Genomic DNA, 56,547 nt, shown 5'->3' with positions numbered 1-56,547 from the left:
CGCTCCTTCATGCCACCGAGCAAAATGCGCGGTATGCCGCCCTTGGCGGCCATCTTTCGGCCCGCGCTGTCCCGTTGCGCCTGACGTTCCACCGTCGCCTGCGCCTTCCTCGCCACCTCGGTCATGCGTTTTTCGGCTTCAGTGAGATCATGCTGTGCCGCCGCAAGCTCGAGCGCCTTGCGCTCGCGATAATGGCTCCAGTCGCCGCCGTAGCGCGTGGCACCGAGCGACGTCAGTTCGACGATCGCATCGACGCTTTCGAGCAGTTCCCGGTCATGGCTGACGATGATGGCGCCGGCCCGCCAGCCTGACATCAGCGCGATCACCGCCTCGCGGCCTTCGCGATCGAGATTGTTGGTCGGTTCGTCGAGCAACAGGAAATCCGGTTCGGTGAAAACAAGCGCGGCAAGCCCGGCACGGGTGCGCTGCCCGCCGGAGAGTACCGCAAGCGGCGTCTCCGGCGGCGCGTCGAGCCCGGTCCGATTGAGTGCTGCGGCGACGCGCGCCTCCAGCATCCAGTCCGCGGATGCAAGTTCGCTGGCCGTCGCCTCGCCGGCTTCGGCACGGCGAAGAATAGCGAGCGCATCGGTGACGCCGAAGAGATCGGCGACCGTTTCGTGCGGCGCCACCTGAACGCTCTGCCGCAGCACGCCGAGGCTGCCGTTGACGGATACGGTGCCCGAATGCGGCTGGATCTCACCGGAGACGAGTTTGAGCAGCGTCGTCTTGCCGACGCCGTTGCGCCCGACAAGACCGGTACGCTCGGCCCCGAAACTCAGGTCCAGATTGGAAAAGAGCGGCCGGCCGTCAGGTGCGGACCATGAAATTTGAGAGAGAGTGATGGATGCAGGCATGGATATGGATTTCCCCGTTGGCAAGGCGAACTGGCGTTGCGATCGGGTTGAAATCCATTGCGGCACACATCCTGTTGAAATGGTCGATGGCAGATAATTTAAGGAGTAAAGGCTGAACGTTCAAGCAAAAGAGCCGACTTTCCGCCCCGTTTTTCTCGGCGGGCTTCATCCTGAGATTGCCTCTCACCCTAACCCTCTCCCCGTAAAAACGGAGAGAGGGGACGTGCCCTGCGAGAGGTTGGTGGGGAACGGAGAGGTCGCGGCTTGTCCCCTTCGCCCGCGAGCGGGGTCCGAAGGACGGGTCGAGACCCGTGGCTCGACCCCGGTCGGTGCCGGCAGGGGATGAGGGCTGCACGACGCGCCACTGACGACATGCCTAAAGCAGAGAAGACATTCAGCCCTACCGCTTCAAACTCCCCAATATCCCGCGCACCAGCGCCCGGCCGACCTGCGTCGCCACCGTGCGCGCCACGCTCTTCATCGCCGCTTCGACCACCGTTTCGCGCTGGTAGCCGGAAGTCCTGCCGCGCGATTGGCCGCGGCCCTGGTTGTCGTCGTCATTGCCGCCGCCGAAGCCCGGCAGGTTCCAGCCGGAGGTCGTGCCGCCCTGTTGCTGTGGTGCTTCTTCCTGCGCTCGCTTGGCGGCCTCGGCATCGGCTGCCTTCTTCGCCCGTGCGGCCAGCAGTTCGAAGGCGGATTCGCGGTCGATATCCTCGTCATAGACGCCGAGAACAGGGCTCCTGTCCATGATCTGCCGGCGCTCGTCATCCGTCACCGGGCCGACACGGCCGGATGGCGGGCGGATCAGCGTGCGCTCGACGATCGAAGGCGCGCCCTTGGCTTCCAGCGTCGAGACCAGCGCCTCGCCGGTGCCGAGATTGGTGATGACGGTGGCGCAATCGAAGGCCGGGTTCGCCCGGAATGTATCGGCCGCCGTCCTCACTGCCTTCTGCTCCCGCGGCGAATAGGCGCGCAAGGCGTGCTGCGCCCGGTTGCCGAGCTGGGCGAGCACCGTTTCCGGCACGTCCAGCGGGTTCTGCGTCACGAAATAGACGCCGACGCCCTTGGAACGGATCAGCCGCACCACCTGCTCGACGCGTTCGGTCAGCACCTTCGGCGCGTCGTTGAAGAGCAGGTGCGCCTCGTCGAAGAAGAAGACGAGCTTCGGCTTCTCCGGATCGCCCACCTCGGGCAGTTCCTCGAAGAGTTCCGAGAGCAGCCAGAGCAGGAAAGTGGCGTAAAGCCGCGGGTTCATCATCAGCTTGTCGGCGGCCAGCACCGAGATCTGGCCGTAACCATTATTGCTGGTGCGCATGATGTCGGTGATTTTCAGCGCCGGTTCGCCGAAGAAGTGCTCGGCACCTTGCTGTTCGAGAACGAGCAGCGCCCGCTGGATCGAGCCGACCGAGGCCTTGGAGATCAGGCCGTATTGGTTGGAAAGTTGGCTGGCGTTCTCGCCCATATAGTTCAGCAGCGAGCTGAAATCCTTGAGGTCGAGCAACGGCAGCCCGCCCTGGTCGGCGATCTTGAAGGCAATGTTGATGACGCCTTCCTGCGGTTCGGAGGCATCCATCAGGCGGGCGAGCAGCAGCGGTCCCATCTCGGCGATGGTAGTGCGCACCCGGTGGCCCTTCTCGCCGAACAGATCCCAGAAGATCACCGGAAACTGGTCGAATTCGTAGTCGGTAAAGCCAATCTGCTCGGCGCGCTTCGTCAGGAAATCCTTCGGCTCGCCCTTGGCGGCGATGCCGGAAAGATCGCCCTTGATATCGGCCGCAAACACCGGAACGCCGGCCCGCGAGAAGCCTTCGGCTAGCACCTGCAGCGTCACCGTTTTGCCGGTGCCGGTGGCGCCGGTGACGAGGCCGTGGCGATTGCCGAATTTCAGGTCGAGATATTCCGGCTTGTTGATGCTGTCATCGGGATTGCGGCTCGCGCCGATGAAAATCTTGCCTTCCTCGATCATTCGGAATGCTCCCTTGGGGCTCTGCCGCCATTTGTATGAGAAGGCGTGCTTCTGCCGCCTTCATCGAACCATCGTTTCCCTGTTATAAGCAGGCATGCGCATGCGGACAACTGTTTGCATTGAAAGCAAAACCGGACAAAGTGCGGCCCGGGGAGGGGTCGGCTTGAGTTACGGTCGAATCTCGATTAACGTTGACGTTAACGTCAAAAAACAGGAGGCTGACGATGAATGAAATTGTGACCCAGATCGCCGATCGCGTGGGTATTGCGCCTGATCTGGCCGAAAAGGCGCTCGGCATGATGCTCGGCTTTCTGCAGCGCGAGGCCGCCGATGGCCCGGTCGCCAAGATGATCGAAGCGATCCCCGGCGGCGCCGATCTCGTCGCCCAGTTCAACGGCGCCGGTGCCGGCGGCGGCGGTCTGCTCGGCGGGCTGATGAGCTCGCTCGGCGGCGGCGGCATCATGGGGCTCGGCCAGCAGCTGATGGGCGAAGGCCTCGGCATGGGCGAGATCACCTCGCTTGCCAAGGAAACCATCGCGATCGCCAAGCAATATGCCGGCGAAGAGGTGGTCGACGAGGTCGTCGCTTCCGTCCCAGGCCTCAGCCAGTTCGTCTGAGACGAGGGATCGGCAGGAGCCTCGCTTTGTCGCGGGGCTCACTGTTCTCGCCACACCATGGTGAAAAGCAAGCGCTGTCCCTATGGAAGGAGAGCTCGTGACCGTCTGGCGCCCGTCGCAGCAGATCAGGGTGAAGGTGATCGGCCTCGCCTGGCGGAAAGACCAGTTGCTTGCCGCCGAAGTGGAGGATGACAGCGGCCGCATCAAGGGCGTTCGCCCGCTCGGCGGCGCGATCGAATTCGGCGAAAGCCGCGAAGAGGCCCTGCACCGCGAATTCGGCGAGGAGCTCGAGACCGATATCCGTATCGTCGGCCCCTGGCATCTGCTTGAAAACATCTACCAGCATCATGGCGCGACCGGGCACGAATTCATCTTCGCTGCCGATATCGAACTGGCCGATGCATCGCTCTATGAGCGCGATGAAATCCGTTACCGCGAACTCGATGAGACGGCGGCGACGGCGCGCTGGTTCGGCCGTGACAGGTTGCGGGACGCCGGCATCGATCTCTATCCGACAGGCCTCGACAGGCTGCTGTCGCGCTGGCGCGATTGAGCCGGAGATCGCCCGCTCTGAGGCGCCATATTCCGATCGCCAAACTTTGATCGTCCGCCCCCGCTTCCGCGGGGAACAATGAGGTCATCCTGCTGTTTCTGTCGCATCGCTGAAACCATAGGGAATAGCATCATGCGTATGTTTCTTGCAGCAGCCTCGATCATTCTCCTCGGCTTCGCCGCTCCGGCTTTCTCCCAGGCGCTTGCTGATATGGACTCTAGCGGCCGCTTCGGCGGCATGCCACCCGGCACGGTGCCGGGGGCGGAATCCAGCGGCGGGCTCATCATTCCGCTCGATTCAATCGAAACCGGTGATATCACCGTCGTCATTCCGCCGGATCGGCCCACTTGCCCACGGCCCGGAACGCGTCAGTACCGCGCGGCCGAGCGCAACGGTACCCTAAGCGACGCCTGCCTGACGCGATAGTCCCGGATTGGAAAGCAGAACCGTCTCTATTTGCCGTTTCTGTGCAATAAAACGCCGAGTTCATGCCACTGCCGCCTGTCGCGCTGGATCAGTTCGTCGGCGCAGGGCGGTCCCATGCTGCCCGGCGCGTAAGTGTCGGGCACGCTCTGATCCCCAGCCCAGATGTCGAGGAAGGGTTGCACCGCCGCCCATCCGGCCTCGATGCCGTCGGCGCGCTGGAACAGGGTCTGGTCGCCGATGAAGAGATCGTAGAGCAGCGATTCATAGCCGGTCGTCTTGGCGATATCGAATTTGTCGGCATAGCGGAAGTCGAGGGAAACAGGCACGGTATCGACGGAAAGCCCCGGCGATTTGATCGAGATTTCCATGCTCATGCCCTCGTCGGGCTGCACCTGGATCACCAGCCGGTTTGGCGGCAGGCGACTATTGACTTCGGTCTCGCGAAACTGCGCAAACGGCACCGGCTGGAAGGTGATAACGATCTCGGTGTCACGCGCCGTCAGCGCCTTGCCAGTCCTGAGATAGAAGGGCACACCGGCCCAGCGCCAGGTATCGGCATAGAGTTTCAGCGCCACGAAGGTCTCGGTCCTGCTGTCGGGCGAGACGTCCTTGGTGTCGCGATAGGCCGGAAGCTCGGCGCCATTGAGCGGGCCTGCGCCATAGGCGCCGCGCACGCCATGCGTCTTGGCCTCCTCAGGCGTATAGATGCGCAGCGCCTTCAGCACCTTGCTCTTCTCGTTGCGGATTGCTTCGGCATCGAAGCTGTTCGGCGGTTCCATGGCGATCATCGCCAGCAGTTGGAAGAGATGGTTCGGCACCATGTCGCGCAGCGCGCCGGTTGCATCGTAGAATTTGCCGCGGCTGCCGACATCGACGATCTCGGCGGCGGTGATCTGCACATGGTCGATATAGCGGCTGTTCCACAAGGACTCGATCATCATATTGGCAAAGCGCGCCGTCATAAGGTTCTGCACCGTCTCCTTGCCGAGGAAATGGTCGAGCCGGTAGACTTGGCTTTCTTCGACCTGGGCGAGAATCTGCGCATTGAGCGCCTGCGCCGAGGCGAGATCGGTGCCGAACGGCTTCTCAATGGCGACGCGGCGGAAGACGCCGTCGCTTTCATCGGTCAACCCGTGGGCGGCGAGCTTCTCGACGATCGTGCCGAAAAAGGATGGCGGGACGGCGAGATAAAAAGCGGCATTGGCATTCGGCCCCAGCCGCTTGCCGATCTCGACGAAAATATCGTCCTTGGTGAAATCGCCGGACGTATAGGAAATGCGCTGGCGCAGGCTTTCCCAGGCTTCGTCCTTCACCGTCTGTTCCTCGCCGTGCAGATGGCTCAGGAACGCGTCGAGCCGCCCGCGCAGGAACTCGTCGTCACCCGGCTCGATGCCGATGCCGAGAATGTGGAGATCCTCGCCGACCAGGCGGCTGCGCGTCAGATTGATGATTGCCGGCACCAGCAGGCGGCGCGTCAGGTCTCCCGTGGCGCCGAAGATGACGAGGGTGACCGGCGGGGTAGGGGCAGCGTCCATGTGTCATCTCCTTGGATTTTCCGGCCGACTATAATGCGCGCCAGCTTTGCCGCAACCTAGGCGGCGAGGGATAACAGGCATTTGACACCATCTGGGCGTTCGAGCTCGCGTGACCTTGGTTGGGCGCGGCCGATTACCCTTTCACGGCCACGATGAAAATCCTCGGAAACCGCAGCAGCACCCGCCCGTCCGACATCTTGGGATAGGCCTTTTCCACCCGCTCCAGGTATTCGGCCAGGAATGCCTCGCGATGCTCCTCGCCGGCATGGGCGAGATAGGGCATCAGTCCGGTTCCCTTCACCCATTCGACAATCGCTGCAGCATCCGCCATTGGGTGATTGTAGACGGTGTGCCAGATATCGACACGCGAGGATTTGGCGATCAGTCGGCTGTAATAGATGGACGGCGGCGGCAGCGGCTTGCGGCGCACGCTCTTCGCCTCGAAGGAGGATTTCCACGGGCCGGCATGGGCGGTCTCCTCCATCGTCAGATGCGAGGGTTCGCCGAGATTGTCGGGCATCTGCACGGCCAGGACGCCGCCTTCGGAAAGCCCGTCCATCAGCCGGTCGAAGATATCGAGATGATCGGGCAGCCATTGGAAGACGGCATTGGCAAACAGCAGATCCGCGGGCTCAGTCGGCTGCCAGATGCCGAGATCAGCCTCGACGAAGGCTGTGCCCGGCAGCCTTTTGCGCGCCGCCTCCAGCATGTTGATGTCGCTGTCGAGGCCGGAGACGCCGGCAGCCCCATAACGCTCGATGATGAGTTCGGTGGAATTGCCCGGCCCGCAGCCGAGGTCGATGGCGCGACGAAGACTCTGCAACGGCACCTGTGCCAGAAGATCTCGCGCCGGTCGCGTGCGTTCGTCCTCGAATTTCACATATTGGCTGGCGGACCATGCCATGGCGGTACCTCCTGGTGTCGGACCACGTCTTCCATGCGGATGGTGTCGATGTTGCTGCCGTCGATCTTGACGGCACGGGCCAAGCCGTCACCCTCGATCTTCAGACACAAGTATTTTGTCGACGCGCCTCCCGTCGAGATCGATGACCTCGAAGCGCCATCCACCTCTCGTGAAGCTCTCGCCCAATTCGGGCAGATGTTTCAGCTCTTCCAACACCAGGCCGGCGACAGTCTGATATTCCAGATCGTCATCGAGCCTGAGGTTTAAGAATTCAGCGAATTCGTCAATCGGCGTCCAGCCCGACACGAGATAAGAGCCGTCGTCTCGACGAGCGATGGCCTGTTCATCGACAGATCCCTCCTGCAGAGCCCCCATGATTGCTTCCAAAATGTCACCTGACGAAACAATCCCCTCGAAGTGGCCGTACTCGTCGAAAACCAGCACCATGTGAACGGGCGATTTCCGGATGGCTTCAATGACATTGATGGCAGTTGAAAGGTCTGAAACCACCGGGACATCTTGCGTCAGAGCCTTGATGTCGACACTGCCGTGTTCGGACATCGAGTCGTAGAAGTCCTTGACCGGAAGAATGCCGATCACCTCGTCCGAACTGCCTTTTCGAACGGGCAACCGCGACCGCTTCGTCCTGTGCAACTGGGTCCGAATTTCATCGAGGCTGTCGTCAATATCAATGATTTCCACGTCCCGTCGGGGCGTCATAAGCGCTCGGGCGGTGCGGTCCGCCAGCCGCATGACGCCTGAGATCATCGCCGACTCTTCGCTTTCGATAACGCCAGCCGACTGCGCCTCTGCCAGAACAGTTTTGATCTCTGCATCGGAGACATTGTCGCCACCTTTTCCTGCCTGGCCCAAGAGCTTCAGCACAAGATTTCCGGAGGCGTTCAGAAGCCACACGAGTGGCAGCGCGATTTTTGACAGGACTGCCATGGCGGGTGCGACCTTTGCCGCAACCGCTTCGGGTTCTCGCAATGCGATCTGCTTGGGAACAAGTTCGCCGATGATCAGCGAAAGATATGTGATTGCCACAACGACTGAACCGACGCCAATGGCATCAGCGGCCGTCGATGACATCCCTTGTGCTTCCAGCCATCCGCTCAGGCGAGCGCCGAGCGTGGCCCCCGAGAAAGCGCCGGATAGAACGCCGACCAGCGTGATGCCGATCTGCACCGTGGAGAGAAAACGACCGGGGTTTTCGGCAAGCTTGATCGCTTGAGCGGCACCCTTGCTCCCGTTGTCGGAGAGAACTTTTAGGCGGGCTGTTCGCGAGGACACAACGGCCAGCTCCGACATGGCAAGCACACCATTCAGGATGGTGAGAAACGCCACAATTCCAATTTCCAGAAACACAGGGACCCTATTCGTTGAGGTTATAATGCCGCATTCGTCAGGCGAAGCGACGAGGCATTCGAAGGGACGCTACTATAGACGCATCGCCTATCGTCTTTCTATCATCGTGTTGACATCAGTGCAGCTTCCATCAGGCCGCTCGTCTGAAGTGAAAGTCAGAGGCATCGGTAAAATCGGGTAGGCCCGCGCGGCCACCGGTCATTGACAATGGTCTGGGAAGCGGTCCTCTCTGCGGGAGGCTTGATATGCCTGAGGCGAGGCGGAGGTCATCGCACCGTCTACAATGGTCGCCTGCTTCCTCGGCCGGGAGATCCCGGTTGGAATGGGCGGAGCTTGTACTGGATGGGTCGCTGTCAGGCATGTCGCAATTTTGACGGTGAAACAGTGCTGACGCAAGAGGCGCCGAACGAAAATCCTTATAGCGTCTTGATGTGACAGTTTCGCCAACGGATTGCTTGTGAATGCGGCGCGAGACGCCGTGGGGTTTTACGAAGCGCTCGGATGGGCTGTCATTGAGGCCGGTCATGAAAACCCTGTGCTGACAAAGGAATTGCGAACCAGGCCTCAATGGTGAAGTATTGCGCTGACCGCGAGCTGCTCTGACGTTCTCGTGGAACCTCTCCAAAAACGACGAGGTCACAATGCTCATCATCTTTGGCGGTCTGCCTGGCAGCGGAAAGACGACGATTGCCCGCGCTTTGGCTGAGCGGTTGAATGCGGTCCATGTGCGCGTCGATACCATCGAGCAAGCAATCCGTGCCTCCGGAATTTCCGATGATGCCGGGCCTGCAGTCTATATCGTGGCTTACGGTATTGCGGGAGACAATCTGACCCTCGGCAGGACCGTCATCGCCGACTCCGTAAACCCGCTTCGGATAACCAGGTCAGCGTGGCTTTCGGTCGCGCAAGCGGCCGGGGTAACAGCGGCCGAGGTCGAGGTCGTTTGCTCGGACAAAGCCGAGCACCGCAAGCGTGCTGAAACACGCCTCACCGACGTCGAAGGTCTGGTGAAGCCGACATGGCAAGAGATTTCCGAAAGAGCCTATGACGAATGGCCCGATGCAATCGTCATCGACACGGCTTCGAAAACGGTCGACGCGGCTTTGGATGAACTGGTGAGTCGATTGAAATCGCTTGATGCGATGAATGAATGATCTCGTTTCCGAGTCGACACGTGAGGCGAGGCGGATCTCATCGCAATGTCCTATAGCCGCCGCCTTCCTGGGCGGTGATTCCGGTTTTGTCTGCCCAGTGGCCTCGTCTGTTTGTACGCCCGGCGTGGCTGATGGTAGCTTTGCCGGTGATTTCCGCAAAATCCTATCGTCGGATAGACAGGTCCCCTGTCGCCAATTCTGCCCGGCAAGCCTCACCAAAATCGAGGAGAAAGTTCATCTCGCCGGAACGCGCGAGATCGCGGATTTCAGAGAGTGAGCGATTTGGCGTCAAATAGGTCTCGACGATCCTTACCATTGCCAGTTCGGCTCCATCCACGACCGGACGGGATGCGATCAGACGCATGTGGGCGACCAATGCATAAAGCAGCACGAGGTCGGAGACGTCGTCCTTCTGGTGGCTTATTGCGTCGCCATAAAGCCGCGTGGCTTCGGTGATGAAATCGGAAAACAGCTTTTCGCGTTTGGCAATCTCGGCCTCGCGTTGTTTTTCCTTCACCTGTGACCGATGCGTCATCCAGGTGGAGGCAAACGAGGTCAGGCTGCCAATCGCGATGCCTGCGAGCCCCATCAGAGCAGAGATGTATGCGTCCATGAGATTTCTCCTCTCGGACGAGCCAGCGCGGGCACCAGATCAAAGACAGAGTGGTTGCCCGCGAGCCTCAAACCCTATTCGGCAAGCGGAGGACCCACCCACACACCTGATGGTATCGCAGGGATACAATTCGCCAATCCGTCGAGCATGCCTTGCAAGACGGCCTCGGTCAGCTGCTCCATCTTGTCGCTGGGGCCGACGAGGCGGTCCGCCAGCAGCAAAGTTAGACCATGCATTTGGGACCAAAAAACGAGAATCGCCCCATCGAACATGCGGGTATTGGCCTCGACATCTGCGATGGGGCGCCCGAGAGCGCCGTCGGAAATCGCGTCAACGATAAGGGCCTTCATGTTGTAGGCCGCAGTTCTTTCGATTGCGGGACGCCCATCGTCCTGGCCACCAAGGTAGCCGCCGAACATCAATCGGTAGAGCGCTGGATTGTTGACGCCGCCGCAGACATACGCGCGCGCCATAGCTGCCAGCCGTTCGCGCGGACTGTCGAGTTCCTTGGTCGCTTCAGCCATCCGCTTCGCCAACAGTTCAAACCCAACCGCCGAGACGGCTGCCAGCAATTCGCGCTTGTCGGCGAAGTGTTTGTACGGGGCGTTGTGACTGACGCCCGCCCGACGTGCGAGCTCGCGAAGCGAAAACTCCGTGCTTTGAGACTCGCTGAGGACGTCAAGGGCGGCCTCTACGATCGCCCTGTGCAGGTCGCCATGGTGGTACGGGCGCGGGTCTTTCGGGGAAATGTCTTGGGTCATGCCATCCATTTAGAATGTTAAGTTGCTCGCGTCAACATTCTGCCGAGCGTATGTTGACATTGTCTACTCTAGCACTTAAGTGGGCGATGTCAACATACGCTGCGGCCGATCTGGAACGGCAGTGGGATCAACAACCGAGGTAAACTGCATGGCCGCTCAACATCCCGTCAAAAACAACAGGCACCGCATAGCGGAGCGTCCGCCATTCGAGCGTATCGCGCTGTTGTTGCAAGGCGGAGGGGCGCTCGGTTCATATCAGGCCGGCGTCTATCAAGCATTGGCCGAAGCCGGTCTGCATCCTGACTGGGTCGCCGGCATCTCTATCGGTGCCATCAACAGTGCCCTGATTGCGGGCAATCCGCCTGAAAGACGAGTGGAGGCGCTCAGGAGCTTCTGGGAGACGGTAACCGCCCCGGCTCACGGGTTTCCCACTCTGTTTTCGGCGATGCTAGGGGCGATGGGGCTCCAGGGTGATTTCGCGCGTGGCCTGCTCAATCAGGCACATGCCTTCGCCACCCTTATGGACGGCGCCGCGGGCTTCTTCGGGCCCCGTCCGGTGCCACCATTCTTTTCATCCGCCGGCAGCATCGAGGCGGAAAGCTTCTACGACGTCGCACCGCTGAAGGCGACGCTGGAACGGCTGGTGGACTTCGACCGCATCAATACAGGGGCCATGCGTTTCAGCGTCGGCGCCGTCAACGTACGCACCGGCAACTTCGAGTATTTCGATACCACGACGCACGATATCCGCCCCGAACATATCATGGCGAGCGGCTCCCTGCCGCCTGGCTTCCCGGCGACGAGGATCGACGGCGAGTGTTACTGGGACGGCGGCCTCATCTCCAACACGCCGCTGCAATGGGTCCTCGATAACGCGCCGCGCCAGGACACGCTGGCCTTTCAGGTCGATCTCTGGAGCGCGAGTGGCGAGTTCCCGCGTGACCTTCTCGGAATCGAACTGCGGCAGAAGGATATCCGCTTCTCAAGCCGCACACGCGCGGCGACCGACCATTTCAAGACGCAGCAGCGGCTGCGCCGCGCACTCGGCCATCTGGTCGAACTCGTCCCGCAGGACGCACTGCTGCAAGCCGATCCCGAGATCAAGCTGCTCGTCGATCAGGCCGACGAGAAGGTCTACAACATCGTCCAGCTCATATATCGCGCCAAGAAATACGAAGCGAGCTCCAAGGATTACGAGTTCTCCCGGCTGACGATGGAGGAGCACTGGGCCTCCGGCTACAACGACGCCCTTCAAACATTGCGCCACCCCGAGGTGCTGCAGCGGCCCGGCACGCCGGACGGCGTCGCCATTTTCGACTTCGATTGAGATTTCACCCAAAGAGAAGAGCACGACCATGAAGATCGCCGCAGTCCGCGAAAACGCCTTCGCGATGCCGCTCAACAATCCGGCCTATCCGAGGCCACCCTACAAATTCTACAACCGCGAATTTGTAGTCATCAACTACCGGACCGATCCGGAGACCCTGCGCGCCGTCGTGCCGGAGCCGCTGGAAGTGATCGGCGACACCGTCGCCTATGAATTCATCCGCATGCCGGATTCCACGGGTTTTGGCGACTATACGGAAACCGGGCAGGTCATTCCGGTGCGCTTCACGACGCCGTCGGGCAAGGTGCAGGAAGGCAGCTACGTGCATGCCATGTATCTTGACGACAACTCTCCGATCGCCGGCGGCCGCGAGATCTGGGGCTTTCCGAAGAAGCTGGCGACGCCGAAGCTGTCTCACGAGCAGGAGACGCTCGTCGGGACGCTCCACTACGGCTCGGTTCTCTGCGTGAGGGCGACCATGGGCTACAAGCATCGCGAGCTCCCGCTTGAGCCGCTGGCCAAGGCAATGGCGAAGCCCGCCTTCGTGCTGAAGGTCATCCCGCACGTCGACGGTTCGCCCCGGATTTGCGAACTCGTGCGCTACTATCTCGAGGATGTGACCCTGAAGGGCGCATGGGCCGGGCCGGCAGCCCTGCAATTGTTCGAACACGCAATGTGCGACGTCGCGCGTCTACCCGTGAGCGAAGTCACCTCGGCCAACCATTACGTCGCCGACCTGACGCTCGGCCTCGGCGAGGTCGTATTCGACTACCTCCAACACGACTGATCTCCCGCAACTGAAAGGAACTATCCATGTCTCGATTTGATGGAAGAGTAGCGATTGTCACCGGAGCCGCGAGCGGCATCGGCAAGGAAATCGCGCTTCGCTTCGCAGCCGAAGGCGCCATTCCCGTGATCGCCGACCTCAATCTCGACGCCGCGAAGGCAACGGCCGCCGAGATCAAGGAGAAGGGCGGCGATGCCTTCGCCGTGGCGATGAACGTCGCCGACGAAGAGCAGGTGGAAAAGGCAGTTGGCGAGGTGATCGCCAGGTTCGGCAAGATCGACGTGCTGGTCAGCAACGCCGGCATCCAGATCGTCAAGCCGCTGGTCGACTTTCCCTTTGCGGACTGGAGAAAGCTGCTTTCGATCCATCTCGACGGCGCCTTTCTGACCACTCGCGCCTGCCTCAAGCACATGTATGCCGCCAATTACGGCCGGGTGATTTACATGGGCTCCGTGCACTCCAAGGAAGCCTCGAAGCTGAAGGCGCCCTATGTCACGGCCAAGCACGGACTGATCGGACTGGCCAAGGTACTGGCAAAGGAAGGGGCCGAACACAACGTCACGGCCAACGTGGTCTGCCCCGGCTTCGTGCGCACGCCGCTCGTTGACAAACAGATCCCCGAGCAGGCGCGGGAGCTCGGCATCAGCGAGGAGCAGGTGGTCAAGACGGTGATGCTAAAGGAGACGGTCGACGGCGAGTTTACCAGCACCGATGACGTGGCAGACGCTGTTCTCTACTTCGCCGCAGCCAGGTCCAATGCCGTGACCGGTCAGTCGCTGGTCGTGAGCCACGGCTGGTTCATGCAGTAGGAACGATTGCGGACAGACGAACGACACCCTTTGCGGCGCCGTGCGACAGAAACGCTCCACCAACCCCGGACCAACTCCACCTCGCGACGAGCCGCAGCGCGCTCGCGCTATCTCGTTTAGAGCAATTCCAGCAAAAGTGTGCAGCGGTTTTGCGTCGGAATTGCGTGAAAACAAAGAGATAGAGCATTTTTATGATTCGAAGAAAACGGAAATGCTCTAGTATCAAAGGAAATGAACATGGAAGTCTTTAATGGTTTGCGGCGGGCCTTCACGAAGGCCCGGCGACCTTCGGTGGCCACGAGTCGCTCTGTCGACGGCGCATGCGTGCATGGAGTGCCTGCGATACTGCGGAACGCTGTCCAGACTACTGCGCTCGGCATGTGCTTGGGATTCGCCGCACTGCCGATAGCCCGAGCGGATGAGCCGAGCCCGCCGGTAAAACGGGCGATCAGCGACGAGGCCGCGACCGCCGTTTCGCAGATGGGAAAGACGCTCCTTGCCAGGGACCTGACGATCACGGCGAGAACGATCAGCATTTACCTGGATCAGTCGGGACAACCGCTTCACATCTTCCATACGATGAAAATCACCGTGCGCCGTCCCGACCGGATCGCCGTCGAGTTTACCGGCGATGATGGCAGGCACGATCTGTTCTACGACGGCAAGTCGGCCTCGGTCTTCTTTCCCGACAGCAAGAAATACGCAACGATCCCGGCCTCGGGCGACATACCATCTGCGCTCAACGAGGTGGCAACCAAGCTGGACGTCGATTTTCCGCTCGGCGCCCTTTTTGCAGACTTTCCGGACAAGGTCCTGTTGGGCGATGCCTTGGCCGCCTGGCAGGTGGGAACGGCTACCGTCGACGGCGTCGAGTGCCGGCATCTGTTTTTCTCTCAGAAGTCCGGCATCGATCTGGAATTGTGGGTCGAGAAAAATGCCGCGGCGACGCCGCATCGTCTGGTCGTCACCTACCCGCTGCTGCAGGGCCAACCAAGCTTCGTCGCCGAATTCACGAGCTGGAAGGCCAACCCCCCTCTGTCCGACTCCGAATTCACCTTTGAACCTCCCGCCGATGTGAAAAAGATCGACCTGACACCAGCCGTCGCGTCGGGAACGAAAGGAGGCAAGTGATGAACTATCTGAAGCGCACCTGCTTTGCCTTTCTCGCTTTCACGGCCATTACATCGGACGCGGCCTTCGGTCAGTTTGGGCCGCCGCCCGGCGGTCCACCGCCCCTGCGGTCTGGAGGACCACCCCATTTCCCGTCTGGCGGGTCGCCGCGTTTCCCGTCGGGAGGGCCGGGAGGGCCGCCACATCCGCAGATGGGTGGCATACGGCGTCCGCCGATGGCCCACGGCCGCCCGCCGATGCGCGTGCAGAACCGTCCACCGGTGAACCCTCGCACTCGTGTGCCAAATGTCGCTGGCGCAAAGGGGCGCTTGGCGGAGGGGCCTGGCCGCGGACGGGGCAACCTGTCCGGAAATATCCGCAACACGCCGAATTCGGGCGGTAACATCAACGGTAACCGCGCCTTCATGAACTCCGGCGGCAATATCGTCGCAAAGGACTCCGGCAACCTCACTGTCAGCAATTCCGGCGATCTCAAGGTCTCTGGCAACGGCAACGGATACTTTGGCCGTGGATATTATGGTCGCGGAGACCACGGCGTCGGCGACTATGGTCACGGAGAGTATGGCGGTGAATATGGGCGTGGATACTATCGCCGCGAAGCCTACGTCCTGGGCGGGTATGCGGCAGGCGTCGCCGTCGGTGCTGCGGCCGCCTCGGGCACAGGCGGAACGACGTATTCTTCCTATGGAGATCAGTCCGGATCTACTGCGAGTTCCTCTGGCGCAGCGTCCTCGAGTTCGTCCCAGGGCAGCACTCCGGGCTCTGCTAACGGGGCGTCGTCGGGTTCGTCTCGCGGGGGTTCTTCGGGTTCGTCTCACGCCAGGTCTTCAGGCTCATCTGGCGAGGAATATGCGAGATCTTCCGATCAGAGCCGCTCCAGCTCGCCCGTTGGCGGCGGAGAGGGCGGGACGAACCAGAGCGGCGGCAACAGCAGCTCCCAGTCTGTGAATCCTTTGATTGCCGGCCTATTTGAGAGCCTGCCGCCGGAGGGCACGACATGGACGTCGGAAGATGCGGTCGGTTGGCTTCAGGCTGCGGCCGCCAATCTACGGATCGTCTATAAGATCCAGGGAAACATCTCGGTCACGGGCGAAGTCCCGCCCTCGGATTACAATCGCGTGCCTGGCGGAAATTAGATTCAGCTCAGCATGGGGAAGAGGCAAAAGCTGGATACGTCGCACGACGTATCCGGCCTTTGCCAGCATCGAAAACTGCCCGGCTCCGTCCGCTCTGAGGCACCTCGCCAAATCAGGCCATTCGTTCCGAACGCCGCAGAAGCCCGTTCATAACGAGGTCAATGTGCGCCTCCATAAGCGCCCTGCCGTCGATCGGCCTTCGATCGGCAAGCATGAGATGCCAGACGGCGACCTGAAAAATCGAACTTGCGAGCACGTCCGGCGTATCGGCGGCCGTATCTTGTCTCAACTCTCCCGATTTCACGCCTTCCTCGACCAGGGTCGTGAGGGCTGCCAGCGTCGGTGCGATGAATAGCTCATGACGGCAGTCGACCATTTTGGGAAGACGAGTTCCTTCGGCGACGGACAAGCGCAGGAGTTCTCTAGTCCTTCGGTCGTTGGCCGTGTTTTCATAAGTGATAAGCAGCAGGTCGCGGATCCTATCGGCGCAGGATCCCCGAAGGCAGCCGATGGCGGTCGACGGGTCTGCGGATGACGTCGATGCGTGGCGAAACATCTCCTGGAAAAGAACGTCCTTGGTCGGGAAATAGAGGTAGACCGTTCCCTTTGTTATCCGCAGTCGAGTTGCGATGTCTTCAACTCGCGTTGCCGCATAACCTTTTGCCGCGAACTCCTCGAACGCGGCCTCCAGTATTTCATGGGGACGCAGCGCCTTCCGTTCCGCCCGCGATGTTTTCTTTCCCACTCTTTTCATCACATCCCATTGGTTTTCTCTGGTGGGCACACCTGTGGTGGCCCGCACAGGACCCTTGGTGATACCGCTCACCTTGATGGATATTGCGGGGCGTCGACACTTCCGATCGCAGATGTTGACATCGTCTACTTTAACAGAGAAGTTGACTGTGTCAACATGGGGCGATGACTGTCACACCTCGGCGAAGAATATTGAGCGCGTCTTGCAATCTAAGGGCAGCCAGCGCCTTCGTCGCCTCGTCGGCGGGCCATCCGGCCTCCATTGCCGCCGACAGCAGGGTGGCCTCGGTGTGAAGCTCCAGTCTCTCGTAGAGGGGCTCAAGCGCCTCTCGGGCGGTTACAACGTGCTCGTCTGGAGGCGTGATAGTAGTCGGAGATACCGTCGGCATACTGCGTCCCCTCCCTAAGGTTTTGGAACCTTGAAATTAGTGAATGGCCGCCGACGCCGGTGCGAACATGACCAGCTTCGGAGAGCCAGCACTCATGAGCAAAAGGTAAAACAAAGTGTGTAGGTCCGCCAGCATACTTGTGTATGCGGAGATTATACGGAGGCAGTATACAGGCGGACTGCTAGCTAGGAACCCATGCCTTGCTCAGCCACTCGTCTCGAGTATGAAGCGTCCATACGTTGCTCCTTTCCTAGCCGGCGCGCACGCCGTCGCTTGTCCGGGACGAGGTCTATTTGATGTCATTGTCCGTAGAGCGCGCCGAAGGCCTCTCATCGCGAGAGAGCGGGTGGTGGTCTGATTTCTGGCAGCGGGCTCGATGAAGGACGCGTAAACCCCCGTATAAGTCGTCTCCTCCTCTTCGCTACCCGATCCTTCCTCAAGATCAATAGCGGGTCGAGCGGCGTCCTGTTACGGTCAGGGTACTTTCTCCCGCGCGGCAATGTCATCAAGTTCACGAAGGCGTTCATCACGCCTCGTGATGCCTGCACCAAGAACAGACTTGAGGGCGGATCCCCAGCGATAGGTGGCCGGCGAGAAGATGGGTCGGACCGTTTGCCTCTTCGTCCTCCGCGTTCCTTCTAAGGATTGAGACCATGACACATGAACTCCACCGCATCCAAATCGAGCTGGTCCCACTGGCGCTGTTTCCCAGCGCATATGGGGAAGCTGGGCCTTGCGCTCCAGGCTCTCCGCTCCACACGCCGCCCGATATTTCATCATGGCCGCCTGCGGACTTGGAGGCTCATTTGATGATGTTTTCCGTCACGCCACGCGAAACGATCAACTCTCCCTGGGGACAAGCTTTGCACCCCTGGAGATCTGCCTTTACCCTTTACGTTGCTGGAACCCAGTTCGGTCTTTTCTGCTACTCCGTCGGGCTTGTCCGGCTTTTAGAGGACTTCGGGATCTCTGCCCTTCAGTGATTTCCGTGACCATGCATTAAGCCGGAGCCGCGGCTTGGGTCCAGAATTGAGGATCATCGAGCTTGGTGCCTAGCACCTTTTAGCTGGCGCAGACATGTTGATGCTCTCGTCCCCTCGTCCAGTTTCCGGTCGCGCGATTTCGCACAGCGATCGATGCGCTTGTTGCTTTCGCCATTGCCGCCCCATCGGCCTGATGGCGGCGGCGTGAAGGTGAATCCAGCCTACCTGATCTCGTGATGGAGAAGAGAGGCCCTGCCACGAGAGCTTCAGCCAGTTGTTGGTCCTACGCAGTTTCCCAACATTGCCATTTGGTCGGCATGCTTTGCGCCAGCGGTTTCGTCTCGTTCGAGAGGCAGGGTGAACAGAAACACTGCCCCACGAGGTTCATTAGCGGTGGCCCACATCCGGCCCCCGTGAGCCTCGATGATCGAACGGCAGATCGCCAGGCCCATACCCATGCCGTTGGATTTGGTCGTGTAGAAGGCCTCAAAAAGACGGTCCATAGTCTGCGGGTCCAGGCCTGGACCCGAGTCGCGCACCCCGACGACCACGCCTCCTGAGGCCTCTGTCTCGGTGCTGATCAGCAACTCGCGCTCTTCCGCATTCATGCCGCTCATCGCCTCGATGGCGTTCATGATCAGGTTTAGGATCACCTGTTGCAGCTGGACGCGATCTCCTTGCACGGACGGGAGGCTCGTCGCCAATTCGGTCTGCAGCGTGACCCCTTGGCGGAGCACTTCACTGCCGGTCAAGGCAACCACGTGACGAATGGCTTCATTGAGGTCGAACTGCCCCTTGCGAGGGGGCTCCTTCTTGACCAGGGCACGGATCCGGCCAATGACATCGCCGGCTCGATTGGCGTTCTCGACGATCCGGCCAAGCGCCTGAGCCACCTCCTCCAGATTCGGCGGATGGCTACCGAGCCAGCGCAAGGCCGCCTGGGCGTTGGTGAGCGACGCGGCGAGCGGCTGATTGACTTCATGGGCGATGGAGGCCGTGAGCTGCCCCATTGTGGCGACGCGGTTTGCGTGGGCCAGTTGCCCCTGCGCCTCGCGCAAGGCTTCCTCGCTCTCCCGTAACGCCTCTTCGGCCTGCCGGCGCTCCGTTAAATCGAGGACGAAAGAGACACCTTCGTTCCTGCTTTCTTCTAGCAGTGCGCCGCCGATCAGCACGGGCAGACGGCTGCCATCTTTCCGAAAGTACTCCTTCTCGAAGGGTTGGACTGCCCCGATCATCTTCAGCTCTGCGACGGTCCGCGCGTCGCGGTCGCGCCATTCGGCCGGCGTCAGGTCCGTCCAGCATAGCCGACCCGAGGCAAGATCCTCTCGGTCGTATCCCACCATGCGGAGGAACGCGTCGTTGGCCTCAAGAATGCGACCTTCGATATCCCAGATGACGATCCCGATGATGTTGGCCTTGACGAGGCGACGGATCTTGGCTTCGCGTTCAGCGAGATCGCGGTACAGCCGGGTATTCTCCAGTGAGATCGCTGCCTGAGAGGCGAGCAGCTTCAGCACCGCGATCCGGGCCGGCGCGAAGACCCGAGGGGCGAGGTTGTTCTCAAGATAGAGTACCCCGGTCAGTTGGCCCTGATTGAACAACGGCACACAGAGAATAGAACGAGCATGGTGCTGACAAATATAGGGGTCCGCGGAAAATGGATTCTGAGCTGAGGCGTCGTCGAGAACCACGCTTTCGTTTGTGCGCAAGACATAATGAAGGAGCGATTGCGGCAGCGTGATCGCTGTCACGATCTCGTCGCGCATCTGCACCACGACGGTTTCGCCGCCAGTCGTGGCCTCCGCCGTGACCCTTGACTCATCGCCACGGGGCAGGATCAACAGGCCGCGCTCGGCGCCCGCCTGCTCGACGGCGGTGCGCAAGACCGTGTCGATCAGCTTTTGATGGACAATCTCGCCCGACACGGCTTGCGAGATTTTGATAACGGTTGCGAGATCGAGTTGCTCGACCGGTGCACCAATGGTGCTTGTTGGAGCGGGAGCGCGTTCTTCCCCTCTCAGGTCAGGATAGAGTTGGTCGAGTTGCCGCACCTTACCGTCTGCGCCCCAGCGTAGATAGCAGCCACGCGCGTTGCGGAGATAGAGACGAGTAAAGTCCTCGAAGCCTCCCTGCGCATAAAAGCGGGCGGCGAGTTCATATGCGAGGGCTTCATGATGAATGAAGCCGTTTGCGCGCGCCGAGCGGATCGCTTGTTCGTAAAGACGCACGGCATCGATTTCGCGGCCTTCAAGGCGTGCTATCTCGGCGCCGACCAGCGCGGCTCGGTTTTCGAAGTTCTCCGGGCAATTCTTCGCATAGATCTGAAGCTGTCGGTGGTGTGCAACGAGAGCCTCCATATGCCGCGCCCGCTGGTCAACTAGAGCATAGTCGCAGCATGCGGCGCGGGCCAAGGCACCGTAGAAATGATGTTCCGGCGTTTCTTCGAAATGCGACACCGATGTCCATGGTAGCCTCTGCGCCCGCAATGACGCATCGATCGCCGCCTCATAGTCGCCCGCAAAGAACCGCGCCTGGAGTTTTCTGACAAAGTAGCAGGTTTCCGCAAGATTCGGATTTTCGGAAAACCGGCGTTCGATCTCAAGTTCGTCAAATCCGTCGTCGTCAAAGGAGCCGAATCTCCGGGTCAACCCGCGCAGCGTCCGGACGAGCCCGAGCTGCGCGCTGACGAGGTCTATGACGAACTGGAACCGCACCTTCTGCGCAAATGTGAGGCCAATCTCCGCTTGGCGTTGCACTTCCATAAGCGGATCTCCCGCTGCCAGCAGGTTCGAATTCAAACTGGCATAGCTATATCCGGCAAACGTGAGGTCGCCGCTCTGGTCGGCAATTTCAAGCGCTCGCCGCAACATGTCGCGGCCGATTCGGACATGTCTCGTCCATGGTATGACGTGAGCCCCGAAGTCTTTGTAAGTCCTGGCCTGAAAGCGCTTCAGGTCGTGCTTTTCGACCAGTTGGCAGCCTAGCTGACCGAAGCGGAAACCGGCCTCATAGTCGCCGAAGCGCGGCCCGGCAATATAGCCAAGCGACACATAGTGGTAGCAGGAGCCGTCGCTGTTGCCGCGCTCGAGGCTCAGATTCACGGCCAGGCAGATTGCCATGCATGCCAGGTTCGCGTCGGTATGCCATACCGCCCCAACGAGCCGGGTGAGAATATCCAGCGTCGCGGAGGATGCTGGGTCGCTCATCAACGGGAGATCAATGAGCTCCTTGATCGCGCGGCTCCCGAGCTGCGACCAGATCCGGTCGTATTCGCGCCGAACCTCCTCGTCGGGGGGATGCGGCGACCAGTCGATGCCGAGATACTGCCTCAGGTAGTCGAGACCGACCGCGGCGGAGCGACTGGTCTGACCGAGCGCAGCATAGAGATCGATGCGCAGGCAGGCGACAGCAGCTTGATCGTCGGTGCAGACAGCAACATTGGAAAGCTCTGCTAACCGCTCCTCCGCGGCCGCCAGCGCGCCAAGGAGGAACTCGCATTCGGCTCGGTTCAGCTCAAGGGCGAACGCCAGTTGGTGCTGGCGCTCCCAGGCGTCTCCCGAAAGCAGTAACGTGCCGGCAACAAAATAGTTGAGCGCCGAGGCGTATGCCGTCGAGGCCTTGGCGCGCTTGCCGGCCAGCAGATTGAGCTCGGCCAGTTGCTCGCGCTCCTCAGCTGAGGTGATAAGTGCGGCTCCGCGATTGAGCTGGCTGACAATTTCGAAAACAGAATCGTCAATCAGCGCCGGCGCAGTGTTCGCCGCAAGCAGTCTCCCTATGCGAAGGTGCAACTCGCCGCGTCGCTCCTCCGGGATCAGCGAATAGGCGGCTTCCTGAACGCGATCGTGGACGAACCGGTAGGCGCCTGCCAGACGCTCGAGCAGTTCATGAGCGACGGCAGGCCATAGGCCCCCAGGGACTTGCTCCTCCGGGATCCCGAGCACCAGGGAAAGCATCCTGGTATTTGCGATGGTTCCCAGACAAGCGAACTGCTGCAACGCCTCCCGCGTTTGGGGCGGCAGGCGTGCGAGCTTGCCGACCATGAGGTGCACGACGTTGTCGGTGTATCCCTTGGCATGAATGCGCTCGAGATCCCAGGACCAGCATGCCGCGTCATGATCGAAGGTGAGCATCCCCTCTTCGGCGAGGGAAAACAGGAACTGACGGACGAAGAACGGATTGCCGCCGGTCTTGTCGTGCATCATTTGTGCGAGCGGGGCTGCACGATCGGGCTGACAGTGGAGCGCATCCGCAATCAACTGCCGGAGATAGTCTTTAGTAAGCGGCGCAAGCGTGATCTCCGAGACCTTGCCGCCGGCGGTCTTGATCGCGTCAAGCTTCCGCATCAGCGGATGGGCGGCGGTGACTTCGTTGTCGCGATAGGCACCGATCAGCATGAGCTGCTGCATATCCGACTGGGTCAGCAGATCTTCCAGCAGGTCGAGCGTCGCCGCGTCGAGCCATTGGAGATCGTCGAGGAACAGCGCCAGCGGATGTTCGGGTCGGGCAAAGACGCTGATGAACCGCCGGAATATCAGCTGGAATCGCCGTTGCGCGTCCTGTGGCGGAAGTTCAGCGACCGGCGGCTGGTCGCCGATGATGAGCTTCAGTTCGGGGACGAGATCGACCATCAGCTGTCCGTTGGGTCCGAGCGTCGCGATCAGCGCCTCGCGCCACGGTGCCAAATCGGCCTCGCTCTTCGCGAGGAGCCCTTTGAGCAGGCCCTGAAAGGCCTGCGCCAGGGTCGCATAAGGGATGTCGTGCTTGTACTGGTCGAATTTGCCTGATGCGAACAGCCCGCGCGGCGGCACCAGAACTTTGTGGAGTTCATTGACCACCGCCGACTTGCCGATGCCGGAATAGCCAGAGACCAACACCAACTCCGGCGCCCCGCTCAACACCACGCGGTCGAAGGCAGTGAGCAAGGTCTCGACCTCGTGCTCCCGCCCGTATAGCTTCTCGGGAACCAGCAGGCGGTCCGGGATATCGCGTTCGCCGAGCGGGAATGCGTCAATCCGGCCCTGCATTTCCCATTGGCTGAGACAGCGGCTCAGATCGTGCTCGACGCCGCCTGCGGTCTGGTATCGTTCCTCGGCCGTCTTGGCGAGCAGCTTCATGACGATGGCCGAGACTGCCGGTGAAACATCCACCACCCGCTCGTTGGGCGGTGTCGGCTGCCGTGCGATGTGGCAATGCACCCATTCCATTGGGTCGGAGGCGGAAAAGGGCAGGCTCCCGGTCAGTATTTCGTAGAGGGTCACGCCGAGCGCATAAAGGTCGCTGCGGGAGTCGATCGAGCGGTTCATGCGCCCGGTCTGCTCGGGGGCCATGTAGGCAAGCGTTCCGGCGACTACTTCGGGCGGCTCGAGCGCCTGCCGCTCGCGGGAGAGGTGCGAGGCGATCCCGAAGCCGGTTAGCCGCACCTCGGCGCCCGTGCCCGTTACCAGGATATTGGCCGGCTTGATGTCCTTGTGGACGAGACCGCGCTGGTGGGCCCTGCCGAGCGCAGCGGCGATGCCAATCGCGAGGCGCAAGAAAAGCTCCGTTTCCATTGCCGTTCCGAGCCGCCGGGCGAGCGGCTCGCTGCCCGGATCTTCAAGCACCAGCATGGTCCGGCTGCCTTCGCGCACCAACTCAAGCGGTCGCACCGCCCACGCGCTATCGAGCTCATCCTTCAATCCATATTCATGGTCGAGGCGGCCGAGGCTCGAAGGTGTCGGGTGCTCAAGGGCCGAAAGCACGACCAGTACCGGGTTCCACTTGCCGTCGGCCCCCCGGCGCCGTTCCCGGTGGAACACGCGATCACCGTCCTCCCAAAGAACCTCCAAACTGCCATCTCCACCAACGCCGAAGAAAGAGGATGTGCCTGCTTGCCGACTTCGTCATCTCGCCTGTCGCATCTGGCACTGCCACTTTCGTTTCGGAGATCCGTCCCATCAAATTGGCCACAGCGAGCACATATGACGAACCGCAACCACTTCCTCACCTTCTTACCACATCTCGCCTGTTCGTCCCAACAACGAGCGGCCCACACCCGCCCGTTCGATACGTGGTCCACCTCTATGAAAGACCGCCCAGCGGCTGCTGGGCGGTCGGGCGGATCGTGGACCCGCAGAGCTTCGAATGGAGGGAGCGCCGAAGCTTGGTGGTAGCAACGGGGGGATTCGCTACCTGCCTGTCCCGAGGCACGAGCAGAGACTAGCGATGGAAGGGACGACGGGAAATTATACCGTGGTTTCGTCTTGCGATACTTTGGAATACCGGCACCGATACCCATCAGCGAAATTCTGCTCAGGGAGTCATGTCGGCGAAGTCATCCTGGGCCCTCCAACAATGACTGGGGCGATGGTCTGAGCTATTGGAGTCGAAAGTGTCTTGCCGGCACTGAGGCCAAAAAGAAGCCTCCCGCTGGGGTGGGAGGCCAAAGGCGGGCCGGATCGGTGGCGATACGGCCTCCTGGGAGGAGGGGAGGAAATGAACCCACACGATAGAGGAGGGCTCCCGCCCGGGCTATTGGCCACCCGGAAGGATCGGTTACCAATAAGGAGGGGGTGACCTATACGGGCAGCCAAGACCTTTATGAGTGCGTTTGCGGCTTTCCCGGCGCGAGCATCAGCTTGTCAGCCATACGCGCGAGTTCGGGCAGGGATCTGGTGCCCATCTTCTGCATGACCTGGCTGCGGTGAACCTTCACGGTAATCTCGCTCACGCCTAGATCGCCGGCAATCTGCTTGTTGAGCCGTCCGGTCACCACCAAAGCCATCACCTCGCGCTCCCGCGGGGTCAGGCTATCGAAACGCGCCCGCACCGTCGCCAATGCCTTTTCATTTTCAAGCCACACGCGGTCGCGCGCCAGGCCGACGTGAACGGCGTCGAGCAAATCCTGGTCTCGGAACGGTTTCGTCAGGAACTCGACCGCGCCCCCTTTCATCGCCTGGACAGACATGGGAATGTCGCCGTGCCCGGTGATGAAGACGATCGGCAGCTGAATATTTTCTCGCGACAGCTCGAGCTGAAAATCAAGACCGCTTTGTCCCGGAAGCCGGACATCGAGCACGAGACAGGTCGGTCCGTTGGGTCGCCCAGACCTGAGGAAGTCGCCCACCGAAGCGAGGAGATTGACGGCAAAGCCGACGGAACGCAGCAGACTGCCCAGCGCCTCGCGGACTTCCGGGTCATCATCAATGACAATGATGGTTGCTGGCGCCTCGGTCAAATGTCAGAGCCCCCAAGGTGAATCGGCGTTTTGGGATGTATACTATCTACCCCCACTGCAGCAGCAGCGGGCGAAGCCCAACCAGCAGAGCGCCAGTCACGCGATGAAAACACTCCTCCTCTCTCCTTCACTAGTGCCGAAACGGGTTTCTTTCGCACACCAGAATGCGCGATAATTACCTCGGCCACAAGGCTAGATGCGGGCGCCCCCGAGAGCGCTTGCGTCCTGCAATCTGCCATGGCGTGCCGATGCGCCACATGGCCGGCGTCTACCGTCACAAGGGGGCGCGTGCCGCAAGTATCGGGCGGCGCGAGGCAAGCAAACCTCTAGCACTAGCGACGCTGTGCCGAGTGATCGAGCACAAATTGCGTACGATCGAAAAGAAGTCCTTCACCGGAATATTCTAATCGGGACGAGGGTGTTTTGGGACAGATGCCCCGCTCGTTGCCGCAAGTCTTAGACCCTCTATACGATCGTATAGCTTGCGCTGCCTTTGTCGCCGCTCAATACTAAATCCATCCAGCCAAGCGCGCCACAACGCTAATTCGGCACGACGCCGATCGCGAAGTCGGGAGGCGGCAGTGCCAACCAAAAAACCTCTGATTGCGATCGTCGACGACGACGAGTCGATGCGGGAGGCTATCAAGGGGCTCATGAGGTCGATGGGATTCGACGCCGAGACCTTTTCATCCGCGGATGATTTCTTGAGATTCCCTCATATCCGCCGCACGGACTGCCTCGTGACGGACATCAATATGCCCGGAATGAGCGGGCTTGATCTGCACCGCCGGCTCGTGGCGCTGGGCAAGAACATTCCGACTGTTCTGATCACCGCTTTTCCCGAAAAGAATGTGCGCGCGTCTGCGTTGGGCGCGGACATCGTCGGCTGCCTGACAAAACCGTTTGGCGAACAGGTTTTGCTTGATTGCATCCGTTCTGCGCTGGCTCTGAGTAGCGAGGGCGAAAGCGGTTCATGAGGTTGCAAGACCCTTCCTGGGAAAAGGGTCGGTACCAACTAGGCGGGCGCGGGAACCCAGCGCATCCAATCTAAAGCCACCCTCCTGAAAATCCCGCGCGACGCAATCCGATCAACAGGGGCTTGCATTGACGCATGATGCTCCAGAGCAAACCGGTCCGGTAGTTTTCGATCATCAGCACCACCGGACCTTGGTCAATACCAAAGTGATAGGGACTTATCCACCATCCGGTGGGACTGTTTTCCACGGCATAGGTCTGGTTGAACGACGGTTTGAAACCGTAAAGTCGCGTCATGCCGAGCTTCATTCGCGCAAACTTGAGCACTGTCGGTACGACGATCTCCGGCGCGAACGGCCGCGAGGCGACAACGACCCACGGCGCGACGGTGCCATCGTCAGGTCCGAAGGGCGCGCCTCGGGCGTTGTAGTCGAAGAACTCCCGATCGACGCCATTGATCGCCCGCTTACCCCAACCTGGTCCGTCGCAGGCAGTAAACCCCCAACAATATTCCCCATAACCCCCAAAACCCATTGGGTTGCGAATTGCGTATTCCTGCTGCACGAACGATGCCTGCCGGCTGTTTTCAAAGTAGTCGCTGTGGTGCTGGCGCATGAACTCGTCACGAATGCCTCGAAAGTCTACCCACATGTGCGACAACTGGTGGGTAAAAAGCGGCCCCGAGTAAAGCAATTCGCGACCATAGAAGTTTCGCCATTCATAGCTCGCGGTGTAGGCGGCGTAACTCTCCGGTGGCAATGGATGGGTTGGCGATCCCAACCCGAGAATGTACAGCAGCAGACCCTCATCGTAACCGCGCCAGCGATAGGGAATAAACCCGCTTTCCGGGTGCCAGCCATGCGTCAAAGTGGGGCCGCCATCGCAAGCCCACATCCAGTCGGCTCGCTCGTAAAGCGCCGTCGCAAGCTGGCGGATTTCTGCCTCATCGGCCGTATCGCCATCAAAATAGGTCGCTGCGGTCAGGGCGCCGGCGAACAGGAAAGCCGAGTCGATAGTGGACAATTCGCATTGCCAGGCCCCGGCGGCCCGTTTCGATGTCCAGAAAATGATAGAAAAACCCCCTGTACCCGGATGCATCGGGCTCCGGCCCCTGCGGGCATTCCATCAAAAACCGCAAGCGCTTGCGGGTGATCTTTGCAGCAAATTCGCGAATGATTAACCCACGCTCGACAACAACGGGAATTGTCGCCAGAGCCATGCCAATTGCCGCGATGCTTGCCGGGGCGTTCGGTTCGGTTTTGTCGCGAACCAGACCGTTGTCCGGGTTCGTGCATTGGAGATAGTATAGCAAGGTGGTGAACTGCAGCCGCCCCAGGTCCTGGTTGGCAAACGGTCGAGGGAGCGGTCGGTCGACATGATTTCGGGCATGGTTGCTAACCAATTACGGCGCGGATGTCGTGCGTGCCCCAAAACCCGCCGATCCAAACGCTCCCACCCTCGCCGTGGGCGCCGACTTTGATCTTTCCCATCCTATCAGCTGTGTCTCCAAACTGGAATAGCCACTGCGCCCTCTGCCAAGCCTTGCTGGTTAAGGCTTCCTGCACATCCATAATCCCCCCAACCGAGGAAGATTAAGCTCGATAGACTCCGAAATCTGGTGGAGTGGGCTAAACCAAAGGAGGAAATGAGCATACCAGAATTCAGAAAGTCTTCCCTGAGTATTATGGACTGAGATAGCGCTTTCAGACTAGCCTCAAAGGTGCCAACTGCAGGGAATGCCCGCACCAAAGGAAGCACAGTATGACTGACACGCTGGAGCAGAATGATCCTGCCATCGAAGAACTGATGAAAGACGCAATAACCAGTTACATGCTGGACAGTTTCGAAGTTGAGGATCGGTTGAAGGCGGCCGTCCAGAAGATGGCCGTGGAACTGCTTGCTGAAGAGTTGGCTGCTCTGAGGGAGAAGGTTGCGAAGGCCAAGTCGTCGTATATCCAGGTCGGAGATGTGTTGACCGCGGCTTAGGCTAAGGTCGGTTGGATATTCCCAACCTCGGACAGGGGAGGCGTTCCGCGAGCGGTGCACCCCAATCCTGGGTATTTTTGATTTGAGTGCGGAAGTCACCCGTACGGTCGCCAGCAAAACATCAGCCCCAGTTCAAGCATCTTCGCCAAAATGTCAGCACGTCGCCGGGCGCGAGGCTCGGGACGTTTTATTAGACAGGCCGAGTCCTACCCCACGCTTCTGTTGGTATAGCGAGGATACTATTCGCCAATCTGTCGAGCATGCCTTGCAAGACGCTTTCGGTCAGCGCCTTCGTGCGGCCGTGTTCGGAATGGGCCGCCCGAGCTCGCTGTCGCTTATCGCATTCACCAAAAGCGCTCTTATGTTCTCTGCCGCAGTTCTTTCGACAGCGGGGCGCCCGTTGTCCTGGCCGGCGAGATAGCCTCTGAACACAATCTGTAGAGCGCAGGATTGTTGACGCCGCCGCAAAACGTAGGCGCGCGCTATAGCTGCCAGCCGCTCGCGCGGACTGTCGAGTTCCTTCGTCGCGTCGCTCATTTGCTTCGCAAGGAGCTCAAATCCCACCGCCGAACGGCGGCCAGCAATTCGCGCTTGTCGGCGAAGTGTTGCTACGGGCGTCTGTAACTGACGCCCGCGCGTCGGGCGAGCTCCCGAAGCGAAAATTCCGTGCTCTGGGACTCGCTGAGGACATCGAGTGCGGCCTCGACGATCGCCCTGTGCAGGTCACCAGGGTGATCCGGGCGCGGCGCTGTCGTGGAAATGTCCTGGGTCATATTCGTCCATTTAGGTTTTAAGTTGCCCGTGTCAACATTCTTGCCCGTCATATGTTGACGGCGCCCACTTTTGCCTTTAAGTGGGCGTTGTCAACATCGGGCGATGGCCTGTTACACACAGCAGATTGAAGCCGGCCGATTAACAATGCGGCTCTCTTCGCAAACCGTACCGGAGCAAAAAATGCAGTCCTTTCGATTGCTGGGAATTGGTCTCGCCTGCGCAGTTCTGGCTGCCTGCGAGGAGAAAGCTGAAGTGGCGCCGCCGCCGCAGCACGTCCGCGTCGTTGCGGCGTCGAACGCGCAGTATCAACCGGGTGCAGAAATCACCGGCGAGGTGAAGGCAAGGGTTCAGACCGAACTCTCCTTTCGCGTCAGCGGCCGGGTTCTTGAGAGAAGGGTCGACGTCGGATCGCATGTCCACGCTGGCGACGTCCTTGCCCGGCTCAACGACACGGAACAACAGGCGGACGTCAGCGTCGCCCGTGCGGCGCTTGAGTCGGCGCAGGCCGTCACCAGGCAGAAGACACTCGCCTTCGACCGGGCGAAGTCGCTCCTGCAGTCGCAGGCTGTTCCGCGGGCGGTCTTTGACGATGCGCAGAAGGAGCTGCTGAGTGCGCAGGCTTCCCTCGAGGCCGCCGAGGCCGCGCTCGCGACGGCAGAGGACGCGCTGTCCTACACTGAGTTGAAGGCCGCCGCGGACGGCATCATCACGGCGCGCGGAATCGAAGCCGGGCAGGTGGTGTCAGCAGCGCAGTCGGCCTTTACGCTCGCCCATGACGGACCACGGGATGCGGTGTTCGATGTCTTCGAGGCCTTCTTTCTGGATGGCCGGCCGCTGAACGATGTCGAGGTCGCACCGGTCTCGGACCCATCGCTCGACGTTGATGCCAGCATACGCGAGGTTTCGCCCGTCATTGACGCGAAGGCAGGCACGATCCGGATCAAGGTGGGGCTCCAGGAGGTCGCGCAATGGCCGCTCGGCACGCCTGTGGTCGGCAAGCTGCGGGCCTCACCGCGCGACGGAATCGTGCTGCCCTACACCGCGATCGCATCGGCCGAAGGCGAACCCGCCGTGTGGCTCGTCAACACCCAAAACCATTCCGTTTCGCTCCGCAAGATATCGGTCGCCCGATACCGCCAGAGCGATTTCGTCGTCACCGGCGGCGTCGCCGTACAAGACCTGATCGTCACCGAAGGCGGAAAATTTCTCAAGGAAGGCCAGGCAGTCGCCTGGGAAGGCAAGTGAGATGACCCTCAATCGCATATATACCGCTCTCCCGCTTCTTCTGTCAGTGTCATTGCTTGCAGGCTGCGATCAGAACTCCGTCGCAGGGGAGGCGGCGACGCCGCGTCCAGTCAAAGTTGTCATGGCTACGGCCGAACAGGCCAAAATCGCAAGCTCGCCCGGCGTGGTGCGGGCACGCATCGAGACTGACCTGGCGTTTCGGACGCTCGGGCGAATGGTCTCTCGCAAGGTCGATGTTGGCGACCTGGTGCGCAAGGGCGCTGTCCTGGCGGAAATCGATCCCCTCACTCTTCAGCTCGCAGTCAGGAGCGCGGAAGCCGAACTGCGCAACGCCCAGGCGCAGTTGGAGAACGCCGCGACGACGGAAACCCGCAAGCGAAAGCTTATGCAAAGCAGCGCAGCAAGCATTGCAGATCATGATCTTGCCGAACAGCAGCTCAAATCGGCTGCCGCCAATGTCGCGAAAGCGACGGCCAGCCTTGCCAAGGCGCATGAGCAGCTCGGCTATGCCGAGCTGAGGGCCGAGTTCGATGGCGTCGTGACCGCCACGTCCGCAGAAATGGGACAGACGGTTTCGGCCGGCCAGCCGGTCTTGAAACTGGCACGCCTCGAGCAGCGCGACGTGGTCGTCGACGTGCCGGAAGCGCAGTTCAGTCGCGTTCGCCTGGACGACCGCTTCAACGTCGCTCTTCAGCTCGACAACAGGATCCAGGCCATTGGCGTCGTCCGCGAGATCGCGCCGCAGGCCGACGCCAATACCCGCACCTATCGGCTGAAGATCGGGATCGATCAGGCGCCGGACATCTTCCGCCTTGGCGCCGTGGTCACCGCGACGCCGCTTGCTGGAGAAAGGAAGCAGGCGATCACGCTGCCGCTCTCCGCCATCCGCCACGAAGGCGGTGGCAGCCAGGTATGGGTGGTGGATCGCGCCAGGGCCGAGGTCGTCCTGAGGACGGTTGAACTCGATGGCCCGGCATCCGCCCCCCGTTCCGTCCTGGTTCAAGCGGGCCTGCGGGAAGGCGAAGAGATCGTCATCGCCGGCGTTGATGAACTCACCGATGGACAGAAAGTGCAACTCGGACAGGAGCCACGCCCGTGAATAAATTCAACCTTTCTAACTGGGCGCTCGAGCATCGTTCTCTCGTCTGGTACTTCATGATCATGTTCGCGGTGGCGGGCGCCTTTGCCTATCTCGGCCTCGGCCGCGAGGAGGATCCGTCCTTCACGATCAAGACGATGGTGATCCAGGCCCAGTGGCCAGGTGCTTCTGCCCAGGAGGTGACGCAGCAGGTTACCGACCGCATCGAAAAGAAGCTCCAGGAGCTCGACAAGCTGGAACATACCCGCAGCATTACGACTGCCGGTCAAACGATCGTCTTCGTCGATTTGCTTCCGGATACGAATGCGCGGGACGTAAAGCCCACCTGGTCGCGGGTGCGCAACCTGATCGACGATATCAAGCACGAATTCCCCCAAGGCGTGGTCGGACCCTTCTTCGATGACCAGTTCGGCGACGTTTATGGCAATATTTTTGCCTTCACGGCAGACGGCCTCAGTCAGAGGGAACTGCGTGATTTCGCCGAGAATGCCCGAACGCAGATCCTCAACATCCCCGACGTCGGCAAGGTCGACATCGTCGGCGCGCAGGATGAGGTGATCTACCTTGAGTTCTCCACCCGCAAGATCGCCGCCCTCGGCATCGACCGCTCCGCCATCATTGCCACGCTGCAGGCGCAGAACGCCGTCACCCAGTCCGGCTTTGTCGAAACCGGGCCGGAACGGGTCGCTTTGCGGGTCAGCGGGCGCTTCATCTCCGAAGACACCTTGCGTGGGATCAATCCTCGGGTCAACGACCGCTTCTTCCCGCTGACCGACGTCGCCACGGTCACCCGCGGCTATGTTGACCCGCCGACGTCGCTCTTCCGCTTCAACGGAAAGCCCGCCATCGGGCTTGCGATCGGCATGAAGACGGGCGGCAATGTGCTTGCCTTCGGCGAAGCGCTTGAGAAGACGATGAGCAAAATCACCCAGGAGCTCCCGGTCGGCGTCTCCGTCGAACAGGTATCCGACCAACCGAAGGTGGTTGAGGAGGCCGTCGGCGGCTTCACGAAAGCCCTGTTCGAGGCAGTCGCGATCGTGCTCGCGATCAGCTTCATCAGTCTGGGGATGAGGGCCGGCCTGGTGGTGGCGATCGCGATCCCGCTCGTTCTCGCCATCACCTTCATGGTCATGTTCTACACCGGCATATCGCTCCAGCGCATCTCGCTCGGAGCGCTGATCATCGCGCTCGGTCTCCTCGTCGATGACGCCATGATCGCCGTCGAGATGATGGTTGCACGGCTGGAAGCGGGCGACAGTCTGACGAAGGCCGCCACCTACGTCTACACATCCACCGCCTTCCCGATGCTGACAGGCACGCTCGTCACTGTCGCGGGTTTCATCCCCGTCGCTTTCAACAAGAGCAATGCCGGCGAGTTCACCTTCACCCTTTTCGTCGTCATTGGGGTTTCGCTGATCGTTTCGTGGGTGGTCGCGGTTTTGTTCACGCCTCTCATTGGCGTGACCATTCTACCGAAGACAATGAAGAAGCACGCCGAGCACAAGGGCCGTTTTGCCAAGATTTTTTCCAGCCTGCTGCAATTCTGCCTGCGTTGGCGCTGGATGACGATCGTGGCAACAGTCGTTCTCTTTGCTGGATCGATCGCCGGCCTGTCGATGGTGCAACAGCAGTTTTTCCCGAGCTCCGACCGTCCGGAACTGATCGTCGACTGGAACCTGCCGCAGAACAGTTCGATTGCCGAAACGAGCCGCCAGATGGCCCAGTTCGAGCAGGAGATGCTGGCTGGCAACCCTGGCATCGAGCATTGGTCGACATATGTTGGCAGGGGTGCGCCGCGCTTCGTTCTTTCCTTCGACGTGCAGCCGGCTGACGTTTCTTTCGGCCAGACGGTCATTGTCACCAAGGGGCTCGACGTTCGCGACAAGCTGAAGCAGCAGATGGAAACCTACCTTCAGAAGACGTTTCCGGGGACGGACGCTTACGTGAAGCTCCTGGACATCGGGCCTCCGGTTGGCAAGCCGATCCAGTACCGTGTGTCCGGCGAAAATCTGCAGACGGTGCGCGACCTGGCACAGAAGCTGGGCTCGATCGTCGGCACCTATCCGTCTCTCAGGAACCTTGCCTTCGACTGGAACGAGCCGGCTCGCGTCGTGAAGATTGACGTGCTGCAGGACAAGGCCCGACAGCTCGGCGTCTCGTCTGAGGACATCGCAATGGCGCTCAACACCGTCGTACAAGGAAATGCCGTCACCCAGGTCCGGGATGACATCTATCTGGTCGATGTCATCGGCCGTGCCGCGGAAAAGGAGCGGGGCTCGATCGACACCCTGCTTGACCTGCAACTGCAGAGCAGCAGCGGTCAATCCGTCCCGCTGTCATCGGTCGCAACCTTCCACTATGAGCTCGAACAGCCGACGATCTGGCGGCGCGACAGAATTCCGACCATCACGATCAAGGCCGGGATCGGCGATGCGACGCAGCCGGCGACCGTTGTAAAGGCGCTCTCCGACAAGGTTTTGGCTTTCGAAAAGACGATGCCGGCCGGGTATTCCGTGAAGGTCGGCGGCGCAGTCGAGGAAAGCGCCAAGTCGCAGGGTCCGATCGCGAAGGTGGCGCCGGCCATGTTCGTCATCATGGCGACGCTGCTGATGATCCAGCTTCAGAGCTTCCACAGACTGTTCCTGGTCTTCTCGGTAGCGCCGCTGGCCCTCATCGGCGTCGTCGTGGCGCTGCTTGCCAGCAACTCGCCGCTTGGGTTCGTCGCGCTCCTGGGCGTGCTCGCGCTGGTCGGCATCCTCATCCGCAACTCGGTGATCCTGATCGTGCAGATCGAGGAGTTGCGTGCAGAGGGAATGTCGGCGTGGAAGGCGGTGGTGGAGGCGACCGAGCACCGCATGCGGCCGATCATGCTCACTGCCGCGGCCGCAACGCTCGCCCTGATCCCTATCTCGCATGAGATTTTCTGGGGTCCCATGGCTTACGCGATGATGGGTGGGATTGTCGTCGGAACGGCACTGACGCTTCTCTTCCTGCCGGCGCTCTACGTCGCATGGTTCCGGATTCCTCGCGAAGCCGAGCAGCACTGAGATGACCATATCGCACTCACTCCCTGGGCCCATTGCCCAGGGTCTCACCGGGTTTGGGTTTGGGTTCGCCAAGGCGATCGCTGCTCGCTTGGGCCGCGCCCTCCCGGTCCTTGTGGCCCTATCACTCGTTACATCGGGTTGCGCCAACCGGGTGCAGGATGTCCTGCAGCCTCTCGCCGTGACCCCGACCGGCACAAGCCGGGTCACCATGCTGGTCGCCACGACACGTAAGCCTTCGGAGAATCCCGGCAAACTCTTTTCCGGCGACCGCGGGACGGCGATTTCCCTTAACAGCGTCGACGTATCCATCCCGCCCGACCGGAACCGCAAGGCCGGAGAGGTGCAGTGGCCGTCCCGCATGCCGCCCAACCCGCAAAAGGAGTTTGCGGTCACGCAGGTTGCCAAGGTGCAATCCGAGCGCCAGGCTTTTGACTGGTACCGGAAGAATAGAAACACGAAGCATCAGGTCATCATTTTCGTGCATGGCTTCAACAACACCTACGCCGACGCTGTCTTTCGCTTCGCGCAGATCGTCCATGACTCCGGAACCGACGCCGCACCGATCCTCTTCACCTGGCCATCAAGGGGCCGTGTCTTCGACTACCTCTACGACAAGGAGAGCGCCAACTATTCGCGTCGCGCTCTGGAGGATCTGATCCTCCAGGCTGCGAAAAGTCCCGACGTCTCCGATGTGACGATCCTTGCCCATTCCATCGGCGGCTGGCTTGCGGCCGAGGCGCTGCGCGGCGTCGCCATGCGCGAGAAATCAATCCCGACGAAGGTCAAGAACGTCGTTCTCGCGTCCCCGGACATCGACATCGATGTCTTCCGTCGCCAGTTCACCGAGATGGGGCCGAAACGGCCGCACTTTGTGATCTTGACGTCGACACGCGACAAGGCGCTGGAGGTCTCCGGCTGGCTATCTGGTGGCATCGACCGCGTCGGCGGATCCGATCTTAGACCCTACGCGCCTCTTCTCGACGAACTCGGCGTTTCGGTCATCGACACCAGCGCCATCGCGACGAACGATCCGCTCGGCCACAACGCCTTCGCCGACAGTCCCGAGATCGTGCGCCTGCTCGGGCGGCGGCTGGCAGGGCAGAGCCTCGAGGGCGGAAAGACAAGCGTTGCCGATCAGATCGGGATGACAGCGGCCAATTTCGCCGGCTCGGCAGCGCGTGTAGCCGTTGCGGCTCCAGTCGCAGTCATCAGCCCGGAGGCGCGAGAAATCCTGAGGCGGGAACTCTCCTCGAATGAGGGGAAGATGGTGGATGGCCAGATTGCTTACTGATCGTCAGCCGCCTCGATCAGGCGCCGCCTGAGACCCGTCCAGCATGCGGACCAGATAGGATTGGCAAATGGAAGTTGGCACGACTGTAAAAGACCAGCCGCAGGCTGGCTACATGTCCTCGATCATTGAAGCCGGCACGGCAGCGTGCCGGCTGTACGGCCCCTCGAAAACAAACGTCGCCGATATCGCTCGACTGCTGGGGAAGTCGCCGGCAAGTGTGTACAAAATCTTCCCCTCCAAGGCGGCGATTTGGGATGCTATTGCCGGGAATTTCTTCGAAACTGATCTCACCTTCACCCCATCTGCCGACGGCGAGCTTACCAGTGCGGCGCGCCGGCTGAAAGAAACCGCGCTCGGACAGCACCGCCTGATGCTGCAGGCACGTCACGGCGACAGCCGGATGTTCGACCTCGTTGTTCTTGCCGCAGAAGGCAGTTGGCCATCCTTCGGAGACCATCTGAAGCGATTTCAGGCGCATGTTGGGGAGCTCGTTTGCACCGGCATCGCGACTAAAGAGTTCGTTCCGAGAAACATTGAGGCGGCCGCATCCTGCTTTTGCGCCTCAATCATCTCCTTATGGGACCCCAGAATTATTGGCACCCTGCATTCGAGCCGCTGTGAGCTATCAGCTCATGCACTCGCTTCCTTCGCAGTTGCAGCTCTCAGCCAAGTTCCCCCACGCGAGGAGAGCATGGCCGCGGAATGACGCCCCCAGATGCGGCCGTTAGGCCGCGAGGATGGTGATCCCGTAAGCATTGGCCGCCGCCGTCATCCGGGCGATGGTTTCTGCCGAAGGGGTAACTTTCGGCGGCTCGGTTGCGCCTTCCGCTTCGATGAACTCGGCCATCTCATGATCGACGACCGCGGAAAAGACCACGGGGACGGTTCCGCGGTTGGAATAGCCATGCACCATGAAGGGCGGGATGGTGACGATGTCGCCGGCGCTGGCTTCGATCTCTTCGGGGCCGCTGTCGCTCAGGCGCCAGATCGTCAGCTTGCCCTCGATGATGCGGAACACTTCCGGGCTCGCATGCGCATGTTTCGGCGTCCGGCTGCCTGATGGCACTGTGACGTCGAAGATATTGAGCCAGGCACCGCTGGTTCTAAGCCGCCGCTCGACCCGCTCGCCGAGGACGAAAAACCGCTTGGCCTCGTCGCTCGCAGGCAATTTCACAAATGAGTTGGACATCATGTCTCTTTCTTTTTCTTACAGGGCTTTTTCTTACAGGGCTTTTTCTTGCGGGCGCAGCCGTTAGACCTTTGCGACGCCTTTGACAACCCGCCCTGTCGTTGGGGGACATCGCCGAACGCCTTCAAAGAAGCGGGCCACATCAGCTGAAGCGCTGAACAAACGGCTCCGTTGCCAGGGGTTCAGCGCTGCTCGCGCGCCACTGCGTCACGAGACCGTCAGACCCGATATCGGTACTTCGGGGCGTTTCCGCAAGGTCCGTCAATGCCGCATCAGCTATGCGGAAATGAAGGAGGCCGGAAGGGTTCGAAAGGCTCTGCGCCTGTAATACCGCCGACACAGAAGGGGCGCATAGAACGCGGCGGCCGTTCTTGGGGCCGTCCTTCCACGCCGTCCCGGCATTTACATTGATCATTCACATTGATGGAGCGCATCCATGTCCTCTCTTCCCGTCGTCGGCGCCGCCATGACGCTCGATGAAGTCGAACTTCACCGTGATTGGCTCTTCGAAAAGCCCCGCGATCTCGAATTGCAGAGCTTCATCGATACCGAGATTCTGAATGGAGACTGGGCGCCGCTTACCGCCCGCGCCAGGCGGCTTCTCGACGGTCATGGCGGCCGCCTCGGCATTCACGGCCCGTTCTGGGGCTTCACCATCGCCTCGGAAGATCCCGATATCCGCGCCGTCGTCACAAGGCGCCTGCTGCAGGGCCTCGATGTTTGCGCCGCCATCAGCGCGACCCATATGGTCATCCACAGCCCTTATACGTCCTGGTCCTACAACAATCTGGACGACAATGCCGGCGCCCGCGAAGCCTTGACCGAGCGCACGCACATGACGCTCCGCGACGCCGTCAGGCGTGCCGAGGATATCGGCTGCACCATGGTCATCGAGAACATCGAGGACAAAGATCCGCACATTCGCGTGGCGCTTGCCGAGAGCTTCAACTCGCCCGCCGTCGCCGTCTCGATCGATACCGGCCACGCCCATTATGCCCATGGCTATACCGGTGCGCCGCCGGTCGATTACTACGTCAAGGCCGCCGGCAATCGCCTCCAGCATGTCCACCTGCAGGATGCCGACGGATATGCTGACCGCCACTGGAGCCTCGGCGAAGGCACGATCCGCTGGCATGCCGTCTTCGCGGCCCTTGCCAAGCTCGAAAGCAACCCGCGCCTCATCATCGAGATCAAGGACAAGTCGAAGATCCCGGCCTCCGCTGCCTATCTCGCTTCGATTGGGGTGGCTGAATAAGGCCAGTTGCAAAACGAGAGGTCTGGGAAACACTACCTTATCGGAGCACTGAGGCTGCTATTCCCTCTTCTCCCCAGCGGGGGTCCGAAGGGCGGGTTGAGACCCGCGGCTCGACCCCGGTCGGTGGCCCGCAGGGCGGATGAGGGGGCCGCACGGCACACCATTCATTGCCCTTCGCCTGCGCTCAGTGCATTCGCGGCTTTGCCGCTCACCCCCTCATCGCCTCGCTATGGCTCCGGCACTTCTCCCCGCTGGGGAGAAGAGGTATGTGGCTGCGCTTTGCTCCCTCCCTTGCCCGCGACCGGCGGGGAGGGCGGAGTTCCCTCATGAAAAGCGGGTAATCACGCTGATCCCAGTGGCCTCAGCCTTGTCGAGCGCCATCAGCGCCGGCACGGCCTCCGCGAGGCTGATGCGGCGCCCGATCAGCTTCTGCGGCGCGATCTTGCCGGCCGCAAGCATCGACAGCATGGCGTCGTAGCGCCAGGCCTGCATGCCGTGGCTGCCGTAGATTTCCAGCTCGTGGCCGATCACTTGCGCCATCGGAATCTGCGGTGTCGCATTCTCGCCGAGCATCAGTCCCACCTGCACATGCCGCCCGCGACGGCGCAGGTTCTTGATCGAGTTGAAGCAGGTGACGGGATGGCCGAGCGCGTCGATCGAGACATGCGCGCCGCCCTTGGTGATCTCGCGCACGGCCTCCGCAACGTCGGCGACGCCGGATGCGTTGACCGTCGCCACCGCCCCGCACTCCCGCGCAAAGGCGAGCTTCTCCTCGGAAATGTCGATGCCGATCGCATTCGCTCCGAGCGCCGTCGCGATCATGATCGCCGACAGGCCGACGCCGCCGCAGCCATGCACGGCGATCCATTCGCCAGGCCCGGTGCGCGCCTGGTCGGCGACGGCGCGAAAAGAGGTGGCGAAGCGGCAGCCGAGGCTTGCCGCCGTCGCATCATCGATCGTATCGGGCAGGTGCACCAGATTGGTATCGGCATAATCGATCGCCACATATTCGGCGAACGACCCCCAATGGGTGAAGCCCGGCTGGAACTGGTTCGGGCAGACCTGCTGGTTGCCGGAATGGCATTCGCTGCAATGGCCGCAGCCGGAAACGAAGGGCACGGTCACCCGGTCGCCCACCTTGAAGCGCATCACGCCGCGGCCGGTGGCGACGATCCGCCCGGCAAGCTCATGTCCCGGCACATGCGGCAGGCGGATATCCGGGTCGTGGCCCATCCAGCCGTGCCAGTCGCTGCGGCAGAGCCCGCTCGCGCCGACCGATATGACGACACCATCCTCGGTTGGTGTCGGATCGGGCAGGGTGCGAATCTCGGGCGCCTGTTCGAAGGCTTCGTAGAACATGGCTTTCATCGGCGTCTTCCCCTAACTGCGTCTTCCATCCATCATCGCATGTGGCAGCCAGCCGTTCCAACATTCCATTCCATCATTTTTGCTGATGCACCCATCGCTGAAGGCCGGCTCGCCGCGCACGAATATTGCGGCCCGACGCTGTTCCCCGGCATTTTCTTGCTTCCGTCTTTCCGGCCCGGATTTGTCCTTGACCGGGCTTGCCGCGGAGGCTTTTGCTTTGCCGGCTTTATAGGGAGGGCAGCATGGCCGTCGATACATCACCCCGTTCAACCACCTGGACTCATGTCGATGGAGAGTGGCTTCCCGGCAATCCGCCGCTGATCGGGCCGACCTCGCACGCCATGTGGCTCGGCTCCACGGTCTTCGACGGCGCCCGCTGGTTCGACGGCATCGCGCCGGATCTCGACCTGCACTGCCAGCGCATCAACCGCTCCGCGCTCGCCATGGGTTTGAAGCCGGTAAAGACGGCGGAGGAGATCGCGACGCTCGCCTGGGAAGGCGTTGCGAAATTCGATGGCGCGACGGCGATCTATATCAAGCCGATGTATTGGGGCGAACACGGTGCGCCCGGCAGCGTCGTCTCCGTCGACGCGGAATCGACCCGCTTCGCGCTCTGCCTGTTCGAGGCGCCGATGGGCGGCCATGGCGGCACCAGCCTCACCGTCTCGCCCTATCGCCGCCCGTCGCCGGAAACGGCGATGACCGAGGCAAAGACCGGCTCGCTCTATCCAAACAGCGGCCGCATGATCTCTGAGGCACGCAGCCGCGGTTTCGACAATGCGCTGGTGCGCGACCTGAACGGCAATGTCGTCGAGACCGCCTCTTCGAACGTCTTCATGGTCAAGGACGGCGTGGTGATGACACCGGCCGCCAACCGCACCTTCCTCGCCGGCATCACCCGCGCCCGGGTCATCGGCCTGCTGCGCCAGGCCGGTTTCGACGTCCACGAAGCAGCCCTCTCCGTCGAGGATTTCATGCAAGCCGACGAGATCTTCACCACCGGCAACTATTCCAAAGTCGTCGGCGTCACCCGCCTCGACGACCGCAACCTGCAGGAAGGCCCGGTCACCCGCAAAGCGCTGGAACTCTACATGGACTGGGCCCACGGCAGGAGTGAGAGCGAAGAGTGAGCAGCGGTTCCGCGCAGCCGAAGCAATCGATCCAGTGAATCGATTGCAGCTGCGAACGCCCGGAGCGCAAGCGTAGGGCAGGGGCGGTTCCCCGGGCAGAATCGAGATCTGCATCCACCACCCCTCTGCCCTGCCGATCTCACCGGGGGAGATGCCCGGCAGGGCAGAAGGGGCGCTGCACCCACCGACATACCAACCGCCCACTTGCATAAAATGCATGGCAGGTCTGCCCGAAACGGTTTCGTCTTCCCCCATCTTTTCGCCATAGTGGCGCCGAAATTCCGTAAGCGGGGGGGAAGAGGCTATGACTGTGCTGTTCGACGAACAAGGCGAAATCATCCGCGAACTGGGTGTCGCCGCCGATATCGACCCTGAGCGCGAGATCGAACGGCGAACCGCTTTCCTCAAGGATTATCTCGTCGCCTCGGGCATGCGCGGCTACGTCCTCGGCATCAGCGGCGGCGTCGATTCGCTGACGGCGGCGCTGCTGGCTCAAAAGGCAGTGCACGAGCTGCGTGACAGCGGCCATGCGGCCGAATTCATCGCCTTGCGCCTTCCCTATGGTGTCCAGGCGGACGAGGCAGATGCGGTGAGGGCGCTGGAAACGATTGGCGCCGACCGCTCGATGGTGGTCAACATCAAGGCGCCGGCGGATGCGATGCTTGCCGCCGCACAGGACGGCGGCCTCGCCTTTGCCGATGCCGGCCGTCAGGATTTCATCCTCGGCAATATCAAGGCGCGCCAGCGTATGATCGCTCAGTTCGCCCTTGCCGGGGCGCTGGGCAGCCTCGTCATCGGCACCGATCATGCGGCCGAGGCGGTCATGGGCTTCTTCACCAAGTTCGGCGATGGCGCCGCCGATATCCTGCCGCTCGCCGGCCTCAACAAGCGCCGCGTCCGCCTGCTGGCAAAGCGCCTCGGTGCCCCGGACGAGCTGGTCTTCAAGGTGCCGACCGCCGATCTTGAGGACCAGCGGCCGCTGCGCCCCGACGAGGAGGCCTATGGCGTCAGCTATGACGAGATCGACGATTTCCTCGAAGGCAAGCCGGTCGGCGAGATCGCCCGCCGCCGCATCCTCGCCGCCTATCGGGCGACCGCCCACAAGCGCGCTTTGCCGGTGGCTGTCAGCGCGCTTTGATGCTCGTCCGGCCGAGGCGGTGTGGGCCTGCGGTGTGAAAGAGACGCCATCCGCATGTTCGCGGCATCGCCTTTAATCCGAGGCGGATGCCTTCGCATCCCTCGGCCGCACCATCCAAGCATAGGCCGCACCGGCGAGAAGCAGCACGGAGGTGCCGAGGAACACTGCCCGCATGCCGATATGCCCGCCGATAAAACCGCCGAGGATCGGGCCGGCCACCTGGCCGACATATTGCGAGGAAATCGAGAGCCCGAGAATGCCGCCGGCCGCACTGTCCGGGACGCTGTGGCGGATGACGGCGGCAATGCAGGGCAGAAGCCCGCCGAGCGCTGCGCCCATCAGGAAACGCAGGATGATCAGCTGCCAGGAGCTGGTGACGAAGGCCTGCGGGATCAGCAGCAGCCCGGCGACGGCGAGCGCGCCTGATATCACCGGCCAATGGCCGATCCTGTCGGCAAGCTTGCCGAGCCATGAGGCCGAAAGAATGCTGCCGAGGGCGGCGGCCGACATGACGACGCCTGAGACCATCGTCACCTGGGTTTCGACGGGCACGATCTGCGCGACATAGACGGTGATGATCGGCTCGATCGACATGTTGGCGAACATCAACAGCATCCCGGTCGCCAGCATGGCGATGACAGGTCCCTTGTCGGCGATGGATTTCCAGCCGCCGCTGGCCTTGGCAGCCTGCTTGCGGGCCGGCGATTTCTCTTCCTTGATCAGCAAGGCCGTGGCGAGAAAGGCGAGGAAGATCATGCCGCCGGCGGCGAGGAATGTGCCGCGGATGCCGATGATGGGCGGCAGCGCGCCGCCGATCAGCGGCCCGACAAGATTGCCGGCCATGATGCCGGAGGAGAGCACGCCGAGCGCCCAGGCCGAACGATCCTTCGGCGTCTGCGTCGCCACCAGCACCATCGAGCCGGAGGCATAGCCGCCGGCAAGCCCGACGAAGAGGCGCAGCGCCACCAGCTGCCAGACATTGCCGGCCATGCCCATCAGCGAGATCGCCAGCGTCATGCCGAGGCTGGCGCGCACCAGCATCAGCTTGCGGCCGTAAATATCGCCAAGCCGGCCCCAGAGCGGCGCAACGAGAGCCGCCGCGAAAAAGGTGGCGCCATATGCGATACCCGACCATTGCACGATGTCAGCATGGTCGCTGACACCGAGTTCCTCGACATAGAGCGGCAGGAAGGGAAGCAGCAGCGTCATCGCCACGATCGTGGTGAAGGAGCCGAGCAACGAGATGGTGAGATTGCGCTTCCAGTAGATCGAGCCCGGCCCGGCGCTGGCGTCCCACTGCGTATCGGTCATTCTCTCGGCCTCGGCATTGATCTGCAAGCACGGGTTCCGCCGCGCCTGATGAAATGATGTGCACGTTGCCGCGGCGAGGAAATCGGCGCGGGTGAAAAAGTCTGAAGATCGAGCTTTTCGAGGTCGAGCGCATAGGCCGTAGCGGTGTATGCGCTCGCCGTTCCAGGGCGAGCACGCGCTGATATAACCGCGCTGGGGCCTATCCTTCAAGACGGCGCTTTCGCATCGCTGACCTGTCTTTGGAAATGAGAGCTGCAATCTGGACCCTCTCCGGCAAAAGTGCTAGAACATAACCGATTGCATGATGCAATCGGTTAATCCAAGGACATTGCCATGAGCGACATGCGCACATCCCGAGAGCAGACCGTCCGTCATCTCTACGTCGCCTATCTCGACGACCGCAAGGATATCGTCGGCGCCATGTTGACGGAGGATTTCACCTTCTCCAGTCCGCGTGACGACCACATCGACCGGGCGACGTATTTCGAGCGCTGCTGGCCGAAGGAACCGGTCTTCCGCGGCTTTGACATCGAATTCCTGGCGATCGACGGCGACGAGGCGGTCGTCCGCTACCGCGCGGAGAAACGGGATGGCGGCAGCTTCCGCAACATAGAGAGCTTTCGCTTCCGCGGCGACAAGATCGCTTCCGTGGATGTCTATTTCGGCCGAAATCTGTAACTACGGCCGAGGCTGTGATCGCCCTGTCTTTACAGGAGCCGCATTGCCGAAGTGCCGATGATGATCATCGACACCGCCACCATTAGCGGCCGCACCGGCAGCCGTTTGACGAGGATCGCGCCGAAGGGAGCGGCGATGACGCCGCCGATGATCAGGCCGATCGCCGAATCGAGTTCCGACCAGCCGAGCGTCAGGATGAAGGTCAGGGAAATCGTCAGCGTCACCGCGAATTCGGTGAAATTGGTCGAGCCGATCACCCGTTTCAGGTCATGGCCGCGGCTGACGAGCGAACTGGTGACAATCGGCCCCCATCCGCCGCCGCCGATCGCATCGAGCACGCCGCCGCAAAACCCGACCGGCGGCACCATCCAGTCGCGAACGTCCCGCTTCGGCGGCGGCCGAAAGGCCTTGTAGAGGATCACCAGCCCGATCGCGATCAGATAGGCCGACACGAAGGGCTCGATCGCCTTGCCGTCGATATTGGAAAGCAGATAGGCGCCGATCGCGCCGCCGATCATGCCGGCCGGTGCAAGCCGCGCCACCAGGCGCCAGTCGACGTTGCGATGATAGGCATGCGAGATGCCCGACGCGGCGGTGGTGAACATTTCCGCCACATGCGTCATGGCGCTGGCATTGGCCGCAGGCACCCCGAAGGCGAGAAGGCTCGTCGTCGACAGTACGCCGAAAGCCATGCCGAGTGCGCCGTCGACGATCTGCGCGCAGAAACCTACGACGATGAAGAAGAAGAAATCCGATGTCATGCGGTCCCCTCAGACGAACGGTAGCATCAGAATAGGCGACTCGGGGAAAAAGTTACGGTCTCAGTCGGCAAGTCCGCGCTGCTTCAGCCGGATGATCTTGAAGAAGCCGTTGGGAAACACCGGCAGGATATCGGTCGCGGCAAAATCGCCGCGGCGCTCGGCCCAGGCGAGGATGCGGTGAATGCGGAAGGCGGAGGACCAGCCGATGTGACGCACCAGCGGCGCCACTGCCGTCTCGATCGCACCCTGCAGACCGGCGCCGTCGCCAAGCTTGCTGGCAAGGATGATTTCGCCGCCTGGCCTCAGCACTCTCGCGCATTCGTCCAGCGCCCGTTCGGGTTCGGGGATGAGCGTGATGACGAAGGGCAGGCAGACGGCATCGAAAGACCGGTCGGCAAAGGTGAGCGCATGCGCATCCATCACCTCCAGCGCCTGCACATGCTCAAGGTTTTCGCGTTTCGCCTTTTCACGCGCCCGCGCGATCATGTGTTTGGAAATGTCGATGCCGGTCACCCGGCAGTGGCGCGGGTAATGCCCGAGCGTCAGGCCGGTGCCGACGCCGATCTCCAGGATGTCGGTGCCGGCCGCAGCGGCGAGGGCTGCAAGCTTGCGGTGGCCATCGCGCAGGATGCCGCGATAAACCCGGTCATAGACCGGCGCCCAGCGCTGATAGATTTTCTGCTGATCTTCCGCCCTGCTGCGAAGCTCTGACATGCCGGCACCTCCCCAGAAAATTCCAGGAAAAGTGAAAAGCGGTTTCCAGGAATTGCATAAAACAAAGATTTCAGCGGTTCTGCGCTTCCATAAAATAGCGCCAGCCGCCGTAAAGGCCAGGCTTTCAACTCCTAAGGGTAGGCTCCGGTTCCCACGAAATGTGACGCAAGGCACAGATTCTCACCCGCGACCGCTTTGGGGGCGCCTGTGCGCATTCCCCAGCCGCCTATTTTGCCGGCATCAGGCCAAGCTGTTTGGAGTCCAGTTCGCTGCCGATCTCGACGGTCTTCTTTTGCTTGTCGTAGACGCAGATCTGGGCGATGCGCCCCTTGGCGCCCTTCGGCTTGCCGGTCACCAGGGCAAGCCCGTAATGCGAGCTGCCGAAGGGATCGACGGTGGCGCTGGGCTTCTCGATCGTGACCGCTGCCTTCTTGCATTTGGCCTCGACGTCGGCGGCGAGCTGCTTCCAGGCGTCATCGGAGGAGGCATGCGCCGCACCTGAGAGCGAAAGCAGCGCGGCGGCAGCGAGAGGCTGGATTATATTCCTGTTCATATCGGATCTCCGTTGATCTTCATAATAGGCAAAGTGGTTTTCGGGGCGGGTATTCCCACTGATTTGCCCAGGCGATTTCTATGCACGACTCCAACCCTGCAACTGAGGCAAATTTTCCTCCGGCCGGTCGTTTTTTGATAATTCGCCGGTTGCCTCTCCCCCTTTCCCCTCCTATGTTCCGCCTCACCTGCCGAGACGCAATCTATTGCCAAGAGGAGATCTGACATGGCTTTCGAATTGCCTGAACTTCCCTATGACTACGAAGCGCTTGCTCCCTTCATGTCGAAGGAAACGCTGGAGTTCCACCACGACAAGCACCACAAGGCCTATGTCGACAACGGCAACAAGCTCGCCGCCGAAGCCGGTCTTTCGGACCTGTCGCTCGAAGACGTCGTCAAGAAGTCCTTCGGCACCAATGCCGGCCTCTTCAACAACGCCGCCCAGCACTACAACCACATCCATTTCTGGAAGTGGATGAAGAAGGGCGGCGGCGGCAACAAGCTGCCGGGCAAGCTCGAAGCCGCCTTTACCTCCGATCTCGGCGGCTACGACAAGTTCAAGGCCGATTTCGCCAATGCCGGCGCCACCCAGTTCGGCTCCGGCTGGGCCTGGGTTTCCGTCAAGAACGGCAGGCTCGAAATCTCCAAGACCCCGAACGGCGAAAACCCGCTCGTTCACGGCGCCACCCCGATCCTCGGCGTCGACGTCTGGGAACACTCCTATTACATCGACTATCGCAACGCCCGCCCGAAATATCTCGAGGCCTTCGTCGACAGCCTGATCAACTGGGACTACGTCCTGGAACGCTACGAAGAAGCCACGAAGTAAGCGGCACCGGCCTCGCCGCCGTGGCGGCGATGTGCCTCAGCCTCTTAGAATTCCGCACCCGGCGCCGCAAACGCCGGGTGTTTCGTTTTCACACGAGGCCGTCATATGCCTGTCATCGGCCGCTCCTAATCACGCCCCTATGTCTTCTTCTTCTCCCTTGTTCCGCTTCGGTATAATCGCCGATCCGCAATATGCGGCGATCGCGCCGCATGCGTCGATGGACCGCTATTACGCCAACAGCCTCGCCAAGGTCGCCGAGGCGATCGAAGTCTTCAACGGCGAGGAGCTGAGCTTCGTCATGACGCTCGGCGATGTCATCGACCGCAGCTTTTCAAGCTTCGACGATATCCTGCCGGTCTATGAGAAGCTCAGGCACGAGGCGCTCTTCCTGCTCGGCAATCACGATTTCTCGGTCTCTGCAGGACATCTGTCCGAAGTCGCCGCGCGTCTCGGCATGCCGTCGCCCTATTACAGCTTCTTGCGCCATGGCTGGCGCTTTATCGTGCTCGACGGCAACGAGGTCAGCATCTTCGCGCCGCCCGAAGGCCATCATGATCGCGCGCTTGCCGCTGAGATGCTGGCCGAGCTGCGGGCCAAGGGTGCGAGGAATGCCCATCGCTGGAATGCCGCGCTGAGCGATGAGCAGTTCGCTTGGCTTGGCGATGAAATCGCAAAGGCGGCCGAGGCCGGCGAGAAGGTGATCGTCATGAATCACTATCCGGTGCATCCGCCCAGTGAGCACGGCATGTGGGACAGCGAGCGCATCGTCGCGCTGCTCGCCTCGCAGGCCAATGTCGTCGCCTATCTCAACGGTCACGACCACGTCGGCAATTACGGTATGGCCGGCGCCTGCCACTTCGTCAATTTCAAGGGCGTGGTCGATACCGAGACGCAAAACGCCTTCGCGATCCTCGAGGTCCATGTCTCCAGCATCGAAATCCGGGGCTTCGGCCGCGAGGTGAGCCGCACGCTGTCCATCTAGCTGATTGCCGGCTCAGCCGGCATCGCCTTCATTTCACTGATGTCGCGCTTCGGTGGTGTCCCGAACATGCGGGCATATTCGCGGCTGAACTGGGAGGCGCTCTCGTAACCCACCTGATAGGCCGCGTTTGCGGCGTTGAACCCATCGGTCACCATCAGCCGCCGGGCCTCGAGTAGCCGCAACTGCTTCTGATACTGCAGCGGCGTCATCGCGGTCAGGATTTTGAAATGCTGATAGAAGGAGGAAGGGCTCATCTTGGCTGCTGCCGCAAGCTTTTCCACCCGGACGGCGTCCGTAAAATTGCCGCGCAACAGGTAGATGGCCTCGGCCACGCGGCGCGTATGGCTGTCCGGCAACGCAAGCTTGCAGATCTCATCGCCATTATTTCCGGAAAGTAGCCAGAAACTGATCTCTCGCATGATTGCCGGATGAAGGATTGGGATCGCTTTGGGCGTCGCGAGCGTCCGGATCAGCCTCAGTATGCAGTCCTGCAGCTCGGGGCCGAATTCTTGTACGAAAACACCCGGCCCGCCGTCGCCTGCCGGCCTCGGCGGTACATCCAGCTCCTCCAGCACCTCGCGCAGGATAGTGACGTCGAGTTCCAGGTTGATGGCGATCATCGGCTGTTCGGCAGTGGCTTTCGTAACCTGTCCGAAGGCCGGCATCTCGACGCTGATGATCAGCGCTTGCATCGCTTCGTAATCGAAAAGGCGGTCTCCGAACATGAGCTGCTTGGCGCCATCGACGATGATGCAGAGCGCCGGTCGGTAGATCGCCGGTTTCGGCATGGAGAGAGTGCTGGAACGCATCAGGAAAAAACCGTCGATAGCGGTGGCAAAGAGCCCGTCACCTCCGCCATGTGCATCCATGTACCCATTGAGCGCCTGCTTCAGATCTGCGGACATCTTCGCCTCCAGTAAACGCGGGGTCGGTCTGCCGCGCCGGTGAGGATGATCTTAATCCCTCAGCCCGGCTGGGCAAGGCGTTGGAGGAATAGGCAAGAAATTGCGGGATTTCGGCATTCAGGATTCCAGGCTTGCGGCGCATAAGCTGGTCTATCAAAACATCAGGAGTACCTGAAATGCCTAACCAGAATTCAACCTCGAAAGTCGCAATCGTTACCGGCGGAAGCCGCGGCCTGGGCCGCAATACGGTCGTCAATCTGGCAAGGAGCGGCGTCGATGTGATCTTGACCTACAATTCGAACCGCGACGAGGCAGAGAAAGTCGTCGCTGAGATCGAGGCGCTGGGCCGCAAGGCCGCCGCACTTCAACTCGATGCCGGCAACGTGGCGGCGTTCGATGCCTTTGTCGAAAGTGTACGGGAGATCCTTAAGGGCTGGGGGCGTGAGCATTTCGATTTTCTCGTCAACAATGCCGGCACCAGCTACCACGCCCCGATTTTGGAGACGACCGAAGCGGAGATGGACAAACTTTACAACCTGCATTTCAAGGGGGTTTTCTTCCTCACGCAGAAGCTCCTGCCGGTGATCGAGGACGGCGGCCGCATCGTCAACCTCTCCAGCGGTCTTGCCCGCGTGGCCATGGTCGGCGCTTCGGCCTACGGCTCGATGAAGGGCGCGGTCGAGGTGCTGACGCGCTACATGGCCAAGGAGCTCGGCCCCCGCGGCATTGCCGTCAATACCGTCGCCCCGGGCGCCATCGAAACCGATTTCAGCGGCGGCATGGTGCGGGACAATCCGGAGATCAACCGTGCGGTCGCCTCCATGACCGCACTGGGCCGCGCTGGCGTGCCCGACGATATCGGGCCGATGATCGCCTCCCTGTTGAGCGATGCCAACCGTTGGGTCAATGCCCAGCGTATCGAGGTTTCCGGCGGCATGTCGCTCTGAATAATCGCGATTGGGCGAATAGCTAGACGGCGATCGGTTTCTCCGTCCAGCCACTCGTCCAGAGTTCCCGCAGCCTATCGCCGTCGCCCTTGAAGAAATCCTCAGCTGCCGCACACCGCTCCACCCGGTCGCTGCGGAAATTGCGGATCGCCTGACGCAATTCGCACCAGGCGACGATATTGGCGGTCTGCGAATAATAGATCAGCGCGACCGGCCGGATCGTCCGTTCGCTGGCTCGGCCAAGCTCGTCGCGGTAGCCGAGCATCAGCTTGCGTTCGTCGCGGATCGCGCGGCGCACGATCGCCAGGTCGAAGCCGGCCGGCTGCGCAATCGAGCCCCAGGCGTAAAGCGCCTTGTTGTCCATCGCCTGACGCAGCGGCGCCGGCACGGCGCCTGATATCTTCCGGTTGACCCGGCGCGCGGCCTGCTTCAGCTCTTCGTCCGCCGTCCGTTCGAGCAGCGCCAGCGACAGCACGATAGCCTCCATCTCCTCGATCGAGAACATCAGCGGCGGCAGGTCGAAGCCCGGCCGCATAATGTAGCCGATGCCGCGCCCGCCTTCGATCGGCACCCGCATTGCCTGAAGGGCTGCGATGTCGCGATAGATCGAGCGCACTGTTACCTCAAGCGTCTCCGCCATCGTCGCCGCCGTCATCGGCTTTCTTGCCAGCCTGAGGATCTGAATGATCTCGAAAAGCCGCGAGGCCTTGCGCATTTTACCTCTCCATCCGTCACGCTCCTGACAATACACTGTCAGTTGGGTTCCCGTATAGAGCCGCCTATCAGATTGAAATCAATCAGGGTCTTTCAAAACGGCTCGCAGAAATCAAGGCGGTAACTGACATGAACTACCATGAAAACCTCTGGCTCTTCTTCACCCTTCTCTTCGGCATCATCATCGTGCCGGGCATGGACATGCTCTTCGTGCTGGCCAATTCGCTGACCGGCGGCGTCAAGCGCGGGCTGGCAGCGACCGGCGGCATCATGGCCGGCGGCGCCGTGCATTCTGCCTATGGCGCGGCCGGCGTCGGCGTGCTTGTCACCATGCTGCCGCAGCTTTTCAACGTGCTGCTCTTTGCCGGCGTTGCCTACATGATCTGGATCGGCATTTCGCTGATCCGCAGTTCGATCACAGTCGAGGCGGTTGGGCCGGGAACGGCGCGCTCCAGCTGGCGGGCCTTCCGCCAGGGGGCCGTCACCTGTCTGGTTAACCCGAAGGCCTATATCTTCATGTTCGCCGTCTACCCGCAGTTCCTCAGGCCGGAATATGGCCCGATCTGGTTGCAGGGGCTGATCATGGGCGTCATGACTGTCGTCACCCAGTTCGCCATCTACGGCACGCTGGCGATGACGGCCGGCCGCAGCCGCGACCTGCTCATCGCCAACCCTGACGTTACGGCCTTTGTCGGCCGCTTCGCCGGACTGCTGCTGGTTGCGGTCTCCGCCTTCAGCCTTTGGCAAGGGTGGAAGAGCGCTTGAGCGCCGCTGCATGTCGCCCGGAAGTGTCCAGCGGTTCCCGGCGACATGCATAAAGCAGAGAACTGCCTATCACGTTGTTTTTATGATGATCCGGCAAAACGTGACTGCCCGGATGCATGGATTTTGTCATGCTGCCGGTGCAGATTGGCCATCGGCCAGTTTGGCCGAGGAAAAAGGGAGAGCAATATGAATTGGAAAGCAGTAGCGGGGGCCGTGGTGATGGCCGGCGCAGCCTTCGGTTCGGTGACCGCCGCCGACGGTACCCATGAGTCCCGCAATGCGCTGATGAAGCAGATCGGCGGTTCGGCCGGGGCCCTGGCAGCCATCGCCAAGGGTACCAAGCCCTATGACGCCGAAGCGGTGAAGGCGGCGCTGACGACGATCGCCACTACGGCCAAGGCCTTCCCCGACCAGTTCAAGCCGGGCACGGAGACGGGCGACGAAGCGGCAAGCCCGAAGATCTGGGAAAACATGGACGACTTCAAGGCCCGCGCCGCCAAGCTCTCCACTGACGCCGAAACTGCGCTGGCTCAGCTTCCGGCAGATCCTGCGGCCGTCGGCGCCACGATGAACACGCTCGGTGCCAATTGCGCCGGCTGTCACAAGGCCTATCGCCTCGGCAAGTGAGCGATAGGCCATTTCGTCTGGAGCAATTCCAGCAAAAGTGTGCAGCGGTTTGCGTCCGGAATTGCGTAAAGTACTGGATCCGCGCCGGCCTTGCCGCCGGCGCGGATCGCCTTATTCTCCGCCTGCGCGGACCGGTCGCGGGATCCATCGCAAGGAAATGTTGACAACAGGGGAGGCGGCGCATGGTCCGCAGGTTCATCCGGTCATTGCTCTGTCTGATCGGCATCGCCGTCCTCGGCGGGGGCGCCTTCTATCTCGTCACCGCACCCGATCCGCTGCCGGAGAGCCATTGGGCGGGACTCGGCGCGCCGGATCCGGCAAATGGTCAGATGGTTTTCTGGGCGGGCGGCTGCGTCAGCTGTCATGCGGCACCCGGTTCCGAAGGTGATGCCAAGCTGACACTTGCAGGCGGCCTGGCGCTGAAGAGCCCTTTCGGGACATTCCACGTGCCGAACATCTCACCCGATGAAAAGGCCGGCATCGGCGGCTGGACACTTGCTGAGTTCGGCAACGCGATGAAGCGCGGCGTCGGCCCGGGCGGACAGCATCTCTACCCGTCTTTTCCTTATGGCTCTTATTCCCGCATGAGCGACAAGGACGTCAATGATCTCTTCGCCTTCCTGAAAACCCTGCCGAAGAGCGCCAACGCCGCACCGCCGCATGAACTGCCGTTTCCCTTCAACATCCGGCTGGCGCTGGGCGGCTGGAAATTCCTCTATCTCAACGACCAGCCGCGCGTCGCCCTGGCAAAGAGCGACGACAAGATCAAGCGCGGGCAATATCTCGTCGAAGGCCCCGGCCATTGCGGCGAATGCCATACGCCGCGTGATGCGCTCGGCGGCTTCAAGGCCGATATGTGGCTTGCCGGCGCGCCCAATCCCGAAGGCAAGGGCCGCATACCCGATATCACCCCGGCCTCCGAGAGCATCGGCGGCTGGAGCGAGGCCGATATCGCCAGCTACCTCGAAACCGGCTTCACCCCCGATTTCGATTCCGTCGGCGGCTCGATGGTCGATGTGCAGCAGAACATCGCCCATCTGCCGGCCTCCGACCGCGAGGCGATCGCCGCTTATCTGAAGGCCGTGCCGGGTCATTAGCGATGGCGGGGAGCCGATCGTTTAGCGCGCTCTAGCAGCGCTCGACGCCCTTTGCCGCCAGGATGTCGTCAACAGCTGTCGACGTCAGAAATTTCGACAGCTGTTGGGCAGCTTCTGCATCCGTTGAATCGGCGCTGATGCCGATGGCGAAGTCGATGTAACTTTGGAGTTCTGCCGGAAACTGACCGACAAGCATGACCTCGGGAGCGGCGGCGAGAATCGACGTCACGGGAACGACCCCAAGCTCGGCTTCCCCACGGCCGACGGCCGGCGCCGTCTGCCCTCCTGATATGGCCACCAGCTTGGGCTTGACCTCATTGGCTATTCCCAAGCTTTCCAGCAAACCGGAGAAGTAGCCGCCGCTGGTTCCGTCACTGGCGTAGGCGATGGATCTGGCGCTCTTCAACGCATGCGCAAATGCTTCGACGGACCCGATGTCGAGCGGTCGGCTGCCGGCCTTGGCCGCCACCCCCATAGCTATCCGGCCGAACGCGACCTCGCTCCCCGCCTTGATTTTTCCCAAGGCGGTCAGATCCTGAACCAGGTTCGGATTGGTGATGACGAGATCAAAAGCTTCCCCCGCTTCGATCTGCTTCTTTACAGCAGGATTGAGCGCCCATTGGGCCGCAACTGTGAATCCCCTGGCCGTTTCGAACTGGGATAGGAGAGGAAGAACGGCGGGCCGGACCGCAATAGCACCAAAAAGCCGGATTTGCTGATTCATGGGCTAACCTGCAAACGGTTGAAACGACCTTCCTTGCGATTCCCAGTGACCCGATGGCATCCATCGTGTCGGTTGCCGAAACAAACCGACACTCAATGGATCATACAAGAGTCATACTGGGAACGCACTTATCGAACGCCCTTCTCAAGCGATCGACTGCATGTAGCGCATGCCGGTCACCGGACGCGGGGTGAAATCCAGCTGTTCGTAGAAGCGGTGCGCCAGCACGTTTCCTGTGGCGGCGCTGACGGAGAGGTAGCCGCAGCCGGCATTGCGGGCGGTCTCACGCGCCCGGTCGACGAGCAACTGGCCGGTGCCGTGGCCGCGATGGCCGTCACGCACGAAGAGGTGGTGCAGGTCCATGCCGCGCTTGCCTTCCTGCGCCCTGTAGAGCGGCACGAGAATGGCGTAGCCGATCAGTCCTTCGCTGGTCTCGGCGACGAGCGCATTGATCCAGGGCAGGGGGCCGAAGAGGTCGCGCTCCAACTGCTCCGGCGTTGTCGCAGAAGCGTCGCCGTGATGGGCCGCAAGCAGGGCGATCATCTCGCCGAGTTCGGGCAGGTCGCGCGGCTTGGCGGCGCGGATCGTCACCACCGATGGGCGCATCAGTGAAATTTCGCTGTCTTCGATTTCGGTCATGGTCTTCGCGTCCTTTGATATTCTGCCGTCAGGACGCTGCCGATACAACAAAGCCGCCTGACGGCGGCTTGTTGACAATATGATCTTGTCCGGCCGCCCCTTACAGGTACAGCCAAAAATACGAGCGGCTCTGGTGCGCGTTCTTGATCATGGACCATAGATCGTCGGAAACGCGGGTTTTGTCAATGGCGGATCAAGCCCATCACAAGCTTTGAGCCCCAGCTTCACTCTTGATAGTATACCCCCCTATGCTATATGAGAACCAATCATGTCCCACACCACCCTGCAGAAAAAGAAGCTCGTCGCCCGCATCAGCCGCCTGAAGGGGCAGATGGAGGCGGTCGAGCGCGCGCTCGAGGCCGAGCGCCCCTGCGGCGAAATCCTGCAGCTGCTCGCCTCGATCCGCGGCGCCCTGACCGGGCTGACCGGCGAGGTGCTGGACGATCACCTGCGCGAACATGTGCTGAATGCCGCTGACGATGCGGCGAGGGTCGAGGCGGTCGAGGAAATATCGGAAGTGTTGAGAACCTATATCCGCTAGAGCAATTCCAGGAAAAGTGTGAAGCGGTTTTCCCAGGAATTGCGCAAAACCGAAAGCTTAGAGGGGTTCTGCGTTTCCATGAAAAGCTGAACCGCTCTAAGCGCGGCGACGAAGGAGCCTGTCATGAGTGCCGGAATCGACAAAGCTGGAATTGATGCCCTGGAACACGATCACGTCTTCCTCGGCACCGATCATGCGCGCAATGAGCGGCGCATCTGGCTGGTGATCGCGCTGACGGCAGTAATGATGGTGGCGGAAATCGCTGCCGGCACCATCTACGGCTCCATGGCGCTGGTCGCCGATGGCTGGCACATGTCGACCCATGCGAGCGCCTTGCTGATTTCCGCACTCGCCTATCTCTTCGCCCGCCGGCAGGCACGCAATCCACGTTTCACCTTCGGCACAGGCAAGCTCGGCGATCTCGCCGGCTTCGCCAGCGCCATCGTCCTCGCGCTGATTGCCCTGCTGATGGCATGGGAGAGCCTGCTGCGCCTTTCAAATCCGGTGCCGATCGGCTTTACCCAGGCGATCGCCGTGGCAGTCATCGGCCTTGCCGTCAATCTGATAAGCGCCTGGCTGCTTGCCGGCGGCGGCCATGTCGCGCATGGCAATCATGCGCACCATTACCATGGCCATCATCATCATCACGGGCATGGCAATCATGCCCACGCCCATCACGGCCATGGCGACCATGCCCACCACGCAAAGACCGGCGACAACAATATCCGCGCCGCCTATCTGCATGTCATCGCCGATGCCCTGACCTCCGTGCTCGCAATAGCGGCGCTGACGTTTGGCAGTCTTTACGGCTGGCTCTGGCTCGATCCCCTGATGGGCATCGTCGGCGGGTTGGTCATCGCCAACTGGTCCTGGAGCCTGATGAGATCCTCGGGCGGCGTTCTTCTCGATGTCGTTCCCGAAGGCGAGACGCTGCCCGCGGAAATCCGCGGCGCCATCGAGACGGAGGACGACCGGATCACCGATCTGCATGTCTGGCAGGTCGGCCCCGGCCATCATGCCGCAATCGTCGCCGTCCTCACCTCGCAGCCGCGCGACCCGGCTTTCTACAAAGGCAGGCTTTCGGCGCTGGAAGAGCTGTCGCATGTGACGGTTGAGGTCACGCGCGCTGCCTGATCGGTGTGGGCGGATGATAAGGTCGCGGTGGGGATAACTATCGGTGCCGCCAAACCTTCACAGCCGAAATCAGAAGGATCACGGCGAGGGCTGGAAGCAGAAGACCATTCGGCACGAGGCCGAGCAGCCGCCCGCCGATGAAGGTTCCAACGATCGATCCCGCAGCCATCACCAACAAGAAGGTCTTGTTGCGACCGAGAACCGAAAAACTCTGATCCCGGCTATACCGCGTGAAGCCAACCAGCATTGTCGGCAGGCTCACGGCCAGGGAGAGGCTGCCGGCGAGTTTGATATCCGCACCGAAGAGCAGCACCAGCGTCGGAATCAGCAGCTCGCCTCCCGCCACGCCGAGTAGGGATGCGACAATCCCGATGACGAAGCCCGCGACAACGCCGGCAATCATCTGGGCATTTCCAGTCAGGAAAGGCTGACCCGCTGTCGCATCATGGCCAATGACCAAGACGATAGCGATTGCGACGAGCAGCGCTGCAATCACCTTGTATAGCGTTTCCGATTTCAGCCGTGTTGCCCATCCTGCTCCGAACCATGCGCCCAGCAAGCTTCCGGCAAGGAGATTGACTACGGCCGGCCAATTCCCGGCAATCGTTCCAAAAGGTACCGTTGCTGCCCGGAACGGCAGGGCGGATGCAACGACAACGAGACTCATGGCCTTATTGAGAATGACCGCTTCGAGCGCAGCGAAGTTGAAAAGCCCGATCAGGAGCGGCAGCCGAAATTCGGCGCCGCCGAGGCCGATCAAGCCCCCGAGAGCGCCAATAATTCCACCGCCACCAAACGCCATAGGAAGGGCGCGCGGTTTGGAAGATGGAGCGACCGTTTCCTGAGACACT

At 61.3% G+C, this 56,547-nt stretch carries 50 protein-coding genes and 2 pseudogenes (1 of these 52 only partly in view); 28 read left to right on the top strand and 24 right to left on the bottom strand.

The window, feature by feature from the left end; genetic code table 11:
- Together G9X64_RS00550 and G9X64_RS00545 are read right to left on the bottom strand one after the other, a co-directional pair.
- A protein-coding gene (locus G9X64_RS00550; RefSeq protein ID WP_168312480.1) for an ABC-F family ATP-binding cassette domain-containing protein crosses the window boundary here: on the bottom strand, positions 1-854 show its 5' portion. It extends 742 nt beyond the left edge of the window; the window shows 854 of its 1,596 coding nt (coding positions 1-854); it begins with the start codon at positions 852-854; the stop codon falls past the left edge of the window.
- Between the two features lie 400 nt (positions 855-1,254).
- Positions 1,255-2,820, bottom strand: a complete 1,566-nt coding sequence (locus tag G9X64_RS00545; protein WP_168312481.1) for a helicase HerA-like C-terminal domain-containing protein — start codon at positions 2,818-2,820, stop codon at positions 1,255-1,257.
- A 224-nt stretch (positions 2,821-3,044) separates the two neighbouring features.
- On the opposite strand from G9X64_RS00545, the gene G9X64_RS00540 reads away from it, so the two are divergent.
- The 3 genes from G9X64_RS00540 (at position 3,045) to G9X64_RS00530 (ending at position 4,416) form a co-directional block, all read left to right on the top strand.
- Positions 3,045-3,437, top strand: a complete 393-nt coding sequence (locus tag G9X64_RS00540; RefSeq protein ID WP_003546502.1) for a hypothetical protein — start codon at positions 3,045-3,047, stop codon at positions 3,435-3,437.
- Between the two features lie 97 nt (positions 3,438-3,534).
- Positions 3,535-3,990, top strand: coding sequence for an NUDIX hydrolase (locus G9X64_RS00535; RefSeq protein ID WP_168312482.1), 456 nt, complete (start codon positions 3,535-3,537; stop codon positions 3,988-3,990).
- A gap of 78 nt (positions 3,991-4,068) precedes the next feature.
- Positions 4,069-4,416 (top strand): hypothetical protein, encoded by a 348-nt coding sequence (locus G9X64_RS00530; RefSeq protein WP_168312483.1) that lies wholly within the window; start codon positions 4,069-4,071, stop codon positions 4,414-4,416.
- Positions 4,417-4,442: 26 nt separating this feature from the next.
- Here G9X64_RS00530 and zwf read toward each other — a convergent pair whose 3' ends face one another.
- From zwf to G9X64_RS00515, 3 genes are all read right to left on the bottom strand, one after another.
- Entirely contained in the window at positions 4,443-5,951 is a 1,509-nt protein-coding gene (gene zwf, locus G9X64_RS00525; RefSeq protein ID WP_168312484.1) for a glucose-6-phosphate dehydrogenase, read from the bottom strand.
- A 133-nt stretch (positions 5,952-6,084) separates the two neighbouring features.
- Positions 6,085-6,855, bottom strand: a complete 771-nt coding sequence (gene tam, locus G9X64_RS00520; protein WP_168312485.1) for a trans-aconitate 2-methyltransferase — start codon at positions 6,853-6,855, stop codon at positions 6,085-6,087.
- Between the two features lie 87 nt (positions 6,856-6,942).
- Positions 6,943-8,223: a hemolysin family protein gene (locus tag G9X64_RS00515; protein ID WP_171375755.1), complete on the bottom strand. Its 1,281-nt coding sequence runs from the start codon at positions 8,221-8,223 to the stop codon at positions 6,943-6,945.
- 641 nt (positions 8,224-8,864) lie between these two features.
- Between G9X64_RS00515 and G9X64_RS00510 the strand changes: the two genes are divergently transcribed.
- Entirely contained in the window at positions 8,865-9,377 is a 513-nt protein-coding gene (locus tag G9X64_RS00510) for a P-loop nucleotide/nucleoside kinase family protein (protein WP_168312487.1), read from the top strand.
- Between the two features lie 163 nt (positions 9,378-9,540).
- Here G9X64_RS00510 and G9X64_RS00505 read toward each other — a convergent pair whose 3' ends face one another.
- Both G9X64_RS00505 and G9X64_RS00500 read right to left on the bottom strand, forming a co-directional pair.
- Positions 9,541-9,990 carry a hypothetical protein gene (locus tag G9X64_RS00505; RefSeq protein ID WP_168312488.1) on the bottom strand — a complete coding sequence of 150 codons (450 nt, stop codon included), beginning with the start codon at positions 9,988-9,990 and terminating at the stop codon, positions 9,541-9,543.
- A gap of 74 nt (positions 9,991-10,064) precedes the next feature.
- The gene (locus G9X64_RS00500; RefSeq protein ID WP_168312489.1) at positions 10,065-10,751 is read right to left on the bottom strand and encodes a TetR/AcrR family transcriptional regulator; all 687 of its coding nucleotides are present in this window, start codon (positions 10,749-10,751) and stop codon (positions 10,065-10,067) included.
- Between the two features lie 148 nt (positions 10,752-10,899).
- On the opposite strand from G9X64_RS00500, the gene G9X64_RS00495 reads away from it, so the two are divergent.
- The 5 genes from G9X64_RS00495 to G9X64_RS36255 all read left to right on the top strand — a co-directional run bounded on the left by G9X64_RS00495 (position 10,900) and on the right by G9X64_RS36255 (position 15,941).
- Positions 10,900-12,078, top strand: a complete 1,179-nt coding sequence (locus G9X64_RS00495) for a patatin-like phospholipase family protein (protein ID WP_168312490.1) — start codon at positions 10,900-10,902, stop codon at positions 12,076-12,078.
- Between the two features lie 28 nt (positions 12,079-12,106).
- Positions 12,107-12,865 carry an acetoacetate decarboxylase gene (locus G9X64_RS00490; RefSeq protein WP_168312491.1) on the top strand — a complete coding sequence of 253 codons (759 nt, stop codon included), beginning with the start codon at positions 12,107-12,109 and terminating at the stop codon, positions 12,863-12,865.
- 26 nt (positions 12,866-12,891) lie between these two features.
- Positions 12,892-13,674 carry a 3-hydroxybutyrate dehydrogenase gene (locus G9X64_RS00485; protein ID WP_168312492.1) on the top strand — a complete coding sequence of 261 codons (783 nt, stop codon included), beginning with the start codon at positions 12,892-12,894 and terminating at the stop codon, positions 13,672-13,674.
- Positions 13,675-13,911: 237 nt separating this feature from the next.
- On the top strand, positions 13,912-14,805 hold the full coding sequence (locus G9X64_RS00480; protein WP_168312493.1) for a DUF2092 domain-containing protein: 894 nt from the start codon (positions 13,912-13,914) through the stop codon (positions 14,803-14,805).
- Entirely contained in the window at positions 14,805-15,941 is a 1,137-nt protein-coding gene (locus G9X64_RS36255; RefSeq protein ID WP_246270849.1) for a hypothetical protein, read from the top strand. The genes G9X64_RS00480 and G9X64_RS36255 overlap by 1 nt, the downstream gene beginning before the upstream one ends.
- A 112-nt stretch (positions 15,942-16,053) precedes the next feature.
- On the opposite strand, the gene G9X64_RS00470 is transcribed toward G9X64_RS36255, so the two are convergent.
- From G9X64_RS00470 to G9X64_RS00455, 4 genes are all read right to left on the bottom strand, one after another.
- The gene (locus tag G9X64_RS00470; RefSeq protein WP_312863997.1) at positions 16,054-16,767 is read right to left on the bottom strand and encodes a TetR/AcrR family transcriptional regulator; all 714 of its coding nucleotides are present in this window, start codon (positions 16,765-16,767) and stop codon (positions 16,054-16,056) included.
- Between the two features lie 79 nt (positions 16,768-16,846).
- Positions 16,847-17,083 (bottom strand): hypothetical protein, encoded by a 237-nt coding sequence (locus G9X64_RS00465; RefSeq protein WP_168312321.1) that lies wholly within the window; start codon positions 17,081-17,083, stop codon positions 16,847-16,849.
- Positions 17,084-18,332: 1,249 nt separating this feature from the next.
- Positions 18,333-23,891, bottom strand: a complete 5,559-nt coding sequence (locus tag G9X64_RS00460) for a trifunctional serine/threonine-protein kinase/ATP-binding protein/sensor histidine kinase (protein ID WP_168312320.1) — start codon at positions 23,889-23,891, stop codon at positions 18,333-18,335.
- A gap of 749 nt (positions 23,892-24,640) precedes the next feature.
- Entirely contained in the window at positions 24,641-25,279 is a 639-nt protein-coding gene (locus tag G9X64_RS00455) for a response regulator transcription factor (protein WP_168312319.1), read from the bottom strand.
- A gap of 581 nt (positions 25,280-25,860) precedes the next feature.
- Between G9X64_RS00455 and G9X64_RS00450 the strand changes: the two genes are divergently transcribed.
- Positions 25,861-26,256: a response regulator transcription factor gene (locus G9X64_RS00450; RefSeq protein ID WP_129418421.1), complete on the top strand. Its 396-nt coding sequence runs from the start codon at positions 25,861-25,863 to the stop codon at positions 26,254-26,256.
- A 70-nt stretch (positions 26,257-26,326) separates the two neighbouring features.
- On the opposite strand, the pseudogene G9X64_RS00445 reads toward G9X64_RS00450, so the two are convergent.
- Positions 26,327-27,643, bottom strand: a pseudogene (locus G9X64_RS00445) (glucoamylase family protein).
- 372 nt (positions 27,644-28,015) lie between these two features.
- Here G9X64_RS00445 and G9X64_RS00440 point away from each other — a divergent pair.
- Positions 28,016-28,240, top strand: a complete 225-nt coding sequence (locus G9X64_RS00440) for a hypothetical protein (protein ID WP_168312318.1) — start codon at positions 28,016-28,018, stop codon at positions 28,238-28,240.
- A 190-nt stretch (positions 28,241-28,430) separates the two neighbouring features.
- Here the strand turns inward: G9X64_RS00440 and G9X64_RS37205 are convergent.
- Positions 28,431-29,013 (bottom strand): annotated as a pseudogene (locus tag G9X64_RS37205) (TetR/AcrR family transcriptional regulator).
- Between the two features lie 181 nt (positions 29,014-29,194).
- On the opposite strand from G9X64_RS37205, the gene G9X64_RS00435 reads away from it, so the two are divergent.
- From G9X64_RS00435 to G9X64_RS00415, 5 genes are all read left to right on the top strand, one after another.
- Entirely contained in the window at positions 29,195-30,259 is a 1,065-nt protein-coding gene (locus G9X64_RS00435) for an efflux RND transporter periplasmic adaptor subunit (RefSeq protein ID WP_168312317.1), read from the top strand.
- A 1-nt stretch (position 30,260) separates the two neighbouring features.
- Positions 30,261-31,358, top strand: a complete 1,098-nt coding sequence (locus G9X64_RS00430; RefSeq protein WP_171375754.1) for an efflux RND transporter periplasmic adaptor subunit — start codon at positions 30,261-30,263, stop codon at positions 31,356-31,358.
- On the top strand, positions 31,355-34,405 hold the full coding sequence (locus tag G9X64_RS00425) for an efflux RND transporter permease subunit (protein ID WP_171375753.1): 3,051 nt from the start codon (positions 31,355-31,357) through the stop codon (positions 34,403-34,405). The genes G9X64_RS00430 and G9X64_RS00425 overlap by 4 nt, the downstream gene beginning before the upstream one ends.
- A gap of 1 nt (position 34,406) precedes the next feature.
- Positions 34,407-35,696: an alpha/beta hydrolase gene (locus G9X64_RS00420; protein WP_168312314.1), complete on the top strand. Its 1,290-nt coding sequence runs from the start codon at positions 34,407-34,409 to the stop codon at positions 35,694-35,696.
- 67 nt (positions 35,697-35,763) lie between these two features.
- The gene (locus G9X64_RS00415; RefSeq protein ID WP_168312313.1) at positions 35,764-36,402 is read left to right on the top strand and encodes a TetR family transcriptional regulator; all 639 of its coding nucleotides are present in this window, start codon (positions 35,764-35,766) and stop codon (positions 36,400-36,402) included.
- Positions 36,403-36,420: 18 nt separating this feature from the next.
- Here G9X64_RS00415 and G9X64_RS00410 read toward each other — a convergent pair whose 3' ends face one another.
- Entirely contained in the window at positions 36,421-36,888 is a 468-nt protein-coding gene (locus G9X64_RS00410) for a cupin domain-containing protein (protein WP_168312312.1), read from the bottom strand.
- Positions 36,889-37,321: 433 nt separating this feature from the next.
- On the opposite strand from G9X64_RS00410, the gene G9X64_RS00405 reads away from it, so the two are divergent.
- Complete coding sequence (locus G9X64_RS00405; protein WP_168312311.1) at positions 37,322-38,140, top strand: sugar phosphate isomerase/epimerase family protein; 819 nt, start codon at positions 37,322-37,324, stop codon at positions 38,138-38,140.
- 324 nt (positions 38,141-38,464) lie between these two features.
- Here G9X64_RS00405 and G9X64_RS00400 read toward each other — a convergent pair whose 3' ends face one another.
- Entirely contained in the window at positions 38,465-39,508 is a 1,044-nt protein-coding gene (locus G9X64_RS00400) for a zinc-dependent alcohol dehydrogenase family protein (RefSeq protein WP_168312310.1), read from the bottom strand.
- Positions 39,509-39,750: 242 nt separating this feature from the next.
- On the opposite strand from G9X64_RS00400, the gene G9X64_RS00395 reads away from it, so the two are divergent.
- Together G9X64_RS00395 and nadE are read left to right on the top strand one after the other, a co-directional pair.
- Positions 39,751-40,638, top strand: a complete 888-nt coding sequence (locus G9X64_RS00395; protein WP_168312309.1) for a branched-chain amino acid aminotransferase — start codon at positions 39,751-39,753, stop codon at positions 40,636-40,638.
- Positions 40,639-40,942: 304 nt separating this feature from the next.
- Positions 40,943-41,776, top strand: coding sequence for an NAD(+) synthase (gene nadE / locus G9X64_RS00390; RefSeq protein WP_168312308.1), 834 nt, complete (start codon positions 40,943-40,945; stop codon positions 41,774-41,776).
- Between the two features lie 72 nt (positions 41,777-41,848).
- On the opposite strand, the gene G9X64_RS00385 is transcribed toward nadE, so the two are convergent.
- Positions 41,849-43,087, bottom strand: coding sequence for a multidrug efflux MFS transporter (locus G9X64_RS00385; RefSeq protein ID WP_168312324.1), 1,239 nt, complete (start codon positions 43,085-43,087; stop codon positions 41,849-41,851).
- Between the two features lie 333 nt (positions 43,088-43,420).
- Between G9X64_RS00385 and G9X64_RS00380 the strand changes: the two genes are divergently transcribed.
- The gene (locus G9X64_RS00380) at positions 43,421-43,765 is read left to right on the top strand and encodes a nuclear transport factor 2 family protein (RefSeq protein ID WP_168312307.1); all 345 of its coding nucleotides are present in this window, start codon (positions 43,421-43,423) and stop codon (positions 43,763-43,765) included.
- Between the two features lie 29 nt (positions 43,766-43,794).
- Here the strand turns inward: G9X64_RS00380 and G9X64_RS00375 are convergent, their stop codons facing one another.
- The 3 genes from G9X64_RS00375 to G9X64_RS00365 form a co-directional block, all read right to left on the bottom strand.
- Positions 43,795-44,526: a sulfite exporter TauE/SafE family protein gene (locus G9X64_RS00375; RefSeq protein ID WP_168312306.1), complete on the bottom strand. Its 732-nt coding sequence runs from the start codon at positions 44,524-44,526 to the stop codon at positions 43,795-43,797.
- 60 nt (positions 44,527-44,586) lie between these two features.
- Positions 44,587-45,240 carry a class I SAM-dependent methyltransferase gene (locus G9X64_RS00370; protein WP_168312305.1) on the bottom strand — a complete coding sequence of 218 codons (654 nt, stop codon included), beginning with the start codon at positions 45,238-45,240 and terminating at the stop codon, positions 44,587-44,589.
- A 226-nt stretch (positions 45,241-45,466) separates the two neighbouring features.
- Complete coding sequence (locus G9X64_RS00365; RefSeq protein ID WP_168312304.1) at positions 45,467-45,793, bottom strand: hypothetical protein; 327 nt, start codon at positions 45,791-45,793, stop codon at positions 45,467-45,469.
- Between the two features lie 225 nt (positions 45,794-46,018).
- Between G9X64_RS00365 and G9X64_RS00360 the strand changes: the two genes are divergently transcribed.
- Both G9X64_RS00360 and G9X64_RS00355 read left to right on the top strand, forming a co-directional pair.
- Positions 46,019-46,621, top strand: coding sequence for a superoxide dismutase (locus G9X64_RS00360; RefSeq protein ID WP_168312303.1), 603 nt, complete (start codon positions 46,019-46,021; stop codon positions 46,619-46,621).
- A 139-nt stretch (positions 46,622-46,760) separates the two neighbouring features.
- Positions 46,761-47,603: a metallophosphoesterase gene (locus G9X64_RS00355; RefSeq protein WP_171375752.1), complete on the top strand. Its 843-nt coding sequence runs from the start codon at positions 46,761-46,763 to the stop codon at positions 47,601-47,603.
- On the opposite strand, the gene G9X64_RS00350 is transcribed toward G9X64_RS00355, so the two are convergent.
- Positions 47,600-48,508, bottom strand: coding sequence for an AraC family transcriptional regulator (locus G9X64_RS00350; protein ID WP_168312301.1), 909 nt, complete (start codon positions 48,506-48,508; stop codon positions 47,600-47,602). The genes G9X64_RS00355 and G9X64_RS00350 overlap by 4 nt on opposite strands.
- Positions 48,509-48,684: 176 nt before the next feature.
- Here G9X64_RS00350 and G9X64_RS00345 point away from each other — a divergent pair, with 176 nt between their 5' ends.
- Positions 48,685-49,455: an SDR family NAD(P)-dependent oxidoreductase gene (locus tag G9X64_RS00345; protein WP_168312300.1), complete on the top strand. Its 771-nt coding sequence runs from the start codon at positions 48,685-48,687 to the stop codon at positions 49,453-49,455.
- A gap of 22 nt (positions 49,456-49,477) precedes the next feature.
- Here the strand turns inward: G9X64_RS00345 and G9X64_RS00340 are convergent, their stop codons facing one another.
- Positions 49,478-50,170, bottom strand: coding sequence for a helix-turn-helix transcriptional regulator (locus G9X64_RS00340; protein WP_168312299.1), 693 nt, complete (start codon positions 50,168-50,170; stop codon positions 49,478-49,480).
- Between the two features lie 128 nt (positions 50,171-50,298).
- On the opposite strand from G9X64_RS00340, the gene G9X64_RS00335 reads away from it, so the two are divergent.
- The 3 genes from G9X64_RS00335 (at position 50,299) to G9X64_RS00325 (ending at position 52,658) form a co-directional block, all read left to right on the top strand.
- Positions 50,299-50,934, top strand: a complete 636-nt coding sequence (locus G9X64_RS00335; RefSeq protein ID WP_168312298.1) for a LysE family translocator — start codon at positions 50,299-50,301, stop codon at positions 50,932-50,934.
- A gap of 186 nt (positions 50,935-51,120) precedes the next feature.
- On the top strand, positions 51,121-51,561 hold the full coding sequence (locus G9X64_RS00330; RefSeq protein WP_168312297.1) for a c-type cytochrome: 441 nt from the start codon (positions 51,121-51,123) through the stop codon (positions 51,559-51,561).
- A 182-nt stretch (positions 51,562-51,743) separates the two neighbouring features.
- Positions 51,744-52,658 (top strand): cytochrome c, encoded by a 915-nt coding sequence (locus tag G9X64_RS00325; protein ID WP_168312296.1) that lies wholly within the window; start codon positions 51,744-51,746, stop codon positions 52,656-52,658.
- Between the two features lie 31 nt (positions 52,659-52,689).
- Here G9X64_RS00325 and G9X64_RS00320 read toward each other — a convergent pair whose 3' ends face one another.
- A complete protein-coding gene (locus G9X64_RS00320) occupies positions 52,690-53,382 on the bottom strand; it encodes a molybdate ABC transporter substrate-binding protein (protein ID WP_168312295.1) in 693 nt (230 codons plus the stop codon).
- Positions 53,383-53,526: 144 nt separating this feature from the next.
- Positions 53,527-54,021: a GNAT family N-acetyltransferase gene (locus tag G9X64_RS00315; RefSeq protein ID WP_168312294.1), complete on the bottom strand. Its 495-nt coding sequence runs from the start codon at positions 54,019-54,021 to the stop codon at positions 53,527-53,529.
- 268 nt (positions 54,022-54,289) lie between these two features.
- Here G9X64_RS00315 and dmeR point away from each other — a divergent pair, with 268 nt between their 5' ends.
- Positions 54,290-54,562, top strand: coding sequence for a Ni(II)/Co(II)-sensing transcriptional repressor DmeR (gene dmeR / locus G9X64_RS00310; protein ID WP_168312293.1), 273 nt, complete (start codon positions 54,290-54,292; stop codon positions 54,560-54,562).
- Positions 54,563-54,685: 123 nt separating this feature from the next.
- Complete coding sequence (gene dmeF, locus G9X64_RS00305; RefSeq protein ID WP_168312292.1) at positions 54,686-55,696, top strand: CDF family Co(II)/Ni(II) efflux transporter DmeF; 1,011 nt, start codon at positions 54,686-54,688, stop codon at positions 55,694-55,696.
- Positions 55,697-55,733: 37 nt separating this feature from the next.
- On the opposite strand, the gene G9X64_RS00300 is transcribed toward dmeF, so the two are convergent.
- Positions 55,734-56,498, bottom strand: coding sequence for a sulfite exporter TauE/SafE family protein (locus G9X64_RS00300; protein WP_168312291.1), 765 nt, complete (start codon positions 56,496-56,498; stop codon positions 55,734-55,736).
- Positions 56,499-56,547 lie beyond the last annotated feature (49 nt).

This window comes from Rhizobium sophorae, from assembly GCF_013087515.1.
GTDB lineage: Bacteria > Pseudomonadota > Alphaproteobacteria > Rhizobiales > Rhizobiaceae > Rhizobium > Rhizobium sophorae.
The sequence above is the reverse complement of the archived record's forward strand: the minus strand, read 5'-3'. Positions and strand labels throughout refer to the sequence as shown.

What these genes read in the sequence shown, in the direction of transcription:
- G9X64_RS00510 (WP_168312487.1), top strand. Translation starts at nt 8,865, where the DNA reads ATGCTCATCATCTTTGGCGGTCTGCCTGGCAGCGGAAAGACGACGATT.
- G9X64_RS00530 (WP_168312483.1), top strand. Translation starts at nt 4,069, where the DNA reads ATGAGGTCATCCTGCTGTTTCTGTCGCATCGCTGAAACCATAGGGAAT.
- G9X64_RS00440 (WP_168312318.1), top strand. Translation starts at nt 28,016, where the DNA reads ATGACTGACACGCTGGAGCAGAATGATCCTGCCATCGAAGAACTGATG.
- G9X64_RS00385 (WP_168312324.1), bottom strand. Translation starts at nt 43,087, where the DNA reads ATGACCGATACGCAGTGGGACGCCAGCGCCGGGCCGGGCTCGATCTAC.
- G9X64_RS00495 (WP_168312490.1), top strand. Translation starts at nt 10,900, where the DNA reads ATGGCCGCTCAACATCCCGTCAAAAACAACAGGCACCGCATAGCGGAG.
- G9X64_RS00315 (WP_168312294.1), bottom strand. Translation starts at nt 54,021, where the DNA reads ATGACCGAAATCGAAGACAGCGAAATTTCACTGATGCGCCCATCGGTG.
- G9X64_RS00400 (WP_168312310.1), bottom strand. Translation starts at nt 39,508, where the DNA reads ATGAAAGCCATGTTCTACGAAGCCTTCGAACAGGCGCCCGAGATTCGC.
- G9X64_RS00345 (WP_168312300.1), top strand. Translation starts at nt 48,685, where the DNA reads ATGCCTAACCAGAATTCAACCTCGAAAGTCGCAATCGTTACCGGCGGA.
- G9X64_RS00355 (WP_171375752.1), top strand. Translation starts at nt 46,761, where the DNA reads ATGTCTTCTTCTTCTCCCTTGTTCCGCTTCGGTATAATCGCCGATCCG.
- G9X64_RS00335 (WP_168312298.1), top strand. Translation starts at nt 50,299, where the DNA reads ATGAACTACCATGAAAACCTCTGGCTCTTCTTCACCCTTCTCTTCGGC.
- G9X64_RS00300 (WP_168312291.1), bottom strand. Translation starts at nt 56,498, where the DNA reads ATGGCGTTTGGTGGCGGTGGAATTATTGGCGCTCTCGGGGGCTTGATC.
- G9X64_RS00420 (WP_168312314.1), top strand. Translation starts at nt 34,407, where the DNA reads ATGACCATATCGCACTCACTCCCTGGGCCCATTGCCCAGGGTCTCACC.
- G9X64_RS00350 (WP_168312301.1), bottom strand. Translation starts at nt 48,508, where the DNA reads ATGTCCGCAGATCTGAAGCAGGCGCTCAATGGGTACATGGATGCACAT.
- G9X64_RS00430 (WP_171375754.1), top strand. Translation starts at nt 30,261, where the DNA reads ATGACCCTCAATCGCATATATACCGCTCTCCCGCTTCTTCTGTCAGTG.
- zwf (WP_168312484.1), bottom strand. Translation starts at nt 5,951, where the DNA reads ATGGACGCTGCCCCTACCCCGCCGGTCACCCTCGTCATCTTCGGCGCC.
- G9X64_RS00395 (WP_168312309.1), top strand. Translation starts at nt 39,751, where the DNA reads ATGGCCGTCGATACATCACCCCGTTCAACCACCTGGACTCATGTCGAT.
- G9X64_RS00485 (WP_168312492.1), top strand. Translation starts at nt 12,892, where the DNA reads ATGTCTCGATTTGATGGAAGAGTAGCGATTGTCACCGGAGCCGCGAGC.
- G9X64_RS00415 (WP_168312313.1), top strand. Translation starts at nt 35,764, where the DNA reads ATGGAAGTTGGCACGACTGTAAAAGACCAGCCGCAGGCTGGCTACATG.
- G9X64_RS00435 (WP_168312317.1), top strand. Translation starts at nt 29,195, where the DNA reads ATGCAGTCCTTTCGATTGCTGGGAATTGGTCTCGCCTGCGCAGTTCTG.
- G9X64_RS00370 (WP_168312305.1), bottom strand. Translation starts at nt 45,240, where the DNA reads ATGTCAGAGCTTCGCAGCAGGGCGGAAGATCAGCAGAAAATCTATCAG.
- G9X64_RS36255 (WP_246270849.1), top strand. Translation starts at nt 14,805, where the DNA reads ATGAACTATCTGAAGCGCACCTGCTTTGCCTTTCTCGCTTTCACGGCC.
- G9X64_RS00500 (WP_168312489.1), bottom strand. Translation starts at nt 10,751, where the DNA reads ATGACCCAAGACATTTCCCCGAAAGACCCGCGCCCGTACCACCATGGC.
- G9X64_RS00505 (WP_168312488.1), bottom strand. Translation starts at nt 9,990, where the DNA reads ATGGACGCATACATCTCTGCTCTGATGGGGCTCGCAGGCATCGCGATT.
- G9X64_RS00380 (WP_168312307.1), top strand. Translation starts at nt 43,421, where the DNA reads ATGAGCGACATGCGCACATCCCGAGAGCAGACCGTCCGTCATCTCTAC.
- dmeR (WP_168312293.1), top strand. Translation starts at nt 54,290, where the DNA reads ATGTCCCACACCACCCTGCAGAAAAAGAAGCTCGTCGCCCGCATCAGC.
- G9X64_RS00465 (WP_168312321.1), bottom strand. Translation starts at nt 17,083, where the DNA reads ATGCCGACGGTATCTCCGACTACTATCACGCCTCCAGACGAGCACGTT.
- nadE (WP_168312308.1), top strand. Translation starts at nt 40,943, where the DNA reads ATGACTGTGCTGTTCGACGAACAAGGCGAAATCATCCGCGAACTGGGT.
- G9X64_RS00330 (WP_168312297.1), top strand. Translation starts at nt 51,121, where the DNA reads ATGAATTGGAAAGCAGTAGCGGGGGCCGTGGTGATGGCCGGCGCAGCC.
- G9X64_RS00320 (WP_168312295.1), bottom strand. Translation starts at nt 53,382, where the DNA reads ATGAATCAGCAAATCCGGCTTTTTGGTGCTATTGCGGTCCGGCCCGCC.
- G9X64_RS00375 (WP_168312306.1), bottom strand. Translation starts at nt 44,526, where the DNA reads ATGACATCGGATTTCTTCTTCTTCATCGTCGTAGGTTTCTGCGCGCAG.
- G9X64_RS00490 (WP_168312491.1), top strand. Translation starts at nt 12,107, where the DNA reads ATGAAGATCGCCGCAGTCCGCGAAAACGCCTTCGCGATGCCGCTCAAC.
- G9X64_RS00340 (WP_168312299.1), bottom strand. Translation starts at nt 50,170, where the DNA reads ATGCGCAAGGCCTCGCGGCTTTTCGAGATCATTCAGATCCTCAGGCTG.
- G9X64_RS00365 (WP_168312304.1), bottom strand. Translation starts at nt 45,793, where the DNA reads ATGAACAGGAATATAATCCAGCCTCTCGCTGCCGCCGCGCTGCTTTCG.
- dmeF (WP_168312292.1), top strand. Translation starts at nt 54,686, where the DNA reads ATGAGTGCCGGAATCGACAAAGCTGGAATTGATGCCCTGGAACACGAT.
- G9X64_RS00325 (WP_168312296.1), top strand. Translation starts at nt 51,744, where the DNA reads ATGGTCCGCAGGTTCATCCGGTCATTGCTCTGTCTGATCGGCATCGCC.
- G9X64_RS00405 (WP_168312311.1), top strand. Translation starts at nt 37,322, where the DNA reads ATGTCCTCTCTTCCCGTCGTCGGCGCCGCCATGACGCTCGATGAAGTC.
- G9X64_RS00360 (WP_168312303.1), top strand. Translation starts at nt 46,019, where the DNA reads ATGGCTTTCGAATTGCCTGAACTTCCCTATGACTACGAAGCGCTTGCT.
- G9X64_RS00540 (WP_003546502.1), top strand. Translation starts at nt 3,045, where the DNA reads ATGAATGAAATTGTGACCCAGATCGCCGATCGCGTGGGTATTGCGCCT.
- G9X64_RS00545 (WP_168312481.1), bottom strand. Translation starts at nt 2,820, where the DNA reads ATGATCGAGGAAGGCAAGATTTTCATCGGCGCGAGCCGCAATCCCGAT.
- G9X64_RS00480 (WP_168312493.1), top strand. Translation starts at nt 13,912, where the DNA reads ATGGAAGTCTTTAATGGTTTGCGGCGGGCCTTCACGAAGGCCCGGCGA.
- G9X64_RS00410 (WP_168312312.1), bottom strand. Translation starts at nt 36,888, where the DNA reads ATGATGTCCAACTCATTTGTGAAATTGCCTGCGAGCGACGAGGCCAAG.
- tam (WP_168312485.1), bottom strand. Translation starts at nt 6,855, where the DNA reads ATGGCATGGTCCGCCAGCCAATATGTGAAATTCGAGGACGAACGCACG.